63 protein-coding genes (1 of these 63 cut by a window edge) are annotated in these 54739 nt (G+C 52.4%); 13 read left to right on the forward strand and 50 right to left on the reverse strand.

Annotation, left to right across the window (positions count from 1 at the left end; translation table 11 throughout):
• From carA to rpsJ, 32 genes are all read right to left on the reverse strand, one after another.
• Nucleotides 1-404: the 5' end (the start) of a glutamine-hydrolyzing carbamoyl-phosphate synthase small subunit gene (gene carA / locus EGT74_RS21585; protein ID WP_123848621.1), read on the reverse strand. It extends 709 nt beyond the left edge of the window; 404 of the gene's 1113 nt are visible here — the first part of the coding sequence; the start codon lies at nt 402-404; its stop codon lies beyond the left edge, outside the window.
• A 96-nt stretch (nt 405-500) separates the two neighbouring features.
• Nucleotides 501-1307, reverse strand: a complete 807-nt coding sequence (locus EGT74_RS21590; RefSeq protein WP_123848622.1) for a hypothetical protein — start codon at nt 1305-1307, stop codon at nt 501-503.
• A gap of 128 nt (nt 1308-1435) precedes the next feature.
• Entirely contained in the window at nt 1436-1939 is a 504-nt protein-coding gene (rplQ, locus tag EGT74_RS21595) for a 50S ribosomal protein L17 (RefSeq protein WP_123848623.1), read from the reverse strand.
• A gap of 109 nt (nt 1940-2048) precedes the next feature.
• Entirely contained in the window at nt 2049-3044 is a 996-nt protein-coding gene (locus tag EGT74_RS21600) for a DNA-directed RNA polymerase subunit alpha (RefSeq protein ID WP_120516901.1), read from the reverse strand.
• Nucleotides 3045-3114: 70 nt separating this feature from the next.
• Nucleotides 3115-3720, reverse strand: a complete 606-nt coding sequence (gene rpsD, locus EGT74_RS21605) for a 30S ribosomal protein S4 (RefSeq protein WP_123848624.1) — start codon at nt 3718-3720, stop codon at nt 3115-3117.
• 183 nt (nt 3721-3903) lie between these two features.
• Nucleotides 3904-4302: a 30S ribosomal protein S11 gene (gene rpsK, locus EGT74_RS21610; RefSeq protein WP_074240007.1), complete on the reverse strand. Its 399-nt coding sequence runs from the start codon at nt 4300-4302 to the stop codon at nt 3904-3906.
• 108 nt (nt 4303-4410) lie between these two features.
• Nucleotides 4411-4791 carry a 30S ribosomal protein S13 gene (rpsM, locus tag EGT74_RS21615; RefSeq protein ID WP_123848625.1) on the reverse strand — a complete coding sequence of 127 codons (381 nt, stop codon included), beginning with the start codon at nt 4789-4791 and terminating at the stop codon, nt 4411-4413.
• Nucleotides 4792-4836: 45 nt separating this feature from the next.
• Nucleotides 4837-4953 carry a 50S ribosomal protein L36 gene (gene rpmJ / locus EGT74_RS21620; protein WP_072360626.1) on the reverse strand — a complete coding sequence of 39 codons (117 nt, stop codon included), beginning with the start codon at nt 4951-4953 and terminating at the stop codon, nt 4837-4839.
• Nucleotides 4954-4984: 31 nt separating this feature from the next.
• A complete protein-coding gene (infA, locus tag EGT74_RS21625; protein WP_012789309.1) occupies nt 4985-5203 on the reverse strand; it encodes a translation initiation factor IF-1 in 219 nt (72 codons plus the stop codon).
• A gap of 334 nt (nt 5204-5537) precedes the next feature.
• Nucleotides 5538-6344 carry a type I methionyl aminopeptidase gene (gene map / locus EGT74_RS21630; protein ID WP_123848626.1) on the reverse strand — a complete coding sequence of 269 codons (807 nt, stop codon included), beginning with the start codon at nt 6342-6344 and terminating at the stop codon, nt 5538-5540.
• Between the two features lie 142 nt (nt 6345-6486).
• Nucleotides 6487-7827 (reverse strand): preprotein translocase subunit SecY, encoded by a 1341-nt coding sequence (gene secY, locus EGT74_RS21635; protein WP_123848627.1) that lies wholly within the window; start codon nt 7825-7827, stop codon nt 6487-6489.
• An 80-nt stretch (nt 7828-7907) separates the two neighbouring features.
• Nucleotides 7908-8354, reverse strand: coding sequence for a 50S ribosomal protein L15 (gene rplO, locus EGT74_RS21640; protein ID WP_123848628.1), 447 nt, complete (start codon nt 8352-8354; stop codon nt 7908-7910).
• Nucleotides 8355-8451: 97 nt separating this feature from the next.
• Nucleotides 8452-8637, reverse strand: coding sequence for a 50S ribosomal protein L30 (gene rpmD / locus EGT74_RS21645; protein WP_123848629.1), 186 nt, complete (start codon nt 8635-8637; stop codon nt 8452-8454).
• Between the two features lie 73 nt (nt 8638-8710).
• On the reverse strand, nt 8711-9229 hold the full coding sequence (gene rpsE, locus EGT74_RS21650; protein ID WP_123848630.1) for a 30S ribosomal protein S5: 519 nt from the start codon (nt 9227-9229) through the stop codon (nt 8711-8713).
• A 54-nt stretch (nt 9230-9283) separates the two neighbouring features.
• A complete protein-coding gene (rplR, locus tag EGT74_RS21655) occupies nt 9284-9637 on the reverse strand; it encodes a 50S ribosomal protein L18 (protein WP_181954766.1) in 354 nt (117 codons plus the stop codon).
• A gap of 140 nt (nt 9638-9777) precedes the next feature.
• A complete protein-coding gene (rplF, locus tag EGT74_RS21660) occupies nt 9778-10332 on the reverse strand; it encodes a 50S ribosomal protein L6 (RefSeq protein ID WP_123848632.1) in 555 nt (184 codons plus the stop codon).
• 117 nt (nt 10333-10449) lie between these two features.
• On the reverse strand, nt 10450-10848 hold the full coding sequence (gene rpsH, locus EGT74_RS21665) for a 30S ribosomal protein S8 (protein ID WP_123848633.1): 399 nt from the start codon (nt 10846-10848) through the stop codon (nt 10450-10452).
• Nucleotides 10849-10941: 93 nt separating this feature from the next.
• Complete coding sequence (rpsN, locus tag EGT74_RS21670) at nt 10942-11211, reverse strand: 30S ribosomal protein S14 (protein ID WP_123848634.1); 270 nt, start codon at nt 11209-11211, stop codon at nt 10942-10944.
• A 6-nt stretch (nt 11212-11217) separates the two neighbouring features.
• On the reverse strand, nt 11218-11793 hold the full coding sequence (gene rplE, locus EGT74_RS21675) for a 50S ribosomal protein L5 (RefSeq protein ID WP_123848635.1): 576 nt from the start codon (nt 11791-11793) through the stop codon (nt 11218-11220).
• Complete coding sequence (rplX, locus tag EGT74_RS21680; protein ID WP_119078759.1) at nt 11793-12131, reverse strand: 50S ribosomal protein L24; 339 nt, start codon at nt 12129-12131, stop codon at nt 11793-11795. Before rplX ends, rplE begins: the two co-directional genes overlap by 1 nt.
• A 196-nt stretch (nt 12132-12327) precedes the next feature.
• Nucleotides 12328-12696 carry a 50S ribosomal protein L14 gene (gene rplN / locus EGT74_RS21685; RefSeq protein WP_109698268.1) on the reverse strand — a complete coding sequence of 123 codons (369 nt, stop codon included), beginning with the start codon at nt 12694-12696 and terminating at the stop codon, nt 12328-12330.
• 74 nt (nt 12697-12770) lie between these two features.
• Complete coding sequence (rpsQ, locus tag EGT74_RS21690) at nt 12771-13028, reverse strand: 30S ribosomal protein S17 (protein ID WP_119078758.1); 258 nt, start codon at nt 13026-13028, stop codon at nt 12771-12773.
• Nucleotides 13029-13130: 102 nt separating this feature from the next.
• Nucleotides 13131-13331 (reverse strand): 50S ribosomal protein L29, encoded by a 201-nt coding sequence (gene rpmC, locus EGT74_RS21695; RefSeq protein ID WP_123848636.1) that lies wholly within the window; start codon nt 13329-13331, stop codon nt 13131-13133.
• A gap of 54 nt (nt 13332-13385) precedes the next feature.
• A complete protein-coding gene (gene rplP, locus EGT74_RS21700) occupies nt 13386-13805 on the reverse strand; it encodes a 50S ribosomal protein L16 (protein WP_123848637.1) in 420 nt (139 codons plus the stop codon).
• Nucleotides 13806-13857: 52 nt separating this feature from the next.
• Complete coding sequence (gene rpsC / locus EGT74_RS21705) at nt 13858-14652, reverse strand: 30S ribosomal protein S3 (protein ID WP_123848638.1); 795 nt, start codon at nt 14650-14652, stop codon at nt 13858-13860.
• Between the two features lie 54 nt (nt 14653-14706).
• Complete coding sequence (gene rplV, locus EGT74_RS21710) at nt 14707-15057, reverse strand: 50S ribosomal protein L22 (RefSeq protein ID WP_119078754.1); 351 nt, start codon at nt 15055-15057, stop codon at nt 14707-14709.
• A gap of 119 nt (nt 15058-15176) precedes the next feature.
• Nucleotides 15177-15443: a 30S ribosomal protein S19 gene (gene rpsS, locus EGT74_RS21715; protein ID WP_120516921.1), complete on the reverse strand. Its 267-nt coding sequence runs from the start codon at nt 15441-15443 to the stop codon at nt 15177-15179.
• 61 nt (nt 15444-15504) lie between these two features.
• Nucleotides 15505-16338, reverse strand: a complete 834-nt coding sequence (gene rplB / locus EGT74_RS21720) for a 50S ribosomal protein L2 (RefSeq protein ID WP_123848639.1) — start codon at nt 16336-16338, stop codon at nt 15505-15507.
• 94 nt (nt 16339-16432) lie between these two features.
• Nucleotides 16433-16732 carry a 50S ribosomal protein L23 gene (gene rplW / locus EGT74_RS21725; RefSeq protein ID WP_120516923.1) on the reverse strand — a complete coding sequence of 100 codons (300 nt, stop codon included), beginning with the start codon at nt 16730-16732 and terminating at the stop codon, nt 16433-16435.
• A gap of 151 nt (nt 16733-16883) precedes the next feature.
• The gene (gene rplD / locus EGT74_RS21730; RefSeq protein ID WP_123848640.1) at nt 16884-17531 is read right to left on the reverse strand and encodes a 50S ribosomal protein L4; all 648 of its coding nucleotides are present in this window, start codon (nt 17529-17531) and stop codon (nt 16884-16886) included.
• Between the two features lies 1 nt (nt 17532).
• The gene (gene rplC, locus EGT74_RS21735; protein WP_123848641.1) at nt 17533-18156 is read right to left on the reverse strand and encodes a 50S ribosomal protein L3; all 624 of its coding nucleotides are present in this window, start codon (nt 18154-18156) and stop codon (nt 17533-17535) included.
• A 171-nt stretch (nt 18157-18327) separates the two neighbouring features.
• Nucleotides 18328-18633, reverse strand: a complete 306-nt coding sequence (rpsJ, locus tag EGT74_RS21740; RefSeq protein WP_012789286.1) for a 30S ribosomal protein S10 — start codon at nt 18631-18633, stop codon at nt 18328-18330.
• Between the two features lie 188 nt (nt 18634-18821).
• Between rpsJ and EGT74_RS21745 the strand changes: the two genes are divergently transcribed.
• Entirely contained in the window at nt 18822-19628 is an 807-nt protein-coding gene (locus EGT74_RS21745; protein WP_123848642.1) for an energy transducer TonB, read from the forward strand.
• A gap of 76 nt (nt 19629-19704) precedes the next feature.
• On the opposite strand, the gene EGT74_RS21750 is transcribed toward EGT74_RS21745, so the two are convergent.
• Nucleotides 19705-20268, reverse strand: a complete 564-nt coding sequence (locus EGT74_RS21750; RefSeq protein WP_220392924.1) for a hypothetical protein — start codon at nt 20266-20268, stop codon at nt 19705-19707.
• Nucleotides 20269-20494: 226 nt separating this feature from the next.
• Here EGT74_RS21750 and EGT74_RS21755 point away from each other — a divergent pair, with 226 nt between their 5' ends.
• Complete coding sequence (locus EGT74_RS21755) at nt 20495-21619, forward strand: PQQ-dependent sugar dehydrogenase (RefSeq protein ID WP_123848644.1); 1125 nt, start codon at nt 20495-20497, stop codon at nt 21617-21619.
• A gap of 1 nt (nt 21620) precedes the next feature.
• Here EGT74_RS21755 and EGT74_RS21760 read toward each other — a convergent pair whose 3' ends face one another.
• Nucleotides 21621-22202: a hypothetical protein gene (locus EGT74_RS21760; RefSeq protein WP_123848645.1), complete on the reverse strand. Its 582-nt coding sequence runs from the start codon at nt 22200-22202 to the stop codon at nt 21621-21623.
• 113 nt (nt 22203-22315) lie between these two features.
• On the reverse strand, nt 22316-24460 hold the full coding sequence (gene fusA / locus EGT74_RS21765; RefSeq protein WP_123848646.1) for an elongation factor G: 2145 nt from the start codon (nt 24458-24460) through the stop codon (nt 22316-22318).
• Nucleotides 24461-24556: 96 nt separating this feature from the next.
• Between fusA and EGT74_RS21770 the strand changes: the two genes are divergently transcribed.
• The 5 genes from EGT74_RS21770 to EGT74_RS21795 all read left to right on the forward strand — a co-directional run bounded on the left by EGT74_RS21770 (nt 24557) and on the right by EGT74_RS21795 (nt 30129).
• Complete coding sequence (locus tag EGT74_RS21770; RefSeq protein WP_123848647.1) at nt 24557-24799, forward strand: hypothetical protein; 243 nt, start codon at nt 24557-24559, stop codon at nt 24797-24799.
• A 366-nt stretch (nt 24800-25165) separates the two neighbouring features.
• Nucleotides 25166-25624 carry a T9SS type A sorting domain-containing protein gene (locus EGT74_RS21775; RefSeq protein WP_158618258.1) on the forward strand — a complete coding sequence of 153 codons (459 nt, stop codon included), beginning with the start codon at nt 25166-25168 and terminating at the stop codon, nt 25622-25624.
• A gap of 21 nt (nt 25625-25645) precedes the next feature.
• A complete protein-coding gene (gene porV, locus EGT74_RS21780; protein ID WP_123848649.1) occupies nt 25646-26803 on the forward strand; it encodes a type IX secretion system outer membrane channel protein PorV in 1158 nt (385 codons plus the stop codon).
• Between the two features lie 24 nt (nt 26804-26827).
• Complete coding sequence (locus tag EGT74_RS21785) at nt 26828-27223, forward strand: hypothetical protein (RefSeq protein ID WP_123848650.1); 396 nt, start codon at nt 26828-26830, stop codon at nt 27221-27223.
• 11 nt (nt 27224-27234) lie between these two features.
• Nucleotides 27235-30129: a collagen-like protein gene (locus EGT74_RS21795; protein WP_158618259.1), complete on the forward strand. Its 2895-nt coding sequence runs from the start codon at nt 27235-27237 to the stop codon at nt 30127-30129.
• A gap of 625 nt (nt 30130-30754) precedes the next feature.
• On the opposite strand, the gene rpsG is transcribed toward EGT74_RS21795, so the two are convergent.
• From rpsG to EGT74_RS21815, 4 genes are all read right to left on the reverse strand, one after another.
• Nucleotides 30755-31222, reverse strand: coding sequence for a 30S ribosomal protein S7 (rpsG, locus tag EGT74_RS21800; protein WP_123848651.1), 468 nt, complete (start codon nt 31220-31222; stop codon nt 30755-30757).
• Between the two features lie 32 nt (nt 31223-31254).
• Nucleotides 31255-31635, reverse strand: coding sequence for a 30S ribosomal protein S12 (gene rpsL / locus EGT74_RS21805; RefSeq protein ID WP_026751391.1), 381 nt, complete (start codon nt 31633-31635; stop codon nt 31255-31257).
• Between the two features lie 138 nt (nt 31636-31773).
• Nucleotides 31774-32073 carry a hypothetical protein gene (locus tag EGT74_RS21810; RefSeq protein WP_123848652.1) on the reverse strand — a complete coding sequence of 100 codons (300 nt, stop codon included), beginning with the start codon at nt 32071-32073 and terminating at the stop codon, nt 31774-31776.
• 410 nt (nt 32074-32483) lie between these two features.
• On the reverse strand, nt 32484-33590 hold the full coding sequence (locus tag EGT74_RS21815) for a branched-chain amino acid aminotransferase (RefSeq protein WP_246008276.1): 1107 nt from the start codon (nt 33588-33590) through the stop codon (nt 32484-32486).
• A gap of 127 nt (nt 33591-33717) precedes the next feature.
• Here EGT74_RS21815 and EGT74_RS21820 point away from each other — a divergent pair, with 127 nt between their 5' ends.
• The 4 genes from EGT74_RS21820 to EGT74_RS21835 are packed head-to-tail and all read left to right on the forward strand — an operon-like array spanning nt 33718 to nt 35815.
• Nucleotides 33718-34215, forward strand: a complete 498-nt coding sequence (locus tag EGT74_RS21820; RefSeq protein WP_123848653.1) for a hypothetical protein — start codon at nt 33718-33720, stop codon at nt 34213-34215.
• A 16-nt stretch (nt 34216-34231) separates the two neighbouring features.
• A complete protein-coding gene (rdgB, locus tag EGT74_RS21825; protein ID WP_123848654.1) occupies nt 34232-34810 on the forward strand; it encodes an RdgB/HAM1 family non-canonical purine NTP pyrophosphatase in 579 nt (192 codons plus the stop codon).
• Nucleotides 34810-35241, forward strand: coding sequence for an acyl-CoA thioesterase (locus EGT74_RS21830; RefSeq protein ID WP_123848655.1), 432 nt, complete (start codon nt 34810-34812; stop codon nt 35239-35241). The genes rdgB and EGT74_RS21830 overlap by 1 nt, the downstream gene beginning before the upstream one ends.
• 1 nt (nt 35242) lies before the next feature.
• Nucleotides 35243-35815, forward strand: coding sequence for a nitroreductase family protein (locus EGT74_RS21835; RefSeq protein WP_123848656.1), 573 nt, complete (start codon nt 35243-35245; stop codon nt 35813-35815).
• A 5-nt stretch (nt 35816-35820) separates the two neighbouring features.
• On the opposite strand, the gene EGT74_RS21840 is transcribed toward EGT74_RS21835, so the two are convergent.
• The 11 genes from EGT74_RS21840 to EGT74_RS21890 form a co-directional block, all read right to left on the reverse strand.
• A complete protein-coding gene (locus EGT74_RS21840; RefSeq protein ID WP_123848657.1) occupies nt 35821-37368 on the reverse strand; it encodes a glycerol-3-phosphate dehydrogenase/oxidase in 1548 nt (515 codons plus the stop codon).
• Nucleotides 37369-37547: 179 nt separating this feature from the next.
• The gene (glpK, locus tag EGT74_RS21845) at nt 37548-39044 is read right to left on the reverse strand and encodes a glycerol kinase GlpK (protein WP_123848658.1); all 1497 of its coding nucleotides are present in this window, start codon (nt 39042-39044) and stop codon (nt 37548-37550) included.
• Nucleotides 39045-39058: 14 nt separating this feature from the next.
• Nucleotides 39059-39409 (reverse strand): PadR family transcriptional regulator, encoded by a 351-nt coding sequence (locus tag EGT74_RS21850; RefSeq protein ID WP_119078730.1) that lies wholly within the window; start codon nt 39407-39409, stop codon nt 39059-39061.
• Nucleotides 39410-39466: 57 nt separating this feature from the next.
• Nucleotides 39467-40885, reverse strand: coding sequence for a glycoside hydrolase family 125 protein (locus tag EGT74_RS21855; protein ID WP_123848659.1), 1419 nt, complete (start codon nt 40883-40885; stop codon nt 39467-39469).
• A 148-nt stretch (nt 40886-41033) separates the two neighbouring features.
• Nucleotides 41034-42188 (reverse strand): sialidase family protein, encoded by a 1155-nt coding sequence (locus tag EGT74_RS21860; RefSeq protein WP_123848660.1) that lies wholly within the window; start codon nt 42186-42188, stop codon nt 41034-41036.
• Between the two features lie 65 nt (nt 42189-42253).
• Nucleotides 42254-44779, reverse strand: coding sequence for a sodium:solute symporter family transporter (locus EGT74_RS21865; protein WP_158618260.1), 2526 nt, complete (start codon nt 44777-44779; stop codon nt 42254-42256).
• A gap of 58 nt (nt 44780-44837) precedes the next feature.
• Nucleotides 44838-45764, reverse strand: coding sequence for a dihydrodipicolinate synthase family protein (locus EGT74_RS21870; protein ID WP_123848662.1), 927 nt, complete (start codon nt 45762-45764; stop codon nt 44838-44840).
• A gap of 12 nt (nt 45765-45776) precedes the next feature.
• Nucleotides 45777-47267, reverse strand: a complete 1491-nt coding sequence (locus EGT74_RS21875) for a RagB/SusD family nutrient uptake outer membrane protein (protein ID WP_123848663.1) — start codon at nt 47265-47267, stop codon at nt 45777-45779.
• 67 nt (nt 47268-47334) lie between these two features.
• Nucleotides 47335-50694, reverse strand: a complete 3360-nt coding sequence (locus EGT74_RS21880) for a SusC/RagA family TonB-linked outer membrane protein (RefSeq protein ID WP_123848664.1) — start codon at nt 50692-50694, stop codon at nt 47335-47337.
• 705 nt (nt 50695-51399) lie between these two features.
• The gene (locus EGT74_RS21885) at nt 51400-52077 is read right to left on the reverse strand and encodes a FadR/GntR family transcriptional regulator (protein ID WP_220392925.1); all 678 of its coding nucleotides are present in this window, start codon (nt 52075-52077) and stop codon (nt 51400-51402) included.
• Between the two features lie 74 nt (nt 52078-52151).
• The gene (locus tag EGT74_RS21890; protein ID WP_123848666.1) at nt 52152-52658 is read right to left on the reverse strand and encodes a cupin domain-containing protein; all 507 of its coding nucleotides are present in this window, start codon (nt 52656-52658) and stop codon (nt 52152-52154) included.
• 368 nt (nt 52659-53026) lie between these two features.
• Here EGT74_RS21890 and EGT74_RS21895 point away from each other — a divergent pair, with 368 nt between their 5' ends.
• Nucleotides 53027-53395 carry a hypothetical protein gene (locus EGT74_RS21895; protein ID WP_123848667.1) on the forward strand — a complete coding sequence of 123 codons (369 nt, stop codon included), beginning with the start codon at nt 53027-53029 and terminating at the stop codon, nt 53393-53395.
• 136 nt (nt 53396-53531) lie between these two features.
• Complete coding sequence (locus EGT74_RS21900; protein ID WP_123848668.1) at nt 53532-54428, forward strand: tetratricopeptide repeat protein; 897 nt, start codon at nt 53532-53534, stop codon at nt 54426-54428.
• Nucleotides 54429-54739 lie beyond the last annotated feature (311 nt).

The following is a 54739-nucleotide window of genomic DNA, read 5'->3' on the forward strand; positions in this document are numbered from 1 at the left end:
TTCATGGCGCCTTTACTGCGGATGTGCGATACAAGAGCCCGGGTATCCACTTCGTGAATGGCTACGAGATTATTGTCTTCCAGGAATTTGGCTAGCGATTCGTCGGCCATTTTACGGGAGAAATTATGCGCGATATTTTTGCAGATCAATCCACTGATTTTCACACTGCTGCTTTCTACATCCTCGTTCTTGGTACCATAGTTACCAACGTAACAGTTGTTCATGATCAGCACCTGTCCTTTGTAGGAAGGATCAGTAAAAACTTCCTGGTAACCGGTCATCCCCGTGTTAAAACAAAGTTCACCGGAAGCGGTTCCGACTTTTCCGAACGCTTTACCATGGAAAACGGTGCCATCTTCTAACAACAGTATGGCGGGCTGTGTGGATCTGGTAGTCTGCGGCATTCTGCTTACCCTTTCTTTTTTTATGTTCCCGAACGGAACGGTTAAAACTTTGCAAAGTTAGGGCATGATTTTGAATTTTGAGCAGCTAATTTCAGATCAATTCATTTGGGCGGATTTGAGCACTTCTTCTGCTACGCGCCGGCCGGTGGAATCGTTTCCCTGGTGGGTGATGAGCACCTGCACCCGAATGCCACCCTTTACCACCACCAGGCTACTGAATTCCATGGGGGCGGAATGGTTGAGCACGTAACTGCCCTGCTGCCAGATGGCGGGACTTCCGTTCAGCACTATTCTCTTTTCATTATAGCTGAATTGCGACACCCCGGCCTGTTGTGCCAGGGCATCAGCCACCTCTTTGGAAGCGGGGTCCAGCTCAATATGTGATTCCGAAAGGAAAATAGCTTCCTGCATGCTGATTTCAAGGCCCTCGGCCTTTCCGCCGCCGGCAAATGCCTTCAGCCGTACATTGGGCATATCATTCCTTGAAACGGGCGACAGTGAAACAGGCGTCTGCAGCCGCAGTACGTTCCCCCGGAAGGTACGCCAGCCGGAGGTTTCAAGCATGGCCGGCGAAACGGCGGGTTTACCCAGCATCCTGATCAGGCCGGGGCCGTACCAGGCACCGAGTGTGCCGCAGGCTGCAAATATCACCACCACGGTAATAAGCGCCGCTTTCTGACGGAGATTGAATATCCAGTGCTGGCTTTTACGGATGGCAGCCTGGTATTGCTCTTCGGAAATACCTGCCTCCCGGCTGAAAGTGTCAAATGAGCCTTCGGGATGGCGTGCCTGCCAGGCCGCGAATGTTACGGGAAGCTTTTTACTGCAATGGTCGCAGAAGGTGACGTATTCGGATTTCAGTGCGCTGTGCATGCCGCAGTGGCCACATTTCAGGTAGTGCATAGGTGACAGGATAATGATGCACTAAATTAAGATTATTTTGCATATAAACAATCCCCCGAAGATGTAAGCGTAAACAAAAAAGCCGCCCGTATAACAGGCGGCTTTTGATGATATCGTTCAGAAAAAAACTATTCAGCAGCTTTCTCTTCAGTGGCTTCTGCAGCAGGAGCGGCAGTGTCAGCAGCTTTATCTTCTGCTTTCTTTTTAGCGCCACCGGCACGACGGGTTTTCTTGGCAGGAGCTTTTTCAGCTTCAGCAGTTTTACCGTAGATCTCGTTGAAATCAACCAGTTCGATCAGGGCTACTTCCGCGTTGTCACCAATCCTTTTACCGAGTTTGATGATGCGGGTGTAACCACCGGGACGGTTGGCGATTTTTTCGCTGATGGTGCCAAACAGTTCAGTGATGGCTTCTTTATCCTGCAGGTAGCTGAAAACAATACGACGGTTGTGAGTGCTGTCGGATTTTGCACGGGTCAGCATCGGTTCGATGTAAACGCGCAGTGCTTTTGCTTTCGCTAATGTAGTCTGAATTCTTTTGTGGCTGATGAGTTCGCAAGCGAGGTTGCTCATCAGGGCTTTACGGTGAGAAGATGTACGACTCAGCCTGTTTAATTTTACTCCGTGACGCATGACTTGTTAGTTTGTGTTCCCTTATACCGTGTCAGGAATTATAAGGTACTTGTTATAAAATACAAATCACGGGTGCCTTGCGGCCTCCGTGATTTGTGGTATACGAATACTATTCTTCGTCCAGTTTCAGTTTGGACAGGTCCATACCGAAGTGCAGACCTCTTTCGCCGAGTACCTGTTCGATTTCGCTGAGCGATTTCTGACCGAAGTTCCTGAATTTCATCAGCTCTTCCTGTTCGTACTGTACCAGTTCGCTCAGGGAGTTGATTTTCGCTGCTTTCAGACAGTTGAACGCACGAACGCTCAGGTCGAGGTCTTCCAGCGGTGTTTTCAGGATTTTGCGGAGCTGCAGGGTCTGTTCGTCCACTACATCTTCTTTCTCCGTGTCTTTGGTATCGAAGCTGATGTTTTCATCGGTGATGATCATCAGGTGTTGGATCAGGATGCGGGAAGCCTGTTTAACAGCTTCTTCCGGGTGGATGGTACCGTCGGTGATCACTTCCATGATCAGTTTCTCGTAGTCCGTTTTCTGTTCCACACGGGTGTTTTCGATGCTGTATTTTACGTTTTTGATAGGCGTAAATACAGAGTCGATGGCGATGTAACCGAAGATTGCATCTTTAGGCCTGTTCTCTTCAGCGGGCACGTAACCACGGCCTTTGCCGATGGTCAGCTCGATGTCCAGTTTGGCAGAAGGGTCCAGGGTGCAGATCAACAGCTCGGGGTTCATGATCTGGAAAGAGTTGGTTGCTTTCTCGATCATGTCCGCACGGAATTCGGTTTTGCCTTTGATAGAGATCTGGATTTTTTCGCTGCTTACTTCATTCTCAACGATTTTTTTGAAACGAACCTGTTTCAGGTTGAGGATGATTTCAGTAACGTCTTCGGTGATCCCCTTCAGGGTAGCAAACTCGTGATCAGCGCCTTCAATCTTGATTCCCACAATGGCATAGCCCTCCAATGAAGACAACAGTACGCGGCGGAGCGCATTCCCGATTGTCACACCATAACCCGGTTCTAACGGACGGAATTCGAATTGAGCTTCAAAGTCGGTAGACTTCTGCAAAACGATCTTGTCAGGCTTTTGGAAATTAAGAATTGCCATTGATATGCTTGATTTATGAGTTTTAACTTATGTTATATGGCTATAGCCACCCGCAGATGGCTATAACTTATTACTTGGAGTACAATTCCACGATCAGTTGTTCCTTGATGTTCTCAGGAACGCTTTCTCTTTCCGGATACGCGATGAATGTACCTTTCAGGTCTTTCTCATTCCAGTCGAGCCAGCTGAATTTCGGGTTTTTACCGCGAATGTTGCTGGTCAGGGAAGTGTTACCGGCAGTTTTGTCTTTCAGGCCGATGGTATCGCCCGGTTTCAGCTGGTAAGAAGGAACATTCACTACTACGCCGTTTACAGTTACGTGCTTGTGGGCAACGAGCTGGCGGGCAGCAGGGCGTGAGGGTGCGATACCCATACGGAATACGGTGTTGTCCAGACGGGCTTCGAGCAATTTGATCAAAACCTCACCGGTAACGCCTTTTCTACGGTTAGCTTCTTCGAACAGGTTACGGAACTGTTTTTCGAGCACACCGTAAGTGTATTTTGCTTTTTGTTTTTCTCTCAGCTGCAGTGCATACTCACCCAGTTGTTTACGTTTGCGTTGCGCACCGTGCTGACCGGGAGGGTTGCTGTTCTTGCCTAAATATTTGCCATTACCTAAAATGGGCTCTCCAAAGATTCTGGAGATCTTGGTCTTTGGTCCTGTGTACCTTGCCATGTTCTGTGGTTCAGATTTTTAGTAACGGTGCAAGCTCATTTAAAAATCTTAAAACTCGATCTTGCACCCACTGTGATGAATAAATATACAAATAAAAATTACGAATTACGTATTATGACTCACGATTCCTGATGATAACATCCTGATTCGTAATTCCCAATGCGCAATCCGTAAAAGAATATGCTATACCCTTCTCTTCTTCGGAGGACGGCAGCCGTTGTGGGGCAGCGGAGTCACATCTTTGATGAGGGTTACCTCGATACCGGAGTTGGCGATCGCACGGATAGCGCTTTCACGACCGGCACCAGGGCCTTTTACAAATACATCTGCTCTTTTCAGACCGGCATCGAAGGCGGTTTTAGCAGCATCTGAAGCAGCCAGCTGGGCAGCATACGGGGTGTTCTTTTTAGAACCCTTGAAACCCATTTTACCGGCAGAAGACCAGGAGATAACCTGACCCTGCTTGTTGGTGATGCTTACAATGATGTTGTTGAAACTTGCAGAGATATGTACATCCCCGAAGTTATCCACCTTTACTACCCTCTTTTTAGCGGCAGCTTTTGTATTAGTTGCTTTTGCCATAGTTCGTTATAATTCCAACGATGAAATTCCAAATCCCTGTTTATATAAAAACCCTTTATGCCGCCAGTTCCCGGATCTGGAAAAAGAGATACCGGCAAAGGGATTTTACTATTTCTTCGGTGCCTTCTTTTTACCAGCAACGGTTTTACGTTTACCTTTCCTGGTGCGGCTGTTGGTACGGGTACGCTGACCTCTAACCGGCAGACCTTTCCTGTGACGAAGCCCACGGTAGCAGGCAATATCCAGCAGACGCTTGATATTCATCTGCACTTCGGAACGCAGCTGACCCTCTACTTTAAACTCTCCGAGGATGATGTTACGGATGGCTGATTGCTCATCATCGTTCCAATCCTTCACTTTCTTATTGTAATCGATGCCTGCTTTGTCCAGGATATACTGGGCGGTGGAGTGGCCGATACCATAGATATAGGTCAGACCAATTTCGCCTCTTTTGTTTTTAGGAAGATCAATACCGGCTATACGTGCCATATCAATTGTTTAGTTTATAGTTCTTTTAATGTATACAGATGCTGATTAACCCTGGCGTTGCTTAAAACGAGGATTCTTTTTGTTGATCACCAGCAATTTACCTTTGCGGCGAACAATTTTGCAGTCTGCACTTCTTTTCTTGATGGAAGCTCTTACTTTCATGAGTCAATTGTTATAAATCTACCAGAGTTGTTTACTTGTACCTGAAAATTATACGACCCCTGCTCAAATCGTAAGGGCTCATCTCTACGCCAACCTTGTCACCCGGCAGGATGCGGATATAGTGCATTCTCATTTTGCCAGAAATGGTAGCCAGAATCTCATGTCCGTTCTCCAGTTTCACCCGGAACATTGCATTAGATAAGGCTTCGAGAATAATACCATCCTGTTTAATGAGTGCCTGTTTCGCCATAAAAATTTTTAGGAATGCAAAGATACCACAAAAGTTTCTTAAACCGAAAAAAATACCGGAAATAATTGATGAAAAAGCCGCGCTGTGTGGATAACTTTTAAAAAATAATTGTTTATCGGTTAAAAGTCTCTCTAAATCAATTAAATATACAGTCTTCTATTGTGTAATACCTTGCAAGGGTTCCCGTCGTTTCTCTCTTCAAAATCCCCAAAAGGAACGCAAAGATACGGTATTTCCCGTTATCACCGCCGCAAAATACTATCTCCCGGCTGTTTAAATTGCACCGGCCAGGGCAATAAAAAAGACCGGTACACCGGTCTTTTTCGTATATGCTTTAGTTGATATATACGGAGTTGAGGGCTTCGTTCTTTTTCTCCGCGGCCTCGATGTGCTCGAAAGTCGACAGCATGTCCGCTTTCCCTTTCATTACGGCCACTGTATGCTCGTAGTGCACCGATACCTTCCGGTCGCGGGTCACCACGGTCCAGCCGTCTTCCAGATACTCCACATCGCGGGTACCGAGGTTCACCATGGGCTCAATGGCGATCACCAGGCCCTCTTTCAGTACCGCACCACTACCCCGGCGGCCGTAGTTGGGCACCTGGGGGTCTTCGTGCAGGTTACGGCCCAGGCCGTGCCCTACCAGCTCGCGCACCACGCCGTAGCCCCTCTCCCGTTCCACATAGTCCTGGATGGCGTAGGCGATATCCCCTACCCGGTTGCCAACAACAGCCTTCTCAATGCCCTTCATCAGCGCTGCCTTGGTAGCGGCCATCAGCTTCTGCACATGGGTGGGTACCTCGCCGATCGCGAAGGTGTAGGCGCTGTCGCCATGGAACCCGTTGCTGAATACGCCCACATCTACCGACACCACGTCGCCTTCCTTAAGGATATGGCCGTTGGGGATGCCATGCACCACTGCCTCGTTCACGGAGATGCAGCAGGTATTGGGAAAACCTTTATAGTTCTTGAAGGAGGGCACTGCTCCATGGTCGCGGATGAATTGTTCGGCGATGGCATCCACATCGAGGGTGCTCATGCCGGGTTTGAGCCTTGCGGCCACTTCCGCCAGGGTGGCGCTCACCAATTGGGCGCTCTGACGGATAAGTTCAATTTCTTCTTTCGTCTTATAATGGATCATAACACGCGAAATTATGCAATTATTGTGGTTTGCCCCAATAGAACAGCGGAGTGCGGGCCGGAGTTCAACGGGGGTTAATAAAAAACCACCGGGAGTGAAGGCTCCCGGTGGTCGTTATATCTTGTCAGTTTGTTTTGATGAATCAGGCATTAGCCGGTGAGGTTCTGCCTTTGATGCGGCCGGAGCTCATCAGGCCGTCGTAGTGGCGCATGAGCAGCTGGCTCTCGATCTGCTGCAGCGTATCGAGGATAACGCCCACCATGATCAGCAGGGAGGTACCACCGAAGAAGGTGGCGAACAGGCTGTTGATGTTGGCGGCAGCGGCAATGCCGGGCAGTATACCTACCAGTGCCAGGAAGAAGGCGCCGGGGAGGGTGATACGGTCCATCACCGCACCGATGTAATCGGCGGTGGCTTTACCGGGTTTTACGCCGGGGATGAACCCGTTGTTGCGTTTCATTTCATCGGCCATCTGCGTGGGATTGAAGATCAGGGCAGTATAGAAGAAGGTGAACACCACTACCAGTACTGCATAGATCACGTTATACCAGGGATTGGTATGGTCGCTGAAAATGCGGATGAAAGAAGATGCGTTATCGGAGGTGGCAAAGCCGATGGCTGTTGCCGGGATGAACATGATGGCCTGGGCGAAGATGATCGGCATTACACCGGCAGCATTCACTTTCAGGGGAATGAACTGGCGTACGCCGCCGTATTGTTTGTTACCGACAATACGTTTCGCATAGTTCACCGGGATTTTCCGGGTACCCTGTACCAGCAGGATGAGGCCTACGGTAATTAGGATGAACATGGCGATCTCGATCAGGAACACGAGCAGGCCGCCGCCGGCGCCGGTTGTTTTGAGCGAAAGCTCCTGCAGGAGGGCTTCGGGCAAACGGGCCAGGATACCTGTCATGATGATGATGGAAGTACCGTTACCAATACCCTTATCTGTGATCTTTTCACCGAGCCACATGATGAACAGCGTGCCGGCGGTCAGTACCACGGTGGTAGATAACCAGAATAAGAAAGACCCATATTCGGGGATGAGGGCACCGCCGGACTGGGTTCTTAAGTAAGCTACGTATGCACTTGCCTGGAAAGCCGTTACAACAACGGTTAACAGACGGGTATACTGATTAATTTTCTTCCGTCCGCTATCCCCTTCTTTCTGCAATTTCTGGAAATAAGGCACTGCTATGGTCAGCAGCTGGATGGCGATGGACGCCGAGATATAGGGCATGATGCCGAGGGCGAAGATGGAAGCGCGGGAGAATGAACCACCGGCAAACATGTTAAAGAGCCCAAGGATACCTTTCTGGGAAGTCTCGGAGAATTTGGCCAGCTCGTTGGGATCGAGACCGGGCAGGGTGATATAGGAACCCACACGGTATACCAGTACCAGGAGCAGGGTGGTGAGGATGCGCTTGCGCAGGTCCTCGATGCTCCAGATGTTCTTTATGGTTTCGATAAATTTCTTCACAGGAAGATAAGAGTTTAATAACGCGTGTAAAATTCGAAAAGACGCACTACTCCGTAGGCGCCTTCTCTATCGTAATTTTCTTAAACCAGTTCTACGGATCCACCAGCTGCTTCAACGGCAGACTTGGCTTTCTCGCTGATCGCGTTCACTTTCAGCGTTACTTTGCTTTTCAGTTCCCCTTGACCGAGTACTTTTACTTTGGCAGTTTTGCTGATCAGGCCGTTCAGGTACAGGTTTTCGAGAGAGAATTCCTGCAGACCGTATTTTTCAACAATCTGTTCCAGTTCGCCGATATTGAATACTTTATATTCAGTGCGGGTGATGGGAATAAAACCACGTTTCGGCAGACGGCGCTGGATGGGCATCTGACCGCCCTCATGGCCTCTTTTGCTGGAGTAACCGGTGTTGGATTGGGCACCTTTGTTACCTTTTGTGGCGGTACCACCTTTACCGGAGGCTTCACCACGACCTAAACGTTTTTCTTTATGTACTGCGCCTTTTGCAGGTCTTAAGTTCTGTAAGCTCATAATATGAATTGTTTTACTTACGCGGAAATCAACCGCTCGCTTTTACAATGATAGTTCAAAAAAGTAAGATGCCAAATGTAAAAATGAAAATTTTACATTATGCATTCACCTGCTCAACTTTTACCAGGTGGTTCACCGTGCGAACCATGCCCAGGATCTGAGGAGTAGCTTCCACTTCTACGGTGTTGTTCAGCTTCTTCAGTCCGAGCGCCTTCAGCGTCAGTTTCTGACGTTCGGGGCGGTCAATACCACTTTTTACCTGGGTGATCTTAATCTTTGCCATTTTATTTAAATATTTCCAATTAAAGTGACCGGTGCCGTCCCTTCCGGGAACGGCCAGGTGTTGGAACGGATACTTAACCGTTGAATACTTTCTTCAGGGATACGCTGCGTTGTTTGGCGATCGCGATCGGCTCGCGGAGCATGCCCAGCGCCTTGAAGGTAGCTTTTACCACGTTGTGGGGGTTAGCGGAACCCAGTGACTTTGCCAGAACGTCGGTGATACCGGCGCTTTCCAGCACAGCACGCATAGAACCTCCAGCGATCACACCGGTACCGTGGGCAGCCGGTTTGATCAGTACTTTCGCAGCACCTTCCTTCGCCAGCTGGTCGTGAGGAATAGTACCGTGATGTACCGGAACTTTGATCAGGTTTTTCTTAGCGTCGTCGATCCCTTTGGTGATAGCTTCCTGTACTTCCTTGGCTTTACCAAGACCGTGGCCTACTACACCATTCTCGTTACCAACCACCACCAGTGCGGAGAAACTGAAAGTACGGCCGCCTTTGGTAGTTTTGGTCACCCTGTTAATAGCTACAACCTTTTCTTTCAGCTCCAGATCGCCAGCTTTTACTTTATTGAATGAATTCTTTGCCATTTTTATTTAATAAGAATTACGATATCTGATTGTTTTTACTCCTGGTCTTCCTGATTAGAATTGCAGGCCTCCTTCGCGCGCACCGTCAGCAACTGACTTTACACGGCCATGGTAGAGATAACCACTTCTGTCGAATACGCAGGTAGTAATACCCAGTGCAGCGGCTTTAGCAGCCAGGGCAGCACCTACCAGTTTGGCTTTCTCCACTTTCGGAGCGGTTTGCGCTGCGATCGCTTTTTCGCGGGAAGAAGCGGATGCCAGGGTAGTACCATTGGTATCGTCAATCAGCTGCACATAAATTTCGGCATTGCTGCGATAAACAGCCAGTCTCGGCTTTTGTGCAGTACCGCTGATCTTTTTACGGATCCTGTAGCGGATATTCTGTCTCCTGTTTGTTTTTGTACTCATCACTTAGTGTATTTAAGGCTCCGATGCTGCCGGAGCTATGTTCAGGGTAAAGACCGGTTTTCGGCCGGCCTCTCCCCCTGTATAAGTTTAATAATTCGGTTTCCCGCCGGCGGCCTTATGCAGCGCGGCGCATCAGGCTATTACTTACCGGCAGATTTACCAGCTTTCTTGCGAACAACCTCATCGCTGTAGCGTACACCTTTACCTTTGTACGGCTCGGGTTTGCGCAGGCTGCGGATTTTAGCGGCAACCTGGCCCAGCAATTGATTGTCCAGGCCTTCCAGCATGATCTTCGGGTTCTGCCCTTTTTCAGTCAGGGTCGATACCTTCAGTTCTTTGGGAACTTCGAAAACGATGTTGTGAGAATAACCCAAAGATAAATCCAGCAACTGACCTGCATTCGTAGCCTTGTAACCTACACCTACGAGTTCGAGTTGCTTTTTGAATCCGTCCGTAACCCCGGTCACCATGTTCGCGATCAGTGCGCGGTACAGACCGTGCAGAGAGCGGTGGCGGATCTGGTCGGTCGGGCGGGTGATCACAATCTCACCGTCTTTCACTTCCACTTTAATATCGCGGTCGATCGCCTGTTTCAGTTCGCCTTTCGGACCTTTTACCGTGATTTCGTTAGCAGCGGAAACATTTACAGTTACACCGCTGGCCAGTTTAATAGGACTTCTTCCTATACGTGACATAGTTCGTCAGTTTATTATTGTTGTGAATCCGGTATCCCGTGTTCAGCCCGTATAGAAGGCTTAATTGTCAGATATACCGTAATCCCGCCTCATTTGCATAAGGCGGGATAAAATATATTAGTATACGAAGCAAACTACTTCGCCACCTACGTTTTGCGCTTTGGCTTCCTTGTCGGTCATTACACCTTTGGAAGTAGAGATGATAGCGATGCCCAGACCGTTTTTGATACGGGTGAAGTCACCAGGTTTTGAGTACTGGCGAAGACCGGGGCGGGAGATACGCTGCAGATCCTGGATGGCAGGAACTTTCGTCTGCGGATCGTATTTCAACGCTATTTTGATGAGGCCCTGTTTGCTGTCCTCTTCGAATTTGTACTTCAGGATATAACCTTTGTCGTACAGAATTTCGGTAATACGTTTCTTCAGCTTGGAAGCCGGGATTTCCACGATCCGGTGGTTAGCCATCTGGGCGTTACGGATGCGTGTTAAAAAATCTGCTATTGGATCAGTAACCATTGTCAGTTAATGTTTTAAAAATGAGTGCGGCTTTCTGCCACAACAATGCGATATCCAATCGATATAGAAAGGAAAATCAATACCTGTAGGTGCTTACCAGGAAGCTTTTCTTACGCCGGGGATTTTACCAGCCAGTGCCATGTCGCGGAACATGTTACGGCAAATGCCGAACTGACGGATATAACCTTTCGGACGGCCGGACAGCTGGCATCTGTTATGCAGGCGAACGGGAGAAGCGTTTTTGGGCAGTTTGTCCAGTTCTGCATAGTTCCCTTCTGCTTTCAGCGCAGCGCGTTTCTCTGCAAATTTGGCCACCATGGCTTCTCTCTTTCTTTGTCTGGCTTTTACTGATTCTTTTGCCATATTGAATTATTGATTGTCTTTTTTGATGTTCTTGAACGGCATACCCAGTTCTTTCAGGAGCTCGTAAGCTTCTTCGTTGGTCTGGGCGGTGGTTACGAAGGTGATATCCATACCGGTGATACGGTTCACTTTATCGATGTCGATCTCCGGGAAGATGATCTGCTCGGTAACGCCCATGGTATAGTTACCGCGGCCGTCGAAAGCTTTTTCGTTCACACCTTTGAAGTCACGCACGCGGGGCAGGGATACGGAGATCAGCCTGTCCAGGAACTCGTACATGTTCACACCGCGCAGGGTTACCCTTGCACCGATGGGCATGTGCTTACGCAGCTTAAAGTTGGAGATGTCCTTTTTAGACAAAGTAGCAATAGCTTTCTGACCGGCGATGCGGGTCATTTCGTCTACTGCGATATCCACCAGCTTTTTATCACCTACCGCACCGTTGATGCCCTGGTTCAGGCAGATCTTGGTGAGGCGGGGAACCTGCATTACGCTCTTATAGTTGAACTTCTTTTGCAAAGCAGACACTACTTCAGTACGGTATTTGGTCTGCAGCCTGGGTTGATATGATGTGTTTGCCATTATTTAATTACCTCCCCTGATTTTTTAGCGATACGAACTACTTTACCGTTTTCTCTTTGGCGAGCCACACGGGTGGGCTTGCCAGCCTTAGCATCCCACAACATTACGTTGGAAATGGCGATAGGCGCTTCCTGCTTTACAATACCGCCTTTGGTATTCTGAGCGGAAGGTTTGGTGTGTTTGGTGATGATGTTCACACCCTCAACCAGCACACGTGCTTTGTCGGTAATTACCTCCAACACCTTGCGGGGTTTGGTCCGGTCCTTGTCGTCACCGGTAACTACCACAACCAGGTCGCCTTTCTTAATGTTGAACTTAGGCTTAAATCTAGTTTTCATCTGTTTGTTTATTTAAACGCCAAACGAAACACTTGTTCCGCTTGATTAATATTTATGTCGTTTTTGAAACGGGCTGCAAAGATATGCAAAGATTTCGGATCTTGAATTCCAGCCTTCAGATAAAGGTATTCTGTATATATATACCCTTAATTAATAATCGCTTGAATCCCAAATCCGAAATCTCTATAGTCGCTCCTTAAAGCACCTCAGGCGCCAGGGAGATAATCTTCATATATCCTTTATCACGAAGCTCACGGGCAACCGGACCGAAAATACGGGTCCCGCGGGGCTCGTCGGAGTTGTTCAGCAATACAACGGCGTTATCGTCGAAGCGGATGTAAGAACCGTCACGGCGACGGAGTTTCTTCTTGGTTCTTACAATAACAGCTTTGGTTACGGTGCCTTTTTTCATACCACCACCGGGGATGGCATCTTTAACCGTTACTACAATCTTATCACCTACTCCTGCATAGTCCTGGCCGGAGTTGCCGAGTACGCGGATGCAGAGTACTTCTTTGGCACCACTGTTATCAGCTACGTTCAGCCTTGATTCTTGTTGTATCATCGTAATACGTTTGTTAATTGTTTAGCAGCGGCTGCAGGTTCGCATAAAACCGGCAGCTTGAAACAAATGAATAATTACTTTACTTTTTCGATCACTTCCACCATGCGCCAGCATTTGTTTTTGCTCAGCGGGCGTGTTTCCATGATTCGTACGGTATCACCAATGCTGCACTCGTTCTTTTCGTCGTGTGCCATGAACTTGGTGGTTTTCTTTACGAACTTACCATAGATCGGGTGTTTCACCTTACGCTCAACGCTCACGGTTACAGTCTTATCCATTTTGTTGCTGGATACTACGCCGATCCTGGTTTTTCTTAATTTTCTTTCGGTCATTTTGAAAGTTATTTTACCTCCAAACCGCTTTTTACGCGGCTATAAATTTGTTAATTGTTATGCTGGTCAATAGCTATCACTATTCCAACCCTTGGCTGGGAATTAGAATCCCAACGCTCTTCTGCGAAGTTCAGTCTGGATGCGCGCAATCTCCCTTCTCATGAAACGGATGCTCATGGGATTTTCGATCGGCGTTACCGCATGGCTGAACGTGATCTTTTTCAGGCGCAGTGACTCTTCAGACAGTTTCTCCTTCAGGTCCTGGTCGCTCAGGCTTTTAAGATCCAGTTTTGCTTTAGGCATTGTATTAAATTTTGTTTCTGGTTATCAGGTTTGTTTAAAAGAACCGGGTGCTGATTAAGCAACGTAGTCGCGGCGTACTACGAATTTCACCTTGATCGGCAGTTTCTGTGCGGCCAGCTCCATAGCTTCTTTGGCTACTTGCATGGGCACACCGTCTGCTTCAAACAGGATGCGACCGGGCTTTACAACGGCTGCCCAATGGTCGGGAGCACCTTTACCTTTACCCATCCTCACTTCCAGCGGCTTAGCAGTGATCGGCTTGTCGGGGAAAATACGGATCCACACGTTACCTTCACGCTTCATATGCCTGGTCAGAGCGACACGTGCAGCTTCAATCTGACGGTCTGTGATCCACTTAGGTTCCAATGCTTTAAGGCCGAATGAACCGAAAGAAAGGGCTGCGCCTCTCTTAGCGTTACCTTTGATGCGGCCTTTGTGCATCTTCCTGTGTTTCGTTCTCTTGGGCTGTAACATCGTTTATGTTGTTAAAAAGTTTGTTTAAATGATATTTCTAACGGCTGCATGATTATTTGCGGGGACCACGGTCTCCACCACCTCTTCTCTCGCCGCCACCGCGGTTATCTCTTCTTTCGCCGCCGCGTCCGCCACGGTCTCCACCGCGCTCGCCGCCACCGATACGGCTTTCACCGCCTTCTTTGCCGGAAATGGCATTCGGGTTCAGATCACGTTTACCCAGTACTTCACCTTTACAGATCCACACTTTGATACCGATTTTACCGTAAACGGTCAAAGCGAACAAAGATGCGTAATCGATATCCATGCGGTAAGTATGCAGGGGCACACGGCCTTGTTTCATTTCTTCTGAACGGGCAATTTCAGCACCGCCCAAACGGCCGCCTACTTTCACCTTGATACCTTCTGCACCCATGCGCAGTGCGGTAGCAATCGCCATTTTGATGGCGCGTTTATAGTTGATGCGGCTTTCGATCTGTTTTGCGATCGTTTCAGCAACGATGGTAGCATCCACTTCAGGGCGACGGATCTCGAGGATGTTGATCTGAACATCTTCTTTGCCTGTCAGCTTCTTCAGCTCTTCCTTGATGCGATCCACTTCGTTACCGCCTTTACCTATGATGATACCAGGTTTGGAGGTATGGATGGTGATGATGAGCTTACCCAGGGTACGCTCGATCACTACGCGGGAGATACCGCCTTTGTTGATACGGGCATTCAGGTAAGTCCTGATTTTGTTATCTTCGATCAGCTTGGTAGCATAATCTTTTTTGCTGCCATACCAATTAGAGTCCCATCCTCTGATGATACCTAACCTGTTACCAATAGGATTTGTTTTCTGACCCATGTTCTGGTTTTATTTGTCTATGAGTTTAAATATATTTTTTCCTACAGTTTGCTATTATTGGGCAGCGCGGCCGTCCACAACAATTGTTACGTGATTGCTTCTCTTACGGATACGGTAACCACGGCCTTGCGGTGCGGGGCGCATCCTTTTGAGTACGCGGCCACCGTCTACAAATACGGTTTTCACGAACAGGTTAGCATCTTCTACCCTTGCCCCTTCGTTCTTCACTTTCCAGTTAGCCACAGCGGAGAGCAACAGTTTCTCCAGCGGGGTGCTCGGGTGTTTAGGATGGAATTTCAAAATATTCAAAGCTTTCTCTACATCCAGACCGCGGATCAGGTCTGCAAGCAAACGCATTTTGCGGGTAGATGTAGGATTATTGTTCAGCTTAGCTACTGCTTCCATTGTTATTAATTTCTGTGTTATATGAGTTTCTTGTTTCAGCGTCCGGTCTTGCTGTTTCCATCGCCTTTCATTTGTTCTCTTTTACCGGAACCGAAAACGGGAAACCTTCAAACCGATGACTACATTTTTTTGTTAGCGTGCCCTTTAAAGTTGCGGGTTGGCGCAAATTCACCCAGTTTATGACCTACCATAAACTCGGTTACGTACACCGGGATGAACTTGTTACCGTTGTGAACGGCAAAAGTGTGGCCCACAAAATCCGGAGTGATGGTAGAACGGCGGCTCCAGGTTTTGATAACCGTGCGCTTGGTGCCTTCATTTTGCTTTTCTACCTTCTTCTCTAATTTAAAGTCTACGTAAGGACCTTTTTTAATGGAACGACCCATGTTGTTGTTTATTTAAGATTTCAACCCCGGCCCTGCCGGGATTGAAACTCGTTATACGTAATTATAATTTCTTACCGTCTTTACGGCTGATGATCAGTTTGTCAGAGCTCTTATGCGACTTCCTGGTTTTCAGACCTTTCGCATATTTACCTGTTCTGGACCTCGGGTGACCGCCTGAAGATTTACCTTCACCACCACCCATCGGGTGATCCACAGGGTTCATCGCTACACCACGGTTGCGGGGTTTGATACCTCTCCAGCGGTTGGCACCGGCTTTACCGATGGACTGCAGGGCGTGGTCGGAGTTGGAAACTGTACCTACGGTGGCGATGCAGGTGCTCAGCACTTTGCGCAGCTCGCCGGAAGGCATTTTCAATACGGCGTATTTTTCTTCCTTGTTGCTCAGCTGGGCATAAGTACCTGCGCTGCGTGCAATGGCGCCGCCTTTACCAGGCTGCAGCTCGATGTTGTGCACCACAGTACCCAGGGGCATGTTTTTCAGCGGTAACGCATTACCCAGTTCAGGAGCCACATCGGTGCCGCTGATCACAGTGGCGCCCACCTGCAGGCCCTGGGGAGCAAGGATGTAACGTTTCTCACCGTCTGCATAGTTCAGCAGCGCGATGAAAGCGGTACGGTTCGGATCGTATTCAATTGTTTTTACGGTTGCGGGAACATTGGCCTTATCGCGTTTGAAATCCACGATACGGTATTGTTTTTTGTGACCGCCACCGATGTAACGCATAGACCTTCTGCCCTGTGCGTTTCTACCGCCGGTACGCTGTGCAGGAGCCAGCAGGCTCTTCTCAGGGGTGTCCGTAGTCAGCTCTGCGTATGCATTGCCAATCTTCCAACGGGTACCGGCTGTAATCGGTTTGTACTTTTTCAGTGCCATTTTCTACTTAATTCAATGATTTAATAGACTATTTATAAGTTGATCTGTATATACATCCAGGTTAGCGGCTTACGCCGTTAACGGCACTGGTATATTATATGTTAGCATACAGATCGATGGATTCTCCTTCAGCCAGTGTCACCACTGCTTTCTTGTAAGAAGGCTTACGACCGGAAATAAAGCCGGCTTTGGTAAAGCGGGTTTTATTCTTGCCGGGCATTACCATGGTGTTCACTTCCGCAACGGTTACGCCGTAGAAGTCTTCCACTGCTTTTTTGATCTCCAGTTTGTTGGCTTTTTTGTCAACAATGAAGTAAAAGCGGTTGAACTTTTCGGTAGCCTTATTTACCTTCTCCGATATCACCGGTTTGATTAAAACATCAGACAGTTTCATCTGCTATAATTTGATTTGTTATCGGTCAGATGGAACCCTGCGGTTTCATCTTCGTTATTTTTTTGTTTCAGCAAGACGGAACCTTGTGGTTACATCTTTTATTCGCTCTGTGCCGCAAGCCAATGTTGCATCGGCGCACGGCCCTGTTTATTTATGCCTCTACGATGTCAGCCGGCTCTTCAGTGAAGATCTTGGCTGCGCTTTCCGTGATCACCAGGTAGTTGCTGTTCATGATCTCGTAAGTGTTCACGTCGCTCAGCACGGTGCTGTCCACAGTCGGGATGTTGCGCAGTGACAGGTATACGTTGTCATTGTACTCAGGCAGTACCACCAGGGTCTTTTTGCCTGCTACGTTGATGTTCAGGTTTTTGAGGATGCCTTCGAACTGTTTGGTCTTCGGCGCGTCCAGCTTGATATCTTCAACGATGATGATGCTGTTTTCTTTCGCTTTCACAGACAGGGCGGAGATTTTCGCCACGTCTTTCACCTTACGGTTCAGTTTGATGTCGTAACCGTGGGGTTTGGGACCGAAAATGGTACCACCACCTTTATACAACGGGTTACGGATGTTACCTTTACGGGAACCGCCGGTACCTTTTTGTTTGTGCAGCTTGCGGGAAGCACCTTTCACTTCAGCACGCGTTTTCACTTTGTGCGTACCCTGGCGCTGTGCAGCCAGGTATTGCTTTACAGCGAGGTAGATCACGTGATTGTTCGGCTCAACACCAAAGATCTCTTCAGGAAGCTCAATAGTCCTGCCGGTCTTCTTACCTTCTATATTTAAAATATCTAGTTGCATATTACTTCTGGATTAAAACGATTGAACCAATGTGGCCGGGAACGGAACCACTTACCAGGATATAATTTTTGTCAGGGAAAATCTTCACGATCTTCAGACCTTTCACTTTCACTCTCTCATTGCCCATCTGACCTGCCATGCGCATACCTTTGAATACGCGGGAAGGATAAGATGAACCGCCCACGGAACCGGGAGCTCTCTGACGGTCGTGCTGGCCATGGGATGCCTCACCCACACCGCTGAAACCGTGACGTTTTACAACGCCCTGGAAACCTTTACCTTTGGAAGTTCCCACAACGTCAACTGTCTCACCTTCTGAGAAGATCTCAACGGTGATAGTTTCTCCGAGGGCTTTAGCCACGGCAGTATCCGGGTTGCGGAACTCTTTTACGTAACGTTTAGGGGAGGTTTGTGCTTTCGCGAAGTGATTTTTCTCAGCTTTGGGAGTGTTCTTTTCCTTTTTCTCGCCAAAAGCTACCTGAACGGCGTCGTACCCGTCAGTGACTTGGGATTTCACCTGGGTAACCACGTTTGGACCGGCCTCGATAATGGTAACGGCAGTTTGTTTGCCATTGGCCTCGAAGATGCTGGTCATGCCAATCTTTTTACCAATAATACCTTTCATGTGTTATATAATTTAGCCCAGCGCCTGAGGGATCTCTAGCTATCCTCAGGATGAGCGGTTTAAATGCTTTTATTGGGCGGCCACCCGGAAGGCGTGACCTGTTTTATTAATGCTGTTGTCACAAAACACCTCAGGCGGGCCTATGCCCACCTTTGCTGAGGTCCTTTTTTACTACGCTTTAATCTCCACTTCCACACCAGACGGCAGATCGAGCTTGCTCAGCGCATCTACGGTTCTGGAAGAAGATGTGTAAATGTCCAACAAACGCTTATGCGTACACAGTTGGAATTGCTCACGCGCTTTTTTGTTCACGTGCGGAGAACGCAGTACCGTAAAGATTTTCTTCTCTGTCGGTAAAGGAATAGGCCCTGTTACCACGGCACCCGTGTTTCGCACGGTTTTAACGATCTTCTCGGCAGACTTATCCACCAGGTTGTGATCGTAGGACTTCAGCTTGATTCTAATTCTCTGAGACATATGCAATGAACTTCTTCTAATTTACCCCTCAATTTGGGAGGGCAAAGGTAAGTGTTTTTTTCATTGCGACAAATATTTCAGGGGTATATTTCAGGAGAATATTGACTTTTTGCTGCTTTTCCGCTAGTTTTAGTACCCGGGATTCGACGCCCGCAAGTTATGAAAAATACTTAATCTTTTTAAATCCAATGCGTTACCGCCCGCAATTTAGTATTTACCGGAACCTGCTGCTGTCGGCGCTTTTTTTTATTTTTTTCTGCCCCGCAGCCGCCCAGGACACCCTTTCCGCCCCACTCACCGACGAGGAGCGCAAAGCCGAACTCTCCCGCGAGCTCGATGCCCTCGCCGCCGATGTGTTACCGCAGTTCCCCCGCGGTGAAGAAGCCATGGCCGCCTGGATACACACCCACCTGAACATCCCCTACGTAGCACTTCGAAATGATTCAACCGTAATGGTTTACGTGGATTTTCTCGTAGAGCGCACAGGCTACATTACCGATGTTGCCATCAAATACCCGGGCGTGCGCCAGCTCGACAAAGAAGTGGTGCAACTCTTCAAAGGCATGCCGCGCTGGAAACCGGGCCTGCTTAACGGCAAACCGGTAGACCTGCGGATGACCCTGCCGCTGCGCATCACCATCCCCAATTCGCTGCGCAAACCGGCCGAAGTGGCCACGCCGGCTGTTTCGAGCCTCCCGCAGTTCAGCGGCGGCGGACAGGCGCTGCGTTACTATATCAAACAAAACATGCAATACCCCAAGGAGGCCAGGGCAGCCGGCATTACAGGCGCCATTACCGTCGAATTCCTCATCCTCGCCAACGGCCGTGTAGGCAACCCCGCCACCATGGGGGAAGTAATCGGCTATGGACTGGAAGAAGAAGCGATGCGCCTCGTGGAAAAGATGCCGAAATGGATACCGGCCAAACTGGATGGTAAAGCGGTGACCACCAAACACCAGATCGTGATCCGGTTCGAGCCTCCCGGCAAAAGCTAAACGGGCCACCCCGCTTTGTGAAGCGCAGCAGCCCGTTTTTCAGGTTTGTATAATCGACTTAAAAGGGGTTTCCTGCTTATTTCCCTACTTCCCGGATGGTTTGCCTTGCTTTTGCAGAAGGCAGATAGATCTGGAAACCTAGATTGAAGCTCACCCTGTGGGCAGTTGTGGAGCTACCGAAACCCACGGTCAGGTCGTATTTCACCAATCCTTCGAGACCGATGTTGGGGGTAATGAAATAAGCCAGACCAGGCCCGATGCCTATCCCCAGACCATTGGTGTTCGTGCTCACATCACCGACTTTCCGGTTCACACCGTTCACACCGGCACTTGCTTCAAAAAACCACCGCGACTTCCTGTCCAGCTCTACACGCTTGTCTGATACATAGTACCGGCCAAATGCGCCAATCCCGTACAAAAAGTCCGTCTGATCGTTCCCGGTCGTCAACCCCAGGTTAACATCCACCCCAAGGGCTATGTTATCCCTGATAAACCAGCCCGCCTTGGGCGTCAGGTTCAGGTTGAACACACTTCCCCCATTCTGAAAGGTTCCTCCGATGTTGGCAAGCTGGGCACCCACCATTACATTCCCTTTCTGGGTCTGTGCAAAGCCGTTAACTGCGAATAAAACTGTGGACATGAGGAGGGTTAAGTAACCAATTTTTCTCATATGAATTGTTTTTGATGAAACTAGCTGCTTTCGACATTCACCAGGTGGGGACAAATAAGCACGGGTTGATGATTGATTATGAATACAATAAGTATATTTTAAACACTCGAATGCGGGAAAGGTTGTATAAATCTTTATTTTTTTTAAGCTGGCAGGCAATTTGTTCGTTAATTCAATGTTGTTAAAATAAACTCCCATGAAACCTGCCGCCATATCTACCGCCCTCCTGGCGCTGCTCTGCGCCGGAACTTTACTTACAGCTTCCTGCAGCAAAAAGAACCCTGGCAACAACGGCAATAACGGCGAAGACCCTACCTGGCCGAAAGACAGCGTGCGCGTGGTAGTACAGGAAGGCATCTCCCGGCCCTGGGAAATCCTCTGGGGCCCCGATAGCCACCTCTGGATAACGGAGCGCGGGGGGAAAATCAGCCGGGTAGATCCGAAAACGGGCGAGCTTAAGCCCCTGCTGACCATTTCAGACGTAGTGGCCACCGGCGAAGGCGGCCTGCTGGGCATGGTACTGCACCCGTCCTTTTCCACCCAGCCCTTCGTATATGTGGTATACAATTACGGCAGCCCCTACCGGGAAAAAGTAGTACGGTTCCGGTACGAGAACAACACCCTCACTTCTCCTCTCACCATCATCGACAATATCCCCGCAGCGGGCATCCACAACGGTTCCCGCCTGCTGATCAACGGCGATAAACTGTTCATCACCACCGGCGACGCAGCCACCGGGGCCAATGCCCAGTTGACTAACTCTGTTAGCGGCAAGGTGCTCCGCCTGAACCTCGACGGGTCGGTACCGGCCGATAATCCATTTGCCGGCAACCCGGTATGGAGTTACGGCCACCGCAACCCGCAGGGCCTCGTAATGGCCAATAACATCCTCTATGCGGCTGAACACGGTGCAGGCATAGAAGATGAAGTGAACATCATCGAAAAACAGCGCAACTACGGCTGGCCGACCGTGGAAGGGCCCTGTAATACGTCTGCAGAAAACACTTTTTGCACGGCCAACAACGTAAAACAGCCCATATGGTCCACCGGCGCAAGTACCTACGCGCTTTGCGGCATGGATTATTATAACCACGACCGTATTCCCCAATGGAAAAACTCCCTGCTGGTGGTAAGCCTCAAAAATGCGACGCTGTACCAGCTGAAACTCAGCGGGGACGGGCAATCCGTGAGTGCACGGAAAGACTATTTCGTGAACGCATTCGGCCGCCTGCGGGACGTTTGCGTATCACCCGCCGGCCGCGTTTACATCTGTACGGACACCAGCCCGGGTAAAATCATCGAGGTCAGCAAACCCGAATAATTCATTCCAGTCGCTTCCCCGCTTTGACGGCGCCCGCGTTGACGTGGCGCCAGGCACAGTCGTGCAGGATCATACAGTCTCGGGCCGTGTCCACAGAGGCGGCAATCCAGCCCAGGAAGGTATCATTGCCTTTCCTGAACTGCACGCCCATGAACTTTTTATCGGCTGCCACCCAATCGCCCAGCCAGGTCGTATCTGAGGGGTTCGCTGCAGGCAGCAGGATGGTGCAGAGGTGGTTCACGAAGCCGTTCCATTCGTGTGGATAAGGCGCCAGCACGGGGATTTCGTCGCCGGCCTGCAGGCGCACCACCGAGTCGGGCCGGGAGAGCATTTTGGCGGTTTTCAGCGCCACGGCGGTAAACATGGCATGGGTGCCCTGCTGGTCGTTCCGGAGGGCGACGGTGAAAAACACGTCGTCCGTGTCGTCTTCATCAATGTCGAGGGAAAAGGGGGTGAGGTAACGGACTTCCACATTGTTGAGCGACCGGTAGCTGTAGGCCGGCTGGGGCTGTGGACGGGACCGTTTGCTGCAGGCGGCCAGCAGCACGGCGATGCCGAGGGCAGTTGTTTTGAGGTTAAGCATGATCCGGGGTTTTAATGCCGGTAAAGCGGACGGGCCCCTTTAAAAGTTACAGGATAAAAAAAAGCCCCCCGGCGTACGGAGGGCCCTTTTTATTTCTATCTATCAACTTGTGCTTAGGCATTCACTTTACCTTTCACCTTAGCCACCACTTCTTCAGCGATGTTGTTCGGTGCAGGGTTGTAGTGAGAGAACTCCATGATGGAGGTAGCGCGGCCGGAAGACAGTGAACGCAGCTGCGTTACGTAACCGAACATTTCGCTCAGGGGCACTTTGGCTTTGATCACCTGTGCACCGTTACGGGATTCCATACCTTCGAGCATACCACGGCGACGGTTGAGGTCACCTGTAACGTCACCCATGTACTGGTCAGGAGTGGTTACTTCCACTTTCATGATGGGTTCCAGCAGAACGGGTTTCGCTTTACGGCCGGCTTCACGGAAGGCGGATTTGGCGCAAAGTTCGAAAGACATTGCATCGGAGTCCACCGCGTGGAAAGAACCGTCGAACAGGCGAACTTTCAGGCTCGTGAGCGGGAAGTTGGCGAGCACACCATTGTTCATGGATTGCTCAAAACCTTTCTGTACCGCGGGGATGAACTCTTTCGGGATAGAACCACCAAAGATATCGTTCACGAACTGGAAGGATTTGCCTTCGTTTTCTTTCAGCCATTCCGCGTCGGCAGGACCGATTTCCACCTGGATGTCGGCGAATTTACCACGACCACCGGTTTGTTTCTTGAACACTTCGCGGTGCTCCACTTTCTGCGTGAAAGCTTCTTTGTAAGCAACCTGGGGAGCACCCTGGTTAACTTCCACTTTGAACTCGCGGCGCATACGGTCAACGATGATCTCGAGGTGAAGCTCACCCATACCGCTCAATACGGTCTGGCCGGTTTCTTCGTCGGTTTTTGCCTTCAGGGTAGGATCTTCTTCTACCAGTTTGGCAATCGCCATACCCATTTTATCTACGTCTGCCTGAGTTTTAGGTTCGATGGCGATGTGGATAACGGGCTCAGGGAACGACATGGATTCCAGAACGATCGGATGATCTTCGTGGCACAGTGTGTCACCTGTTTTGATATCTTTAAAACCAACAGCGGCACCGATATCGCCGGCTTCGATGAAGTCGATCGGGTTCTGCTTGTTAGCGTGCATCTGCATGATACGGCTGATACGTTCGTTTTTGCCGGTGCGGGTGTTCAGTACGTAAGAACCACCGTCCAGACGGCCGGAGTACACGCGGAAGAACGCCAGGCGGCCTACGAAAGGATCCGTTGCGATTTTGAACGCCAGGGCTGCAAAAGGTTCTTTTGCATCGGGGTGGCGCTCGATTTCCTCACCGTTGTCCGGGTTGGTGCCTTTTACGGCTTCAACGTCCATCGGAGAAGGCAGGTAGCGGCAAACGCCGTCGAGCATTTTCTGAACGCCTTTGTTTTTGAAGGAAGAACCGCACATCATCGGGATGATCGCCATGTCGATAGTGGCTTTACGGATCGCTTCGTGAATCTCGGCTTCGGAAATTGAGTTCGGGTCTTCGAAGAATTTCTCGAGCAGTTTGTCGTCGTAGTCGGCAACCGCTTCCACGAGTTTGCCTCTCCACTCTTCCGCTTCCGCTTTCATATCCTCGGGGATTTCGATTTCTTCGAAAGTAGCGCCTTTACCGGCTTCGTCCCAGATGATACCTTTCATGGTAATCAGGTCCACCACGCCTTTGAAGCTATCTTCAGCGCCGATGGGCAATACCAGGGGAACGGGGTTTGCACCCAGCATTTCCCTTACCTGTTTTACCACATTCAGGAAGTCTGCACCGGAACGGTCCATTTTATTCACAAAACCGATACGGGGCACCTTGTATTTGTTAGCCTGGCGCCAAACGGTTTCAGATTGGGGTTCAACGCCGGATACAGCGCAGAACAACGCAACCAGACCGTCCAGAACGCGCAGCGAACGCTCTACCTCTACGGTAAAGTCCACGTGGCCCGGAGTATCAATGATATTGAATTTATACTGTTTGGTATCAGGCGTACTTTTTCCCTGGTTGGTCGGGAAGTTCCAGAAACAGGTGGTGGCAGCAGATGTGATGGTAATACCTCTCTCCTGCTCCTGGGCCATCCAGTCCATGGTAGCTGCCCCTTCGTGAACCTCACCGATTTTGTGGGTCTTCCCTGTATAATACAGGATACGCTCTGTGGTAGTGGTTTTACCGGCATCGATGTGCGCCGCAATACCAAAGTTTCTTTGAAATCTTAAGTCTGCCATAAAAGTAAAATGACTATAAGTAATGCAATTTGGGGGGCAAAGGTAAACTATTTATCTTAATTAACGAAACGGGATTCTTTGTGAAAATGTTAATTCATGATACAACGTTTCAACCGTATCCATTTCTGCCGAAAACCATTGATTGTCAACTACTGCCGCCGGTTCTTTCTTTCCATCCTGCCCCAAACTGCAAAATTAGCACTTCTCGCCCACTTCCCTCCGGAAAAGGGCCTGCTCCGGAACGCCGTCCCCTTTCTAAAAACAACCAATCATCATCCTAAACCTGCCAAAAATGAAATAGCCCCCGGGAACCCTTGCCACGGGCCGTTTTTTATCTAACTTTACACCGTTCTCAGCCTGAAGAAACCCCATTAAGCATTAAAAACCAAAGGAAAAATGTAGTTCGGGAGCCCCACATCACTCCCCGTGTTGAAGCAGTATAACAGCGTTAAGGATTTTATGGAGCGCAATATTCAGACACACCGCACACATATGTGGTGACGGCGTTTTTTGCCCTCCGCTGAAGGAATAGCCCGGCAGCAGCAGCCTCCGCACACCATACCCGCTTATGGTCAGGACCGTTGTATGCCTGTGTGACCCGTTATCTCTCCATTTTTTCGCAGCATTTCCAGATTCCAACATATAACCTCAATGATTATGAAACACTTTTCTACAAAGCATCTGCTTCTGGCAATCTTTCTGGCCATGGCGTGGCTGCCTTCGAAGGCGCAGCTCGTGCTGGTACGCGAAGTAACGGCCAGTAGCGGCACCTCCGGCACAGCCGGCAACATCACCATCGACTACACCATCGGTGAGGCCATGGTGCAAACTTTCAGCAACGGCGGCCTGCTGCTCACGCAGGGCTTCCACCAGCCGGAAGTGCTCCCTCCCATCCTGCCGGGCGGCCCGGCGGCGCTGGACTTTATGCTCTACCCCAACCCTGCCCTCACGACCGTTAAAGTGGGCTTCAACCTGCTCACGGACGCCACAGTGGTGTTCATGCTCGTGAACACGCTCGGCCAGGTGATCTACCAGGAGGTGAAAACCTTCGGGCCGGGTAAAATCGTGATTCCTGTGCAGGTAGACAGGCTTGCAGCGGGCATCTACACGGTAGTGTTCAAAGTACAGAGCCAGGTATTCACCGAAAAACTCATCATTCAGTAACTCATCGCAAAAAAACTTTTTATGAAGCACACAAAAATGCTCCTACTGTTTTGTTGCGTGCTGGTTGCACATCCATTGCTGGCCCAAAAAACGCAACAACAACCGCTCAATATCGGAGGCGCCTTCCTGCTCGTGAACCCTGACGCACGCAGCAACGGCATGGGCGATGCCGTCACCGGCCTGGAGCCCGACGCCAACGCGATGTTTGCCAATGCGGCCAAACTTCCGTTTGCGGGCAACTGGGGCGTGAGCGCCTCCTATTCTCCGTGGATGTGGGACCTGAACGACCACAAAACACACATGGCCTATGTTTCCGGGTTCAAGACCTGGGAAGACCAACAAAGTATAGGCGTGTCCGTTAAATATTTCGATTACGGCGAAGTGGTGTTCCGCGACGATAACGGCATGGAACTGCAACAGTACCGGCCGAAAGAATTCGCGATTGATGCCGCCTACGCCCGCAAGCTGGGCAGCCGGTACTCCCTGGCCGTATCGTTGCGCTACATCCGCAGCGAACTCGGCAACGGCACTTACAACGGACAGGTGCAAAAACCCGCGTCCGCCGTGGCCGGTGATGTGGGATTGTATTATCAGAGTTATGCAGACAACCTCGATTACGGCAACCGTTTCTGCTGGGGTGTAAGCTTTACCAATCTCGGTTCCCGGCTGAAATACACCGATGATAACAACCGGAAATCGTTCCTGCCCATGAACCTGCGCATCGGCGCCGGTTATTCGTTCGTGCACACAAAGGAACACCAGTTTACGCTGGCCATGGATGTGAACAAACTGCTGGTGCCCACCCCGCCGATCTACAAGCTCGACGGAAGCGGCAACCCCACCGGTGAAATCGAAAAGGGCAAGGATCCCAACCGCGGTGTGGCCGAAGCCGTTTTTTCCTCCTTCGGCGACGCGCCGGGCGGATTCAACGAAGAGCTGCGCGAATTCTCGATTGCCTCCGGGCTTGAATACGCCTACCAGCACAAATTCTTTGTGCGCACGGGGTATTTCTACGAGCATCCGAATAAAGGCAACCGCCAGCATTTCACCGCCGGCATCGGCGTGAACATCGGCGGCGTTACCATCGACATGGCTTACCTGATGCCCACCAGCAACAGCCTCATTCAGCGTAGGAGCATGGTATTCACCCTGATGTACAACATTTTCCCACAGAAATAAACCTTCACCTTTAAACCTCTCACCATGAAAACTATACTTCTTCTCACCGGCCTGCTGTTTTTATCCGCAGGCGCAGTGATGGCCCAGAGCGCATCGCCCCAGGCCGCCCGTTCCACCAAATACCTGCTGTTCCCCAACTACGATGCGGATATGGCCAACCTGAAAAAAGCCTCCGTTTCCGGGCACGAAGGAAAGCCGAAAGTTACCGGCAGCGTGCGCGAAAGCATTTTCACCAACTACAAACCGCAACTGCAGACGGTACGTCCTGCAGGCAGTTTGAACGCGCGCAAAGCCCCGGCCGGTGTCAAACTGACTTCCGAAATGACGCAGGAAGAGCTGGATAAACAGCGGGAACCCGCTGCCAAGCCGGCCCCGACGGTCAACATTCCCACACAAACAAGCCAGGCGACTAAACAATAAAAGCATCCGCTATGAAAAAGATATTTAACCTCATCATACTCTCACTGCTCGCATACCTGCCCCAGACCTTCGCACAAAGCGGCCTGAGCGGCACCAACTACCAGGCCGTGGCGCGGAATGCCAACGGCACTGTATTGGCGAACGCCGCCATCACCGTGCGGTTCTCCATTTTGGGAGGCTCCGCCGCAGGCCCCGTGCAATACCAGGAAACACATAACGCCAATACCAACGCACTGGGGCTTTTCAGCCTGCAAATCGGCCGCGGTACGCCTGTTTCAGGCACCTTCGCCGGGGTACCCTGGGCGAACGCCAACCAGTACGTACGCGTGGAAGTGAACACCGGCAGCGGGTTCAACGTGCTGGGCACCAGCCAACTGATGGCAGTACCTTACGCCATGTTCTCCGTTAACGGCGGTCTTCCGGGTCCTGCCGGTCCTGCTGGCCCTGCTGGCCCCGCCGGTCCTGTTGGTCCTGCCGGCCCCGCCGGCGCGGTTGGCCCCGTTGGCCCCGCAGGTGCGGTTGGTCCCGCCGGTCCTGCCGGTGCAGTTGGCCCCGTTGGCCCTGCTGGTGCGGTTGGCGCAGTGGGCCCGGTTGGCCCTGCCGGTCCTGTTGGACCGGTTGGTCCCGCCGGTCCTGCCGGTTCTATAGTTGGCGCCCCCGCGGGTGGCGACCTCTCAGGATCTTATCCTGATCCCGTGGTAGCTAAAATACAGACGCGGCCCGTAAATGCGGCCGCTCCCATAGCTAACGACGTGCTGAAATTCAATGGCGTGGAATGGGCGCCCGGCACGGTAGGCGGTGCATTCACCCTGCCTTACGTTGCCAATGAGAACAACCCTGCTACTCTCTTTTCCATCAATAATGCCGGCGACGGTACTTCCCTGGAAGGCACTAACGGCACCACTACCAGTAATGTTGCAGCTATACGCGGTATTATCACCAGCACAACTCCCGGAGGGTTCTCCGCAGCGGTACGTGGTATCAACAACGGTACCGGCGGTTTGGGCGTTGGTGTGTATGGCTCGCAGAACGGCAGTGGCTGGGGTGTGTATGGCGTGACCCCGAACGGGCTCGGCGTGTATGGCAACGCCAGTGCCAATGGTATCGGGGTATATGCAAACGCCAATACCGGCACCGGTTTGACCGCGACAAGCAACAACGGCATACCGGCCAGCATCAGCATCTTCAACAACGCCAACAACAATAATGCTTTGGTGGTCAATTCCGTGGGCAACGGCACCGTAGTGAACGTGACCACTACCGGAAATGGCGCCGGGGTACGCAGTTCTACCGCAGCCGGTTTCGCCATACATGGTATTACCAGCGCGGTGACCTCCGCAGGTGTCATCGGTGACAACAACGGCGGTGGCGAGGCGGTAGTAGGCCGCACCACCAGCGACATCGCAGGCGCCGTAGTAGGCCGCAACGATGGCGGTGGTTACGGTGTGCGCGGCTTTGTTGCCACCAATACCTCTGGCACTGCAGTAGGCGTACTGGGACAGGTAGGGCTGAATAACAGTACCGGCCGGGCCGGCAGGTTCGAAAACTTCCTGAACACCAACACCACGGGCAACACACTCGAAGTGGAAACCAATGGCAACGGTAATATTCCCGACAACACGCAGGGTAACGCCGCCTCTTTCCTGGTGAATAATACCAACAGCGTGGCTGCTGGCGTGCGCTCTGAAGTAAAAACCATCTTTGGCAACTTCGGTGCGGCAGGTATATTCGGTATCTCTTCCGGTACGGGCGGCTTTGCCGGTTTGTTCCATGCCTCCAATGCCAGCGGCAACGGCCCTGCGCTGGTAGCCATCACAGATGGTAACGGCAACGCCATCACCGCCAACGCATCCAAAGACGGTAACGGTGTGGAAACCAATATCGATGGCGGAGGCAATGCGCTGTACGCATGGGTGCCCACATTTGCCACAGGCCGTGCAGGGCGTTTCAATATCTTCAACGAAACCAACACCAGCGATGTGATCACCGTCACCACAGTGGGCAACGGTATCGCCGGTAACTTTAAAGTGGATAGGGTTACGGGTACTTCTGCGGCGGTAAGAGGTGAGGTGAATTCACAATTTGCCAACTTCGGTACGGCGGGGATCTATGGTATTTCATCCGGCACCGGCGGTTACGCGGGCCTGTTCCATGCATCAAACCCGGCCGGCAACGGGCCCGCCTTGATCGCCATTGCGGATGGCAATGGGAACGGCATTACCACCAATGCTTCCAACAGCGGCGACGGCATTGAGGCCACCGCAGACGGCACCGGATCCGCCATATACGCCTGGATACCCAACTTCGGCGATGGCCGGGCAGCACGTTTCGTGAACTATAACACCGGCAACACCAATCCCGTGCTGACAGTAGAACAGCATAGCAATGGTTCCATCGCTCTGTTCAAAAGCGGCAACCCGGGTACGGTAAACGTAGCACGCATAAACTCAGCTGGCAGAGGTTTTTTCAATGGCGGTACACAAAACTCCGGTGCGGACGTGGCTGAGGCTTTTGACGTAATCGGCTCCATGACTGCTTATGAGCCCGGCGACGTGATGGTCATCTCCACCAGCACAGACCGCACCATGGAAAAGTCATCCTCACCTTATTCCACCCTCGTGGCCGGTGTGTATGCCACCAAACCCGGTGTGCTGCTGACGGAAAAAGAAGGCGTGGAAGATATCACCGACCAGGTACCGATGGGCGTAATCGGCGTGATTCCCACAAAAGTGTGCGATGAAGGCGGCGCCATCAAACGCGGCGACCTGTTGGTAACTGCCAGCAAGGCCGGTTATGCGATGAAGGCCGACCCCGATAAGGTGAAACCCGGCCAGGTGATCGGCAAGGCATTGCAGGAGCTGGCAGCCGGTGAAGGCAAGATCAAAGTTCTCGTGAATGTTAAATAAACAGCGCAGGAGCCAGGTTTAAACTTCTGAGGTTTATGTCTGGTTACTGTGGCGAAGCGCCGGTCCGAAAGGACCGGCTTTTTTATGGACAGCCTTCCGGGGGAGCTTTACGACGGGTGATCCCTGGGAGGTATTGCTCCAAGGTTACTACGGATGTCAGGAAACAACCGGTGCATTGGCAAGTGCGCTGTTGGGGAAATCAGGTCCGGGCGGGCGGAGAAAAAGCAGCTGCAACCAGGTACTGCTGGGGGAAAAAGCGTTTCAAAGCTATCATCCCCACCCTCAGGAGCGTTGCGGAAAGAAGCAACCAGGTGGCTTTGCGGGAAGGATACCACCTCCCTATCCTCAAGGGAAGTGTTCCCGGGAAGAATGAAGCAATCAGGCGCCTTTGCAGGAAGAATGCCACCCCTCTATACTCCTGGGAAGTGTGTGTTCCCGGGAGGAATGAAGCAATCAGGCGACTTTGCGGGCTCTGGAGAACATATCTCTGTATCCCCGGCGGGCGTTGCTCCCTGCAGGAAGGAGCCCCTGAAACCCGGAGAACACAAAAAAAGCAAACATCCCCGGAAAACTCCGGGGATGTTTGCTAAAGATATATATGCACCGCGGTGAGGCGGGCGGATAATTAAACTTTGAAGTGGGAGAAAGCTTTGTTTGCTTCAGCCATACGGTGGGTGTCTTCTTTCTTTTTGAAAGCGGCGCCTTCACCTTTGCTGGCGGCAACGATTTCGTTGGCCAGTTTCTCTGCCATGCTCTTACCATTTCTTTCGCTGGCGTAGCGCACGAGCCATTTGATGCTCAGGGAAACTTTCCTGTCTGCACGAACCTCAGCGGGGATCTGGAAGGTGGCACCACCGATACGGCGGCTGCGTACTTCAACGGCAGGAGTTACGTTAGATAATGCTTTTTTCCAGATTTCGTAACCATTTTCGTTGGTCATCTGGCTTACGCGGTCGATCGCGTCGTAGAAAATTCTATAGGCAATGCTCTTTTTTCCTTGTTCCATGACGTTGTTCACGAAACGAGTTACCAGTTTATCCTGGAACCTGGGATCGGGTGCCAGGGGTAATTTTTTTGCAGCTTGCTTTCTCATTTATTTGAAAAATTTCAACTATTTACGATTAATTATTTTTTGGCCTTTTCCTTCTTGGTACCATATTTGGAACGGCTCTGCTTCCTGTCCTTCACACCAGCAGTATCCAGGGAACCACGAACAATGTGGTAACGAACACCCGGCAGATCTTTTACCCTGCCGCCGCGGATCAGAACGATAGAGTGCTCCTGCAGGTTGTGACCTTCACCCGGAATGTAGGCGATCACCTCTACTTTATTGGTCAGACGCACTTTTGCAACCTTACGCAATGCAGAGTTCGGCTTTTTAGGGGTGGTAGTGTACACGCGGGTACATACGCCACGACGCTGAGGGCAGGCATCTAAAGCTCTTGACTTTGATTTGGCCCGGATAATTTCTCTTCCTTTTCTTACTAATTGTTGTATTGTAGGCATTCTTACCTAATTTATATTTTTTTCTGCTAGTTTACAATGACATCCAAATAGCCCATTATGAGAATTTGGGAGGGCAAAGGTATCATTTCCTATTTAGAATACAAAATTGTGATCGAAGAAATTTTTGAAAAAGCCCCATTACCGGGCATTTTCTTTCAATAATTCCGTCACTACCTGCTCCCACTCCACCTCCAGCAATACCGAAGGCATTCTTTTCCCCGCCCGTGCGTACCAATAACCGGCGTTCCCGTTATCGCCCTCCTTGCGGTGAAGGTAGGCATGCACCCAGGAACCCCGGGCCGAATGAACCTCCTGGGCAATATCGTGGCTCCGGTCCCAATCCCCCTTCCCGTCCCACCACATGGCTTCCAGCACCGGGGAAATTCCCGGCGGAGGAGCGGCCTGCTGCAGGCTGAGTTTAAATTCGGCGAAGGTCATGGGCCGCAAAGATAGTCAATTATAGCAGCATAAAAGTCCAAAAACGCCCCATATGCCATAGCAGCGGGCACCTGCTGAAAAGGCTTGATTACAAATAAATGATAATCAAGCAAGTACACACATAATAGTAGCTGAAACCTGCCACCCTCCTGTGATCCTTGTGTGATCCTTCGGTCAAACACCGTCAAATCCGCCAGGGTATTGAAAGCCACAGGAGAATCGCTATAGGATCACAGGAGAAACACAGGAGGATCACACAAGGATCACAGGAGGATGGTCGATAAGGCACAAACAAAAATGTGCGACCCGGAAAGCTTACCGGGGTTCAGCCGGAACCCCAAATCGGTTTCCACCCACAACAAAAAAGCCCCCGGCATCCCGGAGGCTTTCCCTATCAAGGTTGTTATTAGTTATATCCGGTAATTCCAGCCCTTGTCGTCCGGTACCTTGCCGGTACGGATGGCATCGAGGCGGGCAATCACTTCGGCGCCCACTTCATATTGGGTGGTATCAAGCGATATTTTATGATCTTTATAATCGAGCTGCTCCACGTAGGCCACACTGGCGGCGGTGCCGGTGCCAAACACTTCCCGGAGGGTACCGTTCTGGTGGGCGGCCACCACCTCTTCGATAGACACTGGGCGCTCCTCCACCTCAAAGCCCATTTCCTCCAGTACGGTCATCACACTGGCGCGGGTCACGCCGGCCAGAATAGTACCGTTGGTCAGGTCAGGGGTGAGGGCGCGGTTGCCGATGATCACGAACACATTCATGGTGCCGCATTCCTGCAGCCATTTGTATTCGTGGCCGTCAACCCACAAAATCTGGTCGTAGCCCTGTTTGCGGGCCTGCATGGTGGGGTACATCGCCCCCCCGTAGTTGCCGGCCGCCTTGGCATAACCTACCCCGCCGGGGAAGGCCCGCACATATTTGTCCTGCACCAGCAGGTGGATGGGTTTATTAAAATAAGGCCCCGAGGGGGAATTGATGATGGCGAACTTATAGGTGTCCGACGGGCGCACACCGATAAACTCGTCCGCCGCAATCATGAACGGCCGCAGGTAGAGGGAACAGCCTTCGTTAGACGGCACCCAGTCGCGGTCGAGGTCGATCAGCATGGCCATACCGCCGATAAAGAGCCATTCCGGCACTTCGGGCATTCCCATCCTTTCGGCGCTTTTATTAAACCGGGCGTAGTTGTCGTACGGGCGGAAAATCATCGGACGGCCTTCCTGGTCGTTATACGCCTTGATACCCTCGAAAATCGCCTGTCCGTAATGCCAGGCGGCATTGGAGGGGCTCACGCTCAGGTGCTGGAAGGGCAGGATTTCTGCGTTTTTCCATTCTTTACCGTCAAAATCAGCCACCAGCATATGGTCGGCGTATTTTTTACCAAATACCAGGTTGTTGAAATCAACCTCGGCCAGTCGGCTTTTTGTCGTTTTTGTAACCTTAATCTTCCTGGCTGCTTCTTCCATCAGGGGGGAAGTAGCACCGGTATACTCAACTGCCATCATGGTTAATCGATTTTATCTCAATATTTTTACACTTTCTTAAGCCGGCTGTCGTTCCCTGTGAACGATTCGCAAATAAACGTTATTTCCCCAACATGGGGCGTTCATATTAAACCTTAATAATATATTTATGAGCCTTGAGCAATTACAGCTGGATCCCTATTTGTTGGCGCAAATGTACGACCAGCCTATCATCCCCGAGGTGCGGCAGGCGGCTCCGGCAGCCCCGAAAGCATTGCCCAAACTCAAATATTTAGGCGAAAATCAAAAAAACATACTGCTGCTGATACAAAATGAAAGCGAAGCCTATTTGAACGAAGAATTATTCAATCTCCTCGCCAATATATTAAATGCTTGCAAACTCGGCATGCAGGAAGTTGCATTGCTCAATGTTGCAGGATACCCGGGGCTGACGCTGCAGGACTATCATACGGCCCTCGGCTTCCGCCAGTGCATCGTATTCGACATACCGCCCGCTCAGCTGGGTCTGGCGGAGATGGAGCCCTACCGGCTCGAAACCCATTTCGGGGCATCGGTCCTGTACTCCCACCATCTGCAACAAATTGCAACAGACAAGGCTTTGAAAGGCCGGCTATGGCTGGCATTGAAACAACTTTTCGGAATCTGACAACAAAATGGACGACATGACCTTAGTATTCGCCACCAACAACGATAACAAAGTAAAGGAGATACGCTCGATGTTAGACAGCAGCTTCAACATCATTACGATGAAAGAAGCGGGCATCGACATGGACATTCCCGAACCGCACGACACCCTCGAAGCCAATGCGCGGGAAAAATCGGAAACCATCTACCGGATCACGGGGCGTAATTCCTTTTCGGAAGACACCGGCCTCGAAATCGACGCCCTCAATGGCGCGCCCGGCGTGATTTCCGCCCGGTACGCCGGCGAGCAGAAAAACGCGGAAGACAATATGGACAAGGTATTGCATGAACTGCAGGGCCAGACCGACCGCAACGCCCGCTTCCGTACGGTCATCTCCCTCATCATCGACGGCACCGAGCACCAGTTCGAAGGCGTGGCCGAAGGCACCATCCTGCCGGCGCGGCAGGGCGGCAAAGGTTTCGGGTACGACCCCATCTTCCAGCCCCTGGGCAGCAGCAAATCGTTCGCCGAAATGGACCTTGCGGAAAAAAACCAGTTCAGTCACCGCGGCAAAGCCTTCAAAAAGCTCATCGCCTTCCTTCAACAGACAGCATAATGGCGAAAGTAAAAATCGAGCTGCCGGCGGCATTCCCCTTTTCCACCACTATCCCCGTGCGCATCGGCGACGTGAACTACGGCGGCCATGTGGGCAACGACGCCATTGTTTCAGTGCTCCACGAATCACGCATGCAGTACCTGGCCTCCCTGGGCTGTACCGAACTGGCGTTTTTCGGGGTGGGCCTGATCATGGCCGACCTGGCCGTGAGCTATAAAGGCGAAGCATTTTACGGAGACGCGCTCACCGCCGAAGTGACAGCCGCGGAACTGGGCAGCGTGGGCTTTGAACTTTTATACCGCATCAGCACCCAACGCAACGGCCAAACGGTGCTGATTGCCGAAGCCAAAACAGGGATGGTGTGTTTTGATTATAACAGCCGTAAAATTGTGCGGCTGCCGGAGACATTCAATAAAAAAATCAATGGATAGCATGGAAAATATAGCAACGATCATCCGGCAGCGCCGGACGGTGAAGCCCACCAGCATGAATGGCAAAAAGATAGCAGACGAAACGGTGCGTGAGTTAATGGAGCTGGCCGACTGGGCGCCCACCCATGGCCTGACCGAGCCCTGGTATTTTGTGGTGTTCAGCGGCGACAAAGTGCAGGAGTTCTGCGCCGAGCACGCCGAACTGTATAAAACGTTCACGCCCGCGGCCGGTTTCATCCCGGGCAACTACGATAAATTGAAAACCCAGGGCGACCTGGCTTCGCATCTTGTAGCTGTTTGCATGAAACGGGGCAGTAATCCCAAAATCCCCGAAATCGAAGAGATCGCCGCTACGGCCTGCGCCGTGGAAAACATCTGGCTGGCCGCAACGGCACAGAACATCGCTATGTACTGGGGATCAGGAGGTATGACGTACCATCCTGCCATGCAGGACCACCTTGGCCTCGGCGACGACGACAAGGTGATGGGATTCCTCTACCTGGGTTATACAGACGAGGCTCCACGGCCCGGACGGCGCGTGAAGCCTCTTGATGAAAAAGTAAAGTGGATGTAGTGATTTTATTGCAACTGGTACGTTTTGGCCAAACGCTGGAAAGAACGTACCTGTTGCTCCTGCCATTGCGCGTCTTTCCCCATTTCGGCGGCCATGATGCCTGCAACTTCGGGCGCTACCCGCACTGCCTCTTCCGCATCGAGAAACAGGGCCCGCGTTCTGCGTGCCAGCACGTCTTCTACCGAATGCGCCATTTCCTGGCGCACCGCCCACAGCACCTGGGCTTTGATGATGCCGAGCGATTCGCTTACGACTCCTCCCCCGCCCGGCAGGTTTTTTACCGCTGCCGCGTCGGCGCCGTAAAAATATAAGGGATCCGCCTCGCTGAGTTTCTGCGCCGAGCCATGGATCGCCAGGTGACGGGTTACGGAAGGTCTATGCGGCCAGATTTTTACTTTCTCCAACCGGTCCACCACGTCTTCCCCCATTTTGCGGTAGGTAGTCCACTTGCCGCCCAGAATAGTCACCAGGCCGGAAGCCGACACCATGATCTTGTGGTTGCGGGAAATCTCTTTGGTTTTTTCGCTTTTCTCCGGTTTGGCGAGCGGGCGCAGGCCTGCCCAGACGCTCTTGACGTCCGCGCGGGTCGGTACCCGGGTAAGGTACTGGCCGGCGGTATTGAGGATGAAATTGATCTCTTTTTCCATCGCCACGGGGTCGAGGCTGATTTCGTTGACGGGATTATCGGTAGTGCCTACTACGATCTTGTTGTGCCAGGGCACGGCGAACAGCACACGGCCGTCGCTGGTTTTGGGGATCATCAGCGCATTGGTGCCGGGCAGGAACGAAGCATCCAGCACGAGGTGTACCCCCTGGCTGGCCACGATCTTGCGTTTGATGCCCGGGTCGTCCATTTCGAGGATATCGTCTACGAACACGCCGGTGGCGTTGATGATGCCTTTGGTTTTGATGCGGTACTCGCGGCCGGTTTCAGTGTCTTGCGCCGTCACATAAGAGAGCTCGCCGTTACCGTTTTTCTCCAGTCCCTTCACCCGCATGTAGTTGAGGGCAATCCCCCCCTGTTCGTAAATGGTCTGCACCAGGTTCACGGCCAGGCGGGCGTCGTCGAACTGCCCGTCGTGGTAAAGGATGCCGGCGGACAGATGGTCTTCTTTCAGGCCGGGCAGCTTCTCGAGCGTTTCGCGGCGCGAAATATGCCGGGAGCGGCCCAGGCTGAGGCGGCCGGCCATCCAGTCGTACAGCTTCAGGCCGATCGTATAAAAAATACCCTCCCACCAGCTGTAGGCAGGGATGATAAAAGAAAGATTTTTTGCAAGGTGTTGCGCGTTTTTCAGGAGCAGCCCCCTTTCGATACTCGCCTCCCTGACGAGGGCCACATCGCCCTGAGCGAGATAGCGGACGCCCCCGTGGAGCAGTTTGGTGGCTTTACTGGACGTGGATTTAGCAAAATCAGATTGTTCAAGCAGTAATGTTTTGTACCCCCTGGTGGCCGCTTCCAGTGCTGCCCCCAGCCCTGTAGCCCCTCCCCCTATAACAAGCACATCCCATTCCGTGCCATTCCCGATTGCCTTCAGTTGTTCTAAACGGTTCATTAGATCGATTGTTCAAGCATTATTATACAATATACATCGTATTCCGATACTGGCAAAATTATACGATTTATACAGCTCTTTTCAGACTTTTTGAACAAATGCGCCAGGATCGTCTCATAACATTGATGTTTAGGGGTTTATATATAAATAACAGGTTAACGACCCCAAATGTTTGTCGGCTAAAAGTCCCAGTTTTTCACGCGGGCAATGGCTTTCTGCCACTTTTCCCGGAGCCTGGCCTGGCCCGGCTGGGGTGCTTCGGGTGAAAAAACGCGGGCCACCTTGTATTGTGCTTTGATTTCGTCGAGTGTCCAGAAGCCGGTAGCGAGGCCGGCGAGATAGGCTACCCCGGTAGCGCCGGCAGGCATTACCTGCGGCCGCATCACGGGGCATTGCAGGATGTCTGTCTGCATCTGCATAAAAAAGTCGTACAGCGCGGAAGTGCCGTCTACCCGCAGTTCGGTGATGGCGCGGCCGCTGTCTTTTTCCATGGCCTCCAACGCGTCGGCAATGCCGAGGGCCACGCCTTCCAGGGCGGCGCGGGCGATGTGGCCGGAAGAAGTGCCGCGGGTAATGCCGATGATCATGCCGCGGGCATAGGGATCCCAGTAAGGGGTGCCGAGGCCGGAAAGGGCGGGCACAAACAGCACGCCACCGTTGTCGGGCTCAGTTTGCGCCAGGGCCTCGATTTCGGCGGTGGACTCGATGAGCCCCAGACCGTCGCGGATCCAGCGGAACACGGAACTGCCGCCGAACACGCTGCCTTCGAGCGCATATGTCACCGTATCACCGATGCGCCAGGCGATGGTGGTCAGCAGGTGATGGTCGGACACGATGGGTGTGGAACCGGTGTTCATCAGGGCGAAACAGCCGCTGCCGTAAGTGTTTTTCACCATGCCGGGCTCCAGGCACATTTGCCCGAAGAGAGAGGCCTGCTGGTCGCCGGCGAGCGCCGCGATGGGAATTTCCGCATCCAGTATGCCGGGTGCGGTATGCGCCACCACTTCGCTGTTGGAACAAACGGCGGGAAGCAGTTTATGGGGGATATTAAAAAGCCGCAGCAGCTCCGCGTCCCAGTCCTGTTCGTGGATATTGAACACCATGGTGCGCGAGGCGTTGGTAATGTCGGTGACGTGTTTTTTACCACCCGTCAGTTTCCAGACCAGCCACGCATCGATGGTGCCGAAGGCCAGCTGGCCCTGCTCGGCGCGGATGCGGCCGTCTTTCACATGATCGAGTATCCAGGATATTTTACTGGCGGAGAAGTATGCATCGAGGATGAGACCGGTTTTCTGCCGTATCAGTTCGGAAAACCCCTGGTAGCGGAATTCGTCGCAGAGTTTGGAGGTGCGCCGGTCCTGCCAGGCAATGGCGTTGTACACCGGCTCTCCCGTTTGCCGGTCCCAGATCACGGTGGTTTCGCGCTGGTTGCAGATACCGATGCCGGCAATTTCACCGGCTTCGATGCCGGCGCTGGCCACCAGTTCTTCCATCACGGAAAGCATGGTGAACCAGATCTCGTTCGGGTCCACTTCAATCCAGCCCGGTTCGGGATAATATTTTTCGTATTCTTTCTGCAACTGTTTCACCACCTGCCCCTCACGGGAAAACAATACCGCACCGGCGGCACTGGAGCCGAGGTCGAGCGACAGGATATATTTCTTCCGGGTATTCATTAGCGCAACTAGGTTTAAACGTTCTTGAGATCGGTGATGGCCTGCATCAGCTCGCCGAGGTACTGGTACATGGTTTCGAGGTAGGTATTGCCCTGTTCGGTCAGTTTATAATACTTCCGCGGCACCCCCTCGTCCATCTCCACCCATCGGGAGTCGACGAGCTTCTCCTTTTTGAGGCGGCTCAGCAACGGATAGATCGTGCCTTCCGCAATATCCATATCGGCCAGCTTCTTGATTTCACTGATCAGTTCGTACCCGTACCGCTCCTTTTTCTGGAGCAGCAGCATAATAATATACTCAAACAGTCCTTTTTTGATCTGGGATTGCCAGCGCGTGATGAAATAGGCATTTTGCTTATTCTCCATAAGGGAATTTAGTGCGTTAGGTGGATTAAAAATAAGCAATTGCTTATTCTTTATGGATTATTTGAGCAAATGCGGCCTTTCCTTATATACTTTCCAGATGAGCTCCCCGAAAATGGTGTTGGCCCAGGCGAACCAGGCGCGAGTGAACTTCGCCGGGTCGTCTTTATGAAATGACTCGTGCATGAATCCCTTACCGGCATGGCATTTCTGCAGCGTTTGCAGACAGTGGCTGATTTCCGCGTCGCTGTTGCTGGTAAGGCCCTGCATCACGAGGCTGATGGGCCAGATGCGGTCGAGACCGGTATGCGGGCTGCCGATGCCCTTGCCTGCTTTCCCGGAAAAGAAGAAGGGATTCTCGGAAGAGAGGATAAGCTTGCGGGTATTGATATAAACGGGATCGTTGGGTTTGATGGCGCCCAGGTATGGGAGCGACAGCAGGCTGGGCACGTTGGCGTCGTCCATGATATTGAAGCTGCCGTAGCCGTTCACCTCGAAGGCATACACCTTGCCGAACTGCGGGTGCGTTACGATGGCGTATTGCTGCAGCGCTTTTTCCACTTCCGCGGCGAGCGCCCTGCATTCTCCGGCCAGTGCGGCATCTTTATGCAGCGCCTGCACCATTTCAGCGGCCTGTTTGAGGCTCACTACGGCAAAGAAATTGGAAGGGATCAGGAAACTGAAAATGGTAGCGTCGTCGCTTGGGCGGAATGTGGAACAGATGAGGCCCACGGGTTTTACGGGATAACCGTACCCGCTGAGCGGCACACCGTCGGTAGCCCAGGAGGTGTTCCGCTGGAAGTGGTACGGGCCGGGACCGTTTTTCCGCTGCTGCTCTTTAAAAGTTTTCAGCGTCAGCGCGATGGATGATTTCCAGGTATCGTCGAAGGGCGCGGTATCGCCTGTTTTTTTCCAGTACTGGTAAGCCAGGCGGATGGGGTAACAGAGGGAATCGATCTCCCATTTCCGCTCGTGAATACCGGGTTTCATATCGGTCAGGTCGGTTTTCCACTCACCCTGTTTGTTTTCGTCTTTATAGAATGCGTTGGCGTAGGGATCCTTGAGGATGCACTTCACCTGGTGGTTGATCACACCGGCGATGAGGTGCTGCAGTTCCTTGTCTTCCTGCACCAGCTGGAGGTATGGCGACACCTGGGCCGTACTGTCGCGCAGCCACATGGCGTCAATATCGCCGGTAATCACGTAGGTATCCGGCCGGCCGTTTGTCGTTTCATATTCCACGGTGGTATCGAGCGTGTTCGGGAAACAGTTTTCGAACAGCCAGGCCAGTTCGGCATTGCCGCTTTTGGCTTTTACCGCTGCGATGGCCTTTTCCACCGCCTCGCTGCGGAACTTGCGCTGCGCCGCGGGGATGCGCACAACAGGAAAACCGGAATTGGCGGCCCAGCCGAGCGCGGGGCGGAACAGGAGTGCGGAAGAGAGGACAGCAGACTGCTGGAGGAATTTTCTACGGCTCATATTTCATTCAATTAAAAATGAAAAATAGCAACTTCTCCGCCAATAGTACCTGCTAAAATTTGCTAATCGGGGAAAAATGGACGGTCTATAGACATAGACCGGCGCTCTTACAGTGATACTTGAACAATTCCTAACGCTTATTGTTCAGCTATTTTTTCCACTTCACTTTCGTGAAAATGATCTGCTGGTACTTGTTCTTTTCGTACAGCACGCCTATTTCCCTTTTTGACAGCATCACCAGGTCGGAATACGCGGCGTTGCCGGCAACGCCCGTCTGGTCGATCTTATAACTCCTTTTCCAGGTGAGGCCGTCGTTGGTGCTGATACGCAGGGTGAGGTTATCGCGCTTGGAGGTATCCGCAGCGTTGCTGAATGCCACGATGGCTTTGCCTTTGTGGCTGCCCACGGTCAGGATACTGCCCTGGCACACGGGGTCCGGCAGGTTCATGTCGAAATAGGCGGTATCCCAGCGGGCGCCGCCATCGCTGCTGAGGGCCACGATGCGGGCCTTGATGTTTCCCTGCTGGTTGCGCACGTTCATCATGAGGCGTCCGCGGCTGATTTCGGTGGCAATAGCCTCGTTGCTGCCGGGAATATCAACGCTGCTGCTGATATGAAAGGTTTTGCCATGATCATCCGTATAGTACCCGCCGGCCTGGTATTCGCGGTGCTTCGGCTGCGGGTCGCCGGCGGAGTGGTTGGTGGCCACAAAAATGCGGCCGCGGTATTGCCCGCTGGTGAACTGCATGGCGTGGCCGGGTGTGTTGAAGAAACAACGCCAGTCTTCCGGAAAACCCAGCTGTTTGGGGCGGTGCACCTGTTTGGTGATGTTTACCGGTCCGCTCCAGGTTTTACCGCCGTCGGCGGAAGTAACATAAAGCGCTTCGCGGAGCCCCGTCCCCTTCCGCACTTCACTTTCATGGTTGGTGCCGGTATTGTAAAAGAGAAATACCCTGCCACCGGGATGCGCCGGGTCTGTCAGGTCCAGCACGGGGGCCGGATTGCCAGCCTGCATATTTTTATTTTCGGCCACCACCTGCAGCGGGCTCCAGGTGTTGCCTTTGTCTGTGCTACGTTTCATCACGATATCGATGTCCCCGAAGTCGCTGGCGTTTTCCACGCGGCCTTCGGCGAAAGCGAGCAGTTCGCCGTTGGGGAGACTGATAATGGCGGGAATGCGGAAGGACTTGTACCCTTCCCTGCCCGATTCAAACACCGTTACCTGCGCAGATGCGCTGAATGCCGCCAGTAAGCAGGCCATCGCGCCGAATAATTTTTTCATGCTGTTAAACATACTTTTCATCCTGAATTATTTTGCTGCCCGAGGAAGACTGTGTAGGCTTCCTCAGGTCTGTGGTTTCATTTCTGCTACGCCCGCGACTCTACTACCAGCTGCCTTTGCTTATCGGGAAATATCAGGCTGAACAGGTATCCCATCAACACACAACCCACTACGGCAAACAGGGGATACAGGAAAAAGCTGATGGCGCTCGACTGCTGCACGAAGTATAGCACGATGCTGCTGGCGATAAAACCGGCAAACACACCGCGGCTGTTGATGCGCGGGAAGAAGATACCAGCTGCGAACATCCCGGCCAGGCAACCGCCGAAGAGCCCGATGATTTTCAGGTACTGATCCCAGATCGACGCATTTTGCAGGTACACGAGGTACATGGCAATACCACAGCCGATAATGCCGAGGAACACGGTAACGATTTTCGCGAAGCGAAGGCTTTGCTGATCGGTGGCCGTTTTGCGGAAAGTCTTATAAAAGTCGGTAGTGAGCACCGTAGCGATGGAGTTCATGCTGGAACTGATGGTAGACATGGTGGCCGCAAACAACCCTGCAATCACCAGCCCGCTCAACCCCGCCGGCAGCTGCTGCGAAATGAACCAGGGGAACACATCGTCTGTACGCCCGTGCGGGTTCAATGAACCGGGATGATGGCGGAAGAAATACCACAACGCCGTTCCCACGCCGAAGAAAATAAACGTGGCAGGAATCACCATGAGAGCATTGGTGTAGATCGACCTGCGCGCCTCCTTTTCCGTAGAGGTGGTGAGGTAACGCTGCACCACCACCTGGTCAGACGTGTAGGTCACGAGGTTGGTGAGGAACGCACCGACGAGCACCACCCATAGCACCGGCTGCGAAATGCTCCAGCCGAGGTTCGCCACTTTCAGTTTATCGTTCTGCCAGGCTTCCTGCACCAGGCCGGACAAACCGCCGTCCGTATTGTAAGCCATGAAGAAAAAGCTCACCAAAGCGCCGCCCAGCAGCACGAACACCTGCATCACTTCCGTCCATACCACGGCCTCGATACCGCCCAGTACGCTGTACGCGGTGGTTACGATCGTGGTGAGTAAAATGCAGGCGAATATATTCGTGCCCGTTACCGTGCTCAGTACCAGCGCGGGCAGGTAAATCACCACGCCGAGGCGGCTCAGCTGGAACAATACGAACGTCAGGCTGCCGAGCAGTTTCACTCTCGTATCGAACCGTATCTGCAGGTATTCGTACACACTGGTGAGTTTCAGCTTGCGGAAATACGGCAGGTAAAACATGGTGACGATGGGCGCCACCACGATGATCATCAGGTTATTGAGGATGTACACCCAGTCGGTGGCATAGGCTTTCGCGGGAATGGCGATGAACGTGAGCGCGCTCAGTTTGGAGCCGAATATGCTCAGGCCGGCTGCCCACCAGGGGATTTTTTGTCCACCGAGAAAGAAATCGCTGGTACTGTCGCCCATCTTCCGCGACACCACTACGCTGATAGCGATCACCAGCAGGAAATAGATCGCGATCACCGACCAGTCCCAGGTACCGAAGCGGCCACCCGGCTGTTGCGGTGAGGCCACCAGTACTTTTTTGCTGCGCACGGCCGGGCGGGCTTCACCGCCTGGCAGTATCACTTTATTGTTCCAGATCACCAGCGGCGTAGTCACCGGCGCATATACGCTGCCGTGCGGATTTTCCACCGCGTCGGGTTTGGTATCGGCCGGCATGGCCCCCATGATGGACCATGCATCGGTGAGTGTGTTATAAGCCAGTACGTTATTGCTGAAGCCCGGATGCGCATCCTTCAGTTCCGCTACGCGCGTGGCATTGGCGCCATCGTCGCCGCCGAATAACAGCAGGTGCGACTGCCCCGCGGGGTAAGCAGGCGTTGGTGCCGCGGCCAGCGGGTAAGGGAGGTCGGCGATGCGTTTCCAGCCCTGCCCGGGCTGATAGGCCCAGGCATCTTTGAGGTATTTGCGTAGCCCCTGTTGCAGTTCCACGCCGCCGAAAACATACACTTTCCCGTCCATGGCACCGGCCATCGCCAGCATCCTGCCGGCGCCGGGCAGAGCAGGCAATTGCTGCCATTCTTTCGCACCGCCCTGCAGCGAGAGGCTCCAGAAATTATTCGTGGTGCCGCCTGTGGGTGAGGGAATGCCGCCGGCTACATACACCGTACCATTGAACAATACGCCGCAGGCATTGATCACCGGAGCAGGCAGTGCCGGCAGGTTTTCCGTGGTGACTTTTCCGTTTGTATACGTGAGCAGGAAAACATCTTTGTAGTTCGCCGTGGCGTCGCCGCCACCGATACAGAGCAGGCCATTACCCACCGTCAGCGATACGCCATAACCCATGGGGCGCGGGAGTTTGCCGGCCGCTTTCCAGCTGCCGCCTTCTTTTTCCAGCACCCAGATGGTATCGTACCAGGTTTTTACGCCTTCGGTCCAGGGTCTTTTGTTGCCGGGGAAGTTGGTGCCGCCCGCCATGATGAGCGCACCGTTGCTGACGCCGGCGTAACTGCCGGCCAGCCCGTCTGCATCGGGCAGTGCGGTGGTTTCCGTCCAGTTAAAAAAAACGTCGCTGGCTGTATGTTGAGCGCCTGATTTCATTGTGAAGCAACATAAAACGAGTACCAGTACTCTTTTTATCATTCGCATGCCATGCATTTTAGGTATGAACAACTTTACGCGCGGGCGCTTTTTCGAAAAACGACAGCGCAGCCAGTTCATCGTGAAATTTCAAATACGCCGCTTCTTCGAACGTGGTGAGCGGAAGGCGGCACGGGCCGAGGTTCCAGCCGAGCATTTTCATGATCGCTTTTTGCCCCGGGATGGGAGGATATTTCACTAATATACGAATCACTTCCACCATGTATGCGTGCAGGGTTTGCGCACGTTCCATCTCCCCTTTCCGGAAGGCCTCCATTGTTTGGAGATACAAAGGCGCCGCGAAAGTATAGGTACTGCCGATAGCGCCTTTCGCGCCTACCGCCATGGCAGGCAGCAGCATTTCGTCGAGGCCGTACAGGATGTCGTATTTGCCGTTTTCATACTGCAGGCAGGCCTGGTATTCCTGCAGGGTGGTGGCGGTGTATTTGATGCCGGCCAGGTTGGGGATGGCGGGACCGGCTATTTTCAGGAACTCGATCATGTCCATACCCACGCCGGTCAAATGCGGAATATGATAGTAGTAGAACGGCAGTTCGGGTGCGGCCGCAGCGATCTGCGCCATGCTGTCTGCCAGGTTCTGCACGGAGGTAGGCTTGAAATAAAATGCCGCTACCGCGGAAATGGCATCGGCCCCGATCTGCTGTGCGTGCGCGGCCAGCGTTCTTGCTTCCGCAATGCTGCTGTGGCCTACGTGCACAAATATCAACAGGCGTTTGTTGGCTGCTTTTGTAAATGCCGCCGCAACTTCCATTCTTTCGGCAGTGGTCATGTTAGGGCCTTCACCATTGCTGCCGCATACGAAAATCCCCCGCAGCCCGTCCGCCACCAGTTTGTCGGTAAGCGCGGGAATCAGGCTGTAGTTGATGGAGCCGTCTTCATTAAATGGTGTGAATGCAGCAGCAATTAATCCTTGTACTTTTTCCATAGTTCGCAAATATTAATATCCTTCGGTTTGTTTGATGAGGTTGTTGTTAGCCAGCACGGTAATGTTCAGCGGCCAGTAAATGGGCGTGGTTTTACCGGTGAGGTTGGGTATGTACTTGTATATATCGATGGTACCGCCTTTGTGGAAACGCACCAGGTCGTACCAGCGCTTGTTCTCAAAATACAACTCGCGGCCGCGTTCGTCCAGTATTTCTTTTTCAACGGTGGCTTTGTCCGTAGCGCCGCTATATGGCCCGTTACCGGTGCGCACCCGCACTTTGTTCAGGTATTCGATGGCCGGATTGGTCTGGCCGAGGGCGGCATAGGCTTCGGCCTTGAGCAAAAACAGGTCGGCCAGGCGGTACATGATCACATCGTTGTCCGGCACCCGGTCGTCCGGGTATTTGGTGCCGGGATACTTGGTAATCCACGAAATTTTCGGGCCGCTCGCCTGCCTTTCGGTGACCCAGGTGAAGGGAATACGCTTGTCGGATGGGTATTTCGCAAAGAGAGCCCTGGAAGCAGGACTGATCTGGTATGCCCCCTGGCCGTTAGCCGTAGTTTCGCAATAGGGCAGGCTGTCCAGGTTGAGGGCACCCTGTACGCCTGTTTTATAAGGCAGGGCGTTCATCACGTAATGCGTGGTGTTGGGAATACCGCTGATACCGGTGGTCGGTTCGTCGCGCAGGAAAAAGGCGGACAGGATCACCTCCGGGTTGGTAGCGGAACGTGTAGTGGTCACATCCTTGAATTCAGCGTTGAGGGCCACCCCCGTTTTTTCCACCTCGTAGATGGCGGTGATCGCATCGTTCAGATCCGTCGCCCCGCCGCCCAGCACTTTCGCGCTCCAGAGTTTCACATCCGCTTTCAGCGCCTGTGCCGCCCCGTAGCTGAAGCGGTACTTGGAAGGATAGCCCGTGATCTTGAAATCGCTCATGGAACGGAAAATATTCAGGGCCGTGTCGAGGTCGGCATTGATCTGTTTGAACACCTCCGCCGTGCTGCTGCGGGGCAGCAGGGGTACATGGTCACCTACCACCGCTTCCAGCATCAGCGGCGCATCGCCGATAACACGGGAGAGATGGAAATAAAAATAAGCGCGCAGGCTGTACGTTTCCGCCAGTATCTTTTTACGCAGATCCGGGTTGGACGAAAACGCAAACGGCTCGATTTTGGCCAGCAGCAGGTTGCAGTTGCCGATGGCTTTGTACCAGTCGTTGTAGTTAATAGCGCCCGAAGTAGGACTGATAACATGGTTCCAGGCCGTACCGAAGCGGGAGTTGAGGGCCGACACCAGTTCTTCTCCCCTTTCCGTACCGTAGGTGACGTTGTTGGCGAAGTGGCGCATGAAAGGATAGATGCCGATCACATAAGGCTCGAAATCACCTTCCGTGGAAAAATAATTTTCGTCCGTAATGCTGGATTGCGGCGCTACGTCGAGTATGCTTTTGCAGCCGGCTATCACGGCGGCGAGCAACAGGCAGAAGAGGAATATCTTTTTCATCCGATTATTTTTTTCATTGTTAGCGTGCCGGTAGGCCTGCTTTCATCGCAACAGGCATCACGGCATTTTAGAACTTCAGCGTGGCGCCCAGTGAAAACTGGCGAGGGCGCGGATAGCCGATGGCGTCGAAGCCGGTGTACGATTCCGGGTTGATGCCTTTGTATTTGGTGAGATACCCCACGTTGTACACACTGGCGAAGATATTCATACCGGAAGCGTGAATTTTCTTCATGATGTGGCGCGGCAGGTCGTAAGACAGGCTGATTTCTCTCAGCGCGAGGAAGTCACCTTTTTCATACATCACCGATACATCCGAAGAATAGCTGTTGTTCACGCCCAGCGTGGCTCCGCGCAGGTAGTTGCGCTGCCCGAAGTCGAAGTCGGCGAAAGAGAAACGCGCATATTTTTTTCCCACGTCGCCCGGTTTCTGCCAGATGTCCGGCCCCAGCGCCTGTTCAGGAGCGCCTTCGTTGAAGGCCCTTCCCTGGCCCAGCGAACGCGCCAGCGCGCCGTTGCTGATCATATGGCCCGTTGCATAGTCGACGGATATTTTCAGGTTGATGCCTTTGTAGGAAAAGTTATTCTGCCACCCGCCGATTTTATCCGGTGTGCGATACCCTTGGAATACCTGGTCTTTTGCGTCGATGATGCCGTCGTTATTGATATCGGCGAATCTGAAGTCGCCCGCCTTTTTACCCACCTGCTGCCCTGATGCGGACGCCAGGTTGTCTTTATGCGACTGGTTCCAGGCTGCCGCTTCTTCGTCTGTTGCAAACACGCCTTCCACCTGGTAAGCCCAGAGGCCGAAGGGCCGTTCCCCTTCCGCAAAACCACCCGCTTCGATGTTGGATTTGGTAGCCGGATCATAGATCACATCGCCGCCCTGCCGGTTTTTAGCGCGACCGTTGGCCGGGAGTTTTTTGATCATCTGTTTGTTATACGCGAAGGAGAAATTGGTTTGCCAGGTGAACGAAGGCGTCTGGATCACCGCGCCGCCGATTTCCACTTCTATCCCGCTGTTCTGCAGCGTACCGTTGTTGAACACGATATTGGCAAAGGGGGCTTCGGAAGGGAGGGGCTTCGACTCGATACGGTCTGTGGTGAGCTTGTTGTACACATCTACCGTCAGGTTGATGCGGTTGTTGAGGAAACCCGCTTCCAGGGCGAGGTCGGTGGTAGTGGTCGTTTCCCATACCAGGTCAGGATTGCTCAGGTTCGCCCGGTAAATGCCGGAGCCCTGTGCATACGACACGGCGTTGTACCCGCCGTAGGTATCGGTGATCCGCAGATCGCTCGTACCCGCTTTCCCCCAGCTGGCGCGTAATTTCAGGCTGCTCAGCGTGTTCGGCCGGATGTTCCAGAAATTTTCGCGGTGAATGTTCCAGCCGACCGAAGCCGAGGGGAACAGTGCATATTTGTTCTGCACGGCGAAGTTGGAGAACCCGTCGTAACGCAGGGCCGCACTCACCAGGTACTTCGCATTGAAGTCGTAGTTCAGCTGGCCGAAATAACTCGCAGAACGTGATTCGCCCAAACTGGTGCCCCAGTCGGTGACGTTGGTCACCACCTTGCCGTCTACGATGGCGGTGGACGGTTCGTTGATCGTATAGATGTAATCGTTGTTGGCCCTTTGAGAGGCGATATCGATGTTACTGTTGGTATTGCGGGTGAAGTTGAAGCCACCCAGCACGGTAAAATGGTGGTCTTTTTCCACGTCGAAGTCGTATTGCAGCACCTGGTCCACCATCAGCTGGCGCGAGTTACGCGTGTTCTGCGTTTTCTGGCGCTGGGTGGAAGGCTGCACTTCGTTGGCCGGCGTTTGTTTGCGCATGAGCATGTAGCGGTAGTCCTGTATCAGGTACGACACCGAAGGTTTGAAATGCAGGCCTTTGATGATCGTCCAGTCGCCCGCGAGGCGCGACACCAGCCGTTCCGTAGACACGCGCACGTCGTCGTATTTCAACGTATGCAGCCTGTTGCGCACCGTGTAAAGTTCGCCCGGCATGGGATTGCCGTCGTCCTTAAACACCCGGATGAGCGGGGTGATACGTGTGCCGCGGGTGAGGTCGTTCTGGAAGTTCTCTACGTAGTTCGGCAGCACGTGCTGATAGTTGAGCATCGCATCCAGTCTGAAATTCTCCGCGGCCTGGAACCCGAAGTTGCCGAGGGCGTCGTAACGTTTGTAATCGGTGCCGATGAATGCGCCTTTCTGGTCGGTATAACCCAGCGCCACGTTATAGTTGGCCTTTTCAGAGCCACCGTCTACCGACACATTGGTATTGTTGCTGAGGCCCGTTTTCCAGATAAGGTCTTCGTAATGGTTATCCGCATACAGCAGTTTGGTGCCGGGCCTGATGGGATCGTCCATCGTCATCCAGCCGTTGGCCAGCAGTCTGTCTACGTAAGCCTGGCCTTCGATCGCCACGATATTATCATACAGTGCGGTCAGGTTAATGTTGTTGCCGTACTGGCCTTTCGCCGTGTACACGCGGGTGCCGGCGGAAAATCCGCCGTTATTGAGCAGGTTGTTTTTGTCCAGTTTGTCTGCGGTGTTCTGCACGGTAGTGCGGGCCAGGCGGAGGTAGTCCGTCGCCGAGAGGTATTCGTAATCCCGTGCTTTTGTTTCCCAGGTGGTGCGGTGGTTGACGGTGAGGTTCATTTTCTCGCCCGCCTTGCCGCCTTTCGTTTTGATGACGATAACGCCGTTTGCGCCCCTGGCGCCGTAGATGGCGGTGGAGGCGGCGTCTTTCATCACCTGTATAGACTCGATATTGTCCGGATTGATGTCGCTCATGGAGCGGAACACCCCGTCGATGATCACGAGCGGGCTGCCGCCGTCGGTATTGGCCACGTTGCCGCCGCTGGTACCGAGGCCTGAGCCGTATACGTTCAGCTTGGTGCTACCCCGGATGATGATGTTGGTAGCCCCTTCGCCCGGCTGGCCGGATTGAATGGGAATGGACACGCCGGCTATTTTACCCTGCATCGCCTGGATGGGATTGGGGTTGGAGGTGTTTTTCAGCTCCGCCGGGTTAAGTTTGGAAATGGCCGCGGTGGTTTTCGCGCGGGATTGCTGCACGTAGCCCACCACTACCACATCGTCGAGCGTTTTGTTCGCGAATGCCAGTACGATGTTGAGGGTGGTTTTGCCGCCCACCGGTACTTCCTGCGTGGCATAGCCGATGCTGGAAAAGATGAGTGTTGCGCTAGGCGGTGCGCTGATGGTAAAGCCGCCGTCTTCCGCAGTGAAAGCGCCTTTGGTGGTGCCTTTTATCTGCACGCTGGCAAATTCGATCGCTTTGCCGGTGGAGTCTGTGACTTTACCGGTGATGGTGCTTTGCTGCGCCAGGGCGGTGACGCCTTGCAGGGAAAGCACAGCGATGATGAGGAGTAATCTCGATTGGGAGACCAGTTGTTTCAGATTCATAACGGATCACTGTTTAGACAGTAATGGAATTTAGATCATGTATGTATTTATGTACTACATATCAAAAGTAGAATAAAAATTGGCATTTCTCCAAATTAAATTTTCGAGGCGGCGGGACGGCGAAGGAGGAAGAGTTAGCGATGAATTCCATGCAGCTGGCGATCGGTACCCGGCCTTCATTAGTATGAGGAAGGCGGGACCTGAGCAATTTTCTCTGAGGAAACGTGTTGGGTAGAACAGGAAGTTGTTTCTGGCCGGGGACATGATGCGGGCCTCTCAGAACGCAAAGGAGGCCGTAGCGTCGTGCAGATCGGGATGAGAAGAAGGTTGGGATGAAAATGGATTGTGCGGTCAGGTTAAACAAAGGCATCCATTGGCGCTTCATCGCCATCCTTCATTTCAAAACTACGAAGGTGTTGTTCGGCATAGGCAATTGAAACGGAGGGAAGGCCTGGTCGAAAAGTAGATTATCCGACAAAGTGGATTAAAACGGAAGGAAGATCCCGATTTAAAAGCGGGTTGAAATGGAAAGAATATGTAATCTTCCACGGATAACATGAAAAAGAAAGGCAGTTGCGGAGAGAAAACGATTTGAGAGAATCAGGCCGCTCCGAAAAATGAAGACCTTACATTTTGCTCTCCCGTGCGATATCGCTCCTGCGCAGCGTTCCAACCGTTCTATTATCCGGAAAACAAAACCTCCGGTTATTTCTTCAACCTGTTGAAATGCGGTTTCAGATGTTCCAGCATACCCTGGCGGAATTCCTCCTTACTGCCATTTTTCAGGATATTCACCAAATCCACGTGCGATACTTTCCCGATCTGCGGAATGGGCTCCAGGCTGATCACGTAGCCGAAAATGGGTAACAGCATATTCTGGAAGCGGGTAAGGGTTTCGTTTCCCGTCATCTGGTAAATCTTTCCATGAAAAGCGATCTCATTGTTGATACGGAATGCCTGGCCTTTGCCCCGTGGATCCTGGCTTTTCGCAATGGCTTCCAGTTCTTCGATATCCTTTTTGGTTTTTCGCAGGTACAGGATATCGGCCAGCCCCATTTCGAGCGTGAGACGCAGTTCGAAAATATCCTGGAGCGTGCTGTCATCAATGATCAGGGGATCGAGCACCCGCTCAAATGAACCGAGAATATCCGGGGTCGACAAAATCATGCCGCGGCGCTTCCTGGTTTCGATCATGCCCAGCATCCGGAGCCGGCTCAATGCTTCACGCACCACGTTGCGGCTTACGCCCAGGGCTTCGGCCAGTTCGTTTTCAGATGGAAGTGCGTCCCCGGGTTTGAAGGACTTTTTTTTGAGGTATTCGCGCAGTTCCTTTTCCACTACGTCGGCCATGGTTCGCTGTGCAATGGGGCCCAGATCCTTCATAAGATCGCTCTTTGACATATAGAAGATGCTAATTTTGTATAAATGTAGAACAAATTAATCATTCATCCATTATTTTAGGAACGCGTCAGCAGCGCAATCAGTCCGGCATGCTGCGGGTACTGTTGCGACAATTCCTCTCTTCCTGCCAGTTCGAAGTCCGCAAAATCGAAGCCGGGCGCCACTGTGCAGCCCGTCAACGCAAAGCCGCCGGTTTCTTCCACGCTCGACGCAAACCAGCTGCCGGCCGGTATCACCACCTGCAATTGCTCTCCCTGCGCCACATCGCGGCCAAGCCGGTGCACATGCAGCGAACCATCTGGTTTGATTTCATAAATATGCAGGGTCTGGCCATCATAAAAATGCCACATCTCGTCCGCCGCAATCCGGTGAAAGGCAGAAAAATCACCGTCTTCAAGTAAAAAATAAATAGCAGTAGATGCCGGCCGCGCTCCTGCAAAAGTATCGGGTAAAGCATCCTGCGCTATGATCAAAGGAGCCCGGTAGGTTTCACAAAAAGAGCCGCCTTCCACATGTTGGGTTAATTGCAATGCCTGCCGCCAGTATTCCGCTGTAATTTTCATGGCTTAAACTTACACAAATTCGGGAAAGATTTAACGGCTGGTGGATTCCCCCATGAATGAAAGTACCCCACACCAGCATTGCCGGAACCGGATATAGTCACAAAAAGGTTCCGGCACGAGATCAATCATCGTGATGCTTATTCCGGATATAATGAGAGGCACTCCGTTCATTATCCGGGATAACAGTTCCTGATAAAGTTGAATCCCCCTCGCTGCCGCCGGACGTGAACAGTGTGACGCTCCGCTTCTGGCCGTGTCAGGACTCCGGCCAGCGCTTCCGGGTATGGACATCACTGAAATTATCAACCCAACAAATATTTCCCGAAACCGCATCACACTTGCCAAATTATCCATATATTTATATTGCTTTGCGACCTTTACTCGCCATATGTCTGTTTGCAGTACTGAGCCTGCAATTTGCCTCCCGGCTTACCGGGTATGTGAATTGTATGGTGCGTGCTTACATCATCAATCACCAGGATTTCGCCGAAGATTGCGGATGTGTGCACTACATTGCACAGGCTTTTGACGATCAGGGGAACAACAACCAGCTGCAGGCTTCCGCTCCAACGTTGAAGCTGCAGGACTATGTGCCGGCCCATACCAGCCCGGTACCGGCGGTACTGCCGCGCACTGCTTCTCCCCTTGCAGTAATGGCGCCCAACCATTACCGCTCCGCGGGACTGACTGCCGTTTTCCATCCTCCCTGCCATACTGCCTCCCGTTTCTTTATTTAATCCGTATTTATTCACCGCGGTTTGTTATTACGTATAGCCGTACCAGTTTCCAAGACATCACTGCATCCGTGATGCAGGCCTGCGTGTGATGAATTACACACCGGCATTGCCCCCCGGCATGCCTCAATACCCTTTTATGAAAACTACATTGCTCAGCTATATGGCCTGCCTGGCAGGCCTGCTGTTGCTCATGCAATGCAGTCCCCGCCCCGTGCATAACACGTCGCCCGCACCCGTTGCCGGCGTACTGCTCGGTGTGCAGGAAAGGACCGCATTCCGGCAACCGCCTTTTCAACATTGGTTCGATTCCTTTTACCAGGCCTACACGGTACAAACCGCCGCTATCGCATCGCTCAAAAAAGTATGGCAAAACGAACAGGTGGATATTTTCCTGGGTACCTGGTGCGGCGACAGCCGCCGCGAAGTGCCCCGCATGCTGAAGGTCCTTGACAGCCTCGGCGTGCCCGCATCCAACATCCGCCTGATTTGTACCAAAAGCGGCCAGCCCGGCCATAAAACCAGCCCGGGCCGCGAAGAACAGGGACTCTACATTTTCAGGGTGCCCACGTTCATCATCCGTCGCCACCACTTAGAGCTGGGGCGCATCGTGGAATTTCCGGTAGCAACACTTGAAAAAGACCTGCTGGACATTGTGAGCGGTGCGCCTTACGAGAGCAATTACAGGGCAGGCAATTACATCCGCCGGCTTTTTGACGTCAAAAGCCCGGAGCTCATTAACGATTCCCTGCCTGTCGTTGCCGCGGCGCTTAAACCGCTGGCCCGCAACGAAGGAGAGTTAAGCTCCTTCGGATCCGTTCTCCTTTCCGCCGGTGATTACAGCAGGGCCATCACGGTTTTCCGGCTCAATACGCTGTTGTTTGCCGAAAAAGCAGACAGCTGGCATTGGCTGGCCGAAGGTTACCGCCGCAATCACGACAGGGATAAAGCCATTGTTGCTTATGAGCGCACGCTGGCCCTGCAGCCCGGCCTTACCCTCGCCCGGCAGCGCCTCGATAGTTTAAAAGCATTGTAGTACCAGCAGTTACAGGGAAGTAAAGCCGCAAAGCACCCGGAGATGCCCCGCAAAGGGGCATCTCTTTTTCTTTCCCGGCCCGCACTATCACCGGGGAGGTTTGGACCTGGCCTTCCGTCGCGCTATTCGGGCGCCATTCCATCCGTCATCACCTGCCATCTTTTTTCACATCTCATTCCGGCCCCGCACCTTCTCCTCCCGGATTTGCCGCCCCAGGCAGCGCCATCCCATTCAGCCAGTCCTTTATCACACCTCATTCCGACCACACCGTTACACCTTCCGCGAACTTTCGCCACCAAACGCAACCAGCC

The organism is Chitinophaga lutea (assembly GCF_003813775.1).
Classification (GTDB): domain Bacteria; phylum Bacteroidota; class Bacteroidia; order Chitinophagales; family Chitinophagaceae; genus Chitinophaga; species Chitinophaga lutea.

What these genes read in the sequence shown, in the direction of transcription:
- rplO (WP_123848628.1), bottom strand. Translation starts at nt 8,354, where the DNA reads ATGAGCTTACAGAACTTAAGACCTGCAAAAGGCGCAGTACATAAAGAA.
- EGT74_RS21835 (WP_123848656.1), top strand. Translation starts at nt 35,243, where the DNA reads ATGGAAAATATAGCAACGATCATCCGGCAGCGCCGGACGGTGAAGCCC.
- EGT74_RS21795 (WP_158618259.1), top strand. Translation starts at nt 27,235, where the DNA reads ATGAAAAAGATATTTAACCTCATCATACTCTCACTGCTCGCATACCTG.
- EGT74_RS21860 (WP_123848660.1), bottom strand. Translation starts at nt 42,188, where the DNA reads ATGAAAAGTATGTTTAACAGCATGAAAAAATTATTCGGCGCGATGGCC.
- EGT74_RS21855 (WP_123848659.1), bottom strand. Translation starts at nt 40,885, where the DNA reads ATGAGCCGTAGAAAATTCCTCCAGCAGTCTGCTGTCCTCTCTTCCGCA.
- EGT74_RS21745 (WP_123848642.1), top strand. Translation starts at nt 18,822, where the DNA reads ATGCGTTACCGCCCGCAATTTAGTATTTACCGGAACCTGCTGCTGTCG.
- infA (WP_012789309.1), bottom strand. Translation starts at nt 5,203, where the DNA reads ATGGCGAAACAGGCACTCATTAAACAGGATGGTATTATTCTCGAAGCC.
- EGT74_RS21830 (WP_123848655.1), top strand. Translation starts at nt 34,810, where the DNA reads ATGGCGAAAGTAAAAATCGAGCTGCCGGCGGCATTCCCCTTTTCCACC.
- rplN (WP_109698268.1), bottom strand. Translation starts at nt 12,696, where the DNA reads ATGATACAACAAGAATCAAGGCTGAACGTAGCTGATAACAGTGGTGCC.
- rpsG (WP_123848651.1), bottom strand. Translation starts at nt 31,222, where the DNA reads ATGAGAAAGCAAGCTGCAAAAAAATTACCCCTGGCACCCGATCCCAGG.
- rplV (WP_119078754.1), bottom strand. Translation starts at nt 15,057, where the DNA reads ATGGAAGCAGTAGCTAAGCTGAACAATAATCCTACATCTACCCGCAAA.
- rpsK (WP_074240007.1), bottom strand. Translation starts at nt 4,302, where the DNA reads ATGGCAAAAGCAACTAATACAAAAGCTGCCGCTAAAAAGAGGGTAGTA.
- EGT74_RS21870 (WP_123848662.1), bottom strand. Translation starts at nt 45,764, where the DNA reads ATGGAAAAAGTACAAGGATTAATTGCTGCTGCATTCACACCATTTAAT.
- EGT74_RS21885 (WP_220392925.1), bottom strand. Translation starts at nt 52,077, where the DNA reads ATGAAGGATCTGGGCCCCATTGCACAGCGAACCATGGCCGACGTAGTG.
- rpsL (WP_026751391.1), bottom strand. Translation starts at nt 31,635, where the DNA reads ATGCCTACAATACAACAATTAGTAAGAAAAGGAAGAGAAATTATCCGG.
- EGT74_RS21590 (WP_123848622.1), bottom strand. Translation starts at nt 1,307, where the DNA reads ATGCACTACCTGAAATGTGGCCACTGCGGCATGCACAGCGCACTGAAA.
- EGT74_RS21760 (WP_123848645.1), bottom strand. Translation starts at nt 22,202, where the DNA reads ATGCTTAACCTCAAAACAACTGCCCTCGGCATCGCCGTGCTGCTGGCC.
- rpsM (WP_123848625.1), bottom strand. Translation starts at nt 4,791, where the DNA reads ATGGCACGTATAGCCGGTATTGATCTTCCTAAAAACAAAAGAGGCGAA.
- EGT74_RS21850 (WP_119078730.1), bottom strand. Translation starts at nt 39,409, where the DNA reads ATGGAGAATAAGCAAAATGCCTATTTCATCACGCGCTGGCAATCCCAG.
- rplE (WP_123848635.1), bottom strand. Translation starts at nt 11,793, where the DNA reads ATGGCAAACACATCATATCAACCCAGGCTGCAGACCAAATACCGTACT.
- EGT74_RS21900 (WP_123848668.1), top strand. Translation starts at nt 53,532, where the DNA reads ATGAAAACTACATTGCTCAGCTATATGGCCTGCCTGGCAGGCCTGCTG.
- porV (WP_123848649.1), top strand. Translation starts at nt 25,646, where the DNA reads ATGAAGCACACAAAAATGCTCCTACTGTTTTGTTGCGTGCTGGTTGCA.
- rplC (WP_123848641.1), bottom strand. Translation starts at nt 18,156, where the DNA reads ATGAAAGGTATTATTGGTAAAAAGATTGGCATGACCAGCATCTTCGAG.
- rplR (WP_181954766.1), bottom strand. Translation starts at nt 9,637, where the DNA reads ATGAGTACAAAAACAAACAGGAGACAGAATATCCGCTACAGGATCCGT.
- rplB (WP_123848639.1), bottom strand. Translation starts at nt 16,338, where the DNA reads ATGGCACTGAAAAAGTACAAACCGATTACAGCCGGTACCCGTTGGAAG.
- EGT74_RS21880 (WP_123848664.1), bottom strand. Translation starts at nt 50,694, where the DNA reads ATGAATCTGAAACAACTGGTCTCCCAATCGAGATTACTCCTCATCATC.
- EGT74_RS21875 (WP_123848663.1), bottom strand. Translation starts at nt 47,267, where the DNA reads ATGAAAAAGATATTCCTCTTCTGCCTGTTGCTCGCCGCCGTGATAGCC.
- EGT74_RS21770 (WP_123848647.1), top strand. Translation starts at nt 24,557, where the DNA reads ATGATACAACGTTTCAACCGTATCCATTTCTGCCGAAAACCATTGATT.
- rdgB (WP_123848654.1), top strand. Translation starts at nt 34,232, where the DNA reads ATGACCTTAGTATTCGCCACCAACAACGATAACAAAGTAAAGGAGATA.
- rplX (WP_119078759.1), bottom strand. Translation starts at nt 12,131, where the DNA reads ATGAAAACTAGATTTAAGCCTAAGTTCAACATTAAGAAAGGCGACCTG.
- rpsJ (WP_012789286.1), bottom strand. Translation starts at nt 18,633, where the DNA reads ATGTCTCAGAGAATTAGAATCAAGCTGAAGTCCTACGATCACAACCTG.
- rplF (WP_123848632.1), bottom strand. Translation starts at nt 10,332, where the DNA reads ATGTCACGTATAGGAAGAAGTCCTATTAAACTGGCCAGCGGTGTAACT.
- rplP (WP_123848637.1), bottom strand. Translation starts at nt 13,805, where the DNA reads ATGTTACAGCCCAAGAGAACGAAACACAGGAAGATGCACAAAGGCCGC.
- rpsS (WP_120516921.1), bottom strand. Translation starts at nt 15,443, where the DNA reads ATGGGTCGTTCCATTAAAAAAGGTCCTTACGTAGACTTTAAATTAGAG.
- fusA (WP_123848646.1), bottom strand. Translation starts at nt 24,460, where the DNA reads ATGGCAGACTTAAGATTTCAAAGAAACTTTGGTATTGCGGCGCACATC.
- rpsN (WP_123848634.1), bottom strand. Translation starts at nt 11,211, where the DNA reads ATGGCAAAAGAATCAGTAAAAGCCAGACAAAGAAAGAGAGAAGCCATG.
- EGT74_RS21815 (WP_246008276.1), bottom strand. Translation starts at nt 33,590, where the DNA reads ATGATGGCAGTTGAGTATACCGGTGCTACTTCCCCCCTGATGGAAGAA.
- glpK (WP_123848658.1), bottom strand. Translation starts at nt 39,044, where the DNA reads ATGAATACCCGGAAGAAATATATCCTGTCGCTCGACCTCGGCTCCAGT.
- EGT74_RS21865 (WP_158618260.1), bottom strand. Translation starts at nt 44,779, where the DNA reads ATGAAATCAGGCGCTCAACATACAGCCAGCGACGTTTTTTTTAACTGG.
- rplW (WP_120516923.1), bottom strand. Translation starts at nt 16,732, where the DNA reads ATGAAACTGTCTGATGTTTTAATCAAACCGGTGATATCGGAGAAGGTA.
- rpsC (WP_123848638.1), bottom strand. Translation starts at nt 14,652, where the DNA reads ATGGGTCAGAAAACAAATCCTATTGGTAACAGGTTAGGTATCATCAGA.
- rpsD (WP_123848624.1), bottom strand. Translation starts at nt 3,720, where the DNA reads ATGGCAAGGTACACAGGACCAAAGACCAAGATCTCCAGAATCTTTGGA.
- rpmD (WP_123848629.1), bottom strand. Translation starts at nt 8,637, where the DNA reads ATGGCAAAGATTAAGATCACCCAGGTAAAAAGTGGTATTGACCGCCCC.
- EGT74_RS21750 (WP_220392924.1), bottom strand. Translation starts at nt 20,268, where the DNA reads ATGTCCACAGTTTTATTCGCAGTTAACGGCTTTGCACAGACCCAGAAA.
- rplD (WP_123848640.1), bottom strand. Translation starts at nt 17,531, where the DNA reads ATGCAACTAGATATTTTAAATATAGAAGGTAAGAAGACCGGCAGGACT.
- rplQ (WP_123848623.1), bottom strand. Translation starts at nt 1,939, where the DNA reads ATGCGTCACGGAGTAAAATTAAACAGGCTGAGTCGTACATCTTCTCAC.
- EGT74_RS21840 (WP_123848657.1), bottom strand. Translation starts at nt 37,368, where the DNA reads ATGAACCGTTTAGAACAACTGAAGGCAATCGGGAATGGCACGGAATGG.
- rpsE (WP_123848630.1), bottom strand. Translation starts at nt 9,229, where the DNA reads ATGGCAAAGAATTCATTCAATAAAGTAAAAGCTGGCGATCTGGAGCTG.
- EGT74_RS21890 (WP_123848666.1), bottom strand. Translation starts at nt 52,658, where the DNA reads ATGAAAATTACAGCGGAATACTGGCGGCAGGCATTGCAATTAACCCAA.
- rpmJ (WP_072360626.1), bottom strand. Translation starts at nt 4,953, where the DNA reads ATGAAAGTAAGAGCTTCCATCAAGAAAAGAAGTGCAGACTGCAAAATT.
- EGT74_RS21810 (WP_123848652.1), bottom strand. Translation starts at nt 32,073, where the DNA reads ATGACCTTCGCCGAATTTAAACTCAGCCTGCAGCAGGCCGCTCCTCCG.
- rpsH (WP_123848633.1), bottom strand. Translation starts at nt 10,848, where the DNA reads ATGGTTACTGATCCAATAGCAGATTTTTTAACACGCATCCGTAACGCC.
- EGT74_RS21820 (WP_123848653.1), top strand. Translation starts at nt 33,718, where the DNA reads ATGAGCCTTGAGCAATTACAGCTGGATCCCTATTTGTTGGCGCAAATG.
- rpmC (WP_123848636.1), bottom strand. Translation starts at nt 13,331, where the DNA reads ATGCCTAAAGCAAAACTGGATCTTAAAAGCCTGAGCGACCAGGACCTG.
- map (WP_123848626.1), bottom strand. Translation starts at nt 6,344, where the DNA reads ATGATCCATTATAAGACGAAAGAAGAAATTGAACTTATCCGTCAGAGC.
- EGT74_RS21755 (WP_123848644.1), top strand. Translation starts at nt 20,495, where the DNA reads ATGAAACCTGCCGCCATATCTACCGCCCTCCTGGCGCTGCTCTGCGCC.
- EGT74_RS21785 (WP_123848650.1), top strand. Translation starts at nt 26,828, where the DNA reads ATGAAAACTATACTTCTTCTCACCGGCCTGCTGTTTTTATCCGCAGGC.
- EGT74_RS21600 (WP_120516901.1), bottom strand. Translation starts at nt 3,044, where the DNA reads ATGGCAATTCTTAATTTCCAAAAGCCTGACAAGATCGTTTTGCAGAAG.
- rpsQ (WP_119078758.1), bottom strand. Translation starts at nt 13,028, where the DNA reads ATGACCGAAAGAAAATTAAGAAAAACCAGGATCGGCGTAGTATCCAGC.
- EGT74_RS21775 (WP_158618258.1), top strand. Translation starts at nt 25,166, where the DNA reads ATGGCGTGGCTGCCTTCGAAGGCGCAGCTCGTGCTGGTACGCGAAGTA.